The organism is Aureimonas sp. AU20, assembly GCF_001442755.1.
Taxonomy (GTDB): Bacteria; Pseudomonadota; Alphaproteobacteria; order Rhizobiales; family Rhizobiaceae; genus Aureimonas.
In genome coordinates, this window is sequence record NZ_CP006367.1 from 1,589,350 (window position 1) to 1,645,783 (window position 56,434).

49 protein-coding genes, 1 tRNA gene and 1 riboswitch (2 of these 51 running past the window's edge) are annotated in these 56,434 nt (G+C 68.0%); of the genes, 28 read left to right on the forward strand and 22 right to left on the reverse strand.

Going from position 1 to position 56,434, the window contains the following annotated elements:
- Positions 1-62: the 3' end of a pseudouridine synthase gene (locus M673_RS06970; RefSeq protein ID WP_061974783.1), read on the forward strand. It extends 679 nt beyond the left edge of the window; 62 of the gene's 741 nt are visible here — the last part of the coding sequence; the start codon falls outside the window, past its left edge; the stop codon is at positions 60-62.
- Between the two features lie 9 nt (positions 63-71).
- Here the strand turns inward: M673_RS06970 and M673_RS06975 are convergent, their stop codons facing one another.
- Genes M673_RS06975 through M673_RS07005 form a run of 7 tightly spaced genes read right to left on the reverse strand, consistent with a single transcriptional unit; the run spans position 72 to position 7,378 of the window.
- Positions 72-704, reverse strand: coding sequence for an alkylhydroperoxidase domain protein (locus M673_RS06975; RefSeq protein WP_061974785.1), 633 nt, complete (start codon positions 702-704; stop codon positions 72-74).
- Positions 701-1,300 (reverse strand): CMD domain protein, encoded by a 600-nt coding sequence (locus tag M673_RS06980; protein ID WP_061974787.1) that lies wholly within the window; start codon positions 1,298-1,300, stop codon positions 701-703. The genes M673_RS06975 and M673_RS06980 overlap by 4 nt, the downstream gene beginning before the upstream one ends.
- A gap of 25 nt (positions 1,301-1,325) precedes the next feature.
- Positions 1,326-2,348 (reverse strand): putative FMN-dependent luciferase-like monooxygenase, encoded by a 1,023-nt coding sequence (locus M673_RS06985; protein ID WP_061974789.1) that lies wholly within the window; start codon positions 2,346-2,348, stop codon positions 1,326-1,328.
- Positions 2,345-3,988, reverse strand: a complete 1,644-nt coding sequence (locus tag M673_RS06990; protein WP_061974791.1) for a dipeptide ABC transporter ATP-binding protein — start codon at positions 3,986-3,988, stop codon at positions 2,345-2,347. Before M673_RS06990 ends, M673_RS06985 begins: the two co-directional genes overlap by 4 nt.
- Positions 3,985-4,830, reverse strand: a complete 846-nt coding sequence (locus tag M673_RS06995) for an ABC transporter permease (protein ID WP_061977713.1) — start codon at positions 4,828-4,830, stop codon at positions 3,985-3,987. Before M673_RS06995 ends, M673_RS06990 begins: the two co-directional genes overlap by 4 nt.
- A gap of 11 nt (positions 4,831-4,841) precedes the next feature.
- Positions 4,842-5,789 carry an ABC transporter permease gene (locus M673_RS07000; protein ID WP_061974794.1) on the reverse strand — a complete coding sequence of 316 codons (948 nt, stop codon included), beginning with the start codon at positions 5,787-5,789 and terminating at the stop codon, positions 4,842-4,844.
- Positions 5,786-7,378, reverse strand: a complete 1,593-nt coding sequence (locus tag M673_RS07005; RefSeq protein WP_210178630.1) for a TIGR04028 family ABC transporter substrate-binding protein — start codon at positions 7,376-7,378, stop codon at positions 5,786-5,788. The genes M673_RS07000 and M673_RS07005 overlap by 4 nt, the downstream gene beginning before the upstream one ends.
- Positions 7,379-7,873: 495 nt before the next feature.
- Between M673_RS07005 and M673_RS07010 the strand changes: the two genes are divergently transcribed.
- Genes M673_RS07010 through M673_RS07020 form a run of 3 tightly spaced genes read left to right on the forward strand, consistent with a single transcriptional unit; the run spans position 7,874 to position 15,629 of the window.
- The gene (locus M673_RS07010; protein ID WP_082639217.1) at positions 7,874-9,421 is read left to right on the forward strand and encodes an efflux RND transporter periplasmic adaptor subunit; all 1,548 of its coding nucleotides are present in this window, start codon (positions 7,874-7,876) and stop codon (positions 9,419-9,421) included.
- Positions 9,418-12,516, forward strand: coding sequence for an efflux RND transporter permease subunit (locus tag M673_RS07015; RefSeq protein ID WP_061974798.1), 3,099 nt, complete (start codon positions 9,418-9,420; stop codon positions 12,514-12,516). The genes M673_RS07010 and M673_RS07015 overlap by 4 nt, the downstream gene beginning before the upstream one ends.
- Positions 12,513-15,629, forward strand: coding sequence for an efflux RND transporter permease subunit (locus M673_RS07020; RefSeq protein ID WP_061974800.1), 3,117 nt, complete (start codon positions 12,513-12,515; stop codon positions 15,627-15,629). The genes M673_RS07015 and M673_RS07020 overlap by 4 nt, the downstream gene beginning before the upstream one ends.
- A gap of 554 nt (positions 15,630-16,183) precedes the next feature.
- On the opposite strand, the gene M673_RS07025 is transcribed toward M673_RS07020, so the two are convergent.
- Complete coding sequence (locus M673_RS07025; protein ID WP_187301307.1) at positions 16,184-18,040, reverse strand: calcium-binding protein; 1,857 nt, start codon at positions 18,038-18,040, stop codon at positions 16,184-16,186.
- A gap of 372 nt (positions 18,041-18,412) precedes the next feature.
- Between M673_RS07025 and M673_RS07030 the strand changes: the two genes are divergently transcribed.
- Genes M673_RS07030 through M673_RS07040 form a run of 3 tightly spaced genes read left to right on the forward strand, consistent with a single transcriptional unit; the run spans position 18,413 to position 20,867 of the window.
- Positions 18,413-19,030, forward strand: coding sequence for a recombinase (locus M673_RS07030; protein WP_148639992.1), 618 nt, complete (start codon positions 18,413-18,415; stop codon positions 19,028-19,030).
- Positions 19,031-19,059: 29 nt separating this feature from the next.
- Positions 19,060-19,923, forward strand: a complete 864-nt coding sequence (locus M673_RS07035) for a ParB/RepB/Spo0J family partition protein (protein WP_202814301.1) — start codon at positions 19,060-19,062, stop codon at positions 19,921-19,923.
- Complete coding sequence (locus M673_RS07040) at positions 19,920-20,867, forward strand: plasmid partitioning protein RepB C-terminal domain-containing protein (RefSeq protein ID WP_061974808.1); 948 nt, start codon at positions 19,920-19,922, stop codon at positions 20,865-20,867. The genes M673_RS07035 and M673_RS07040 overlap by 4 nt, the downstream gene beginning before the upstream one ends.
- A gap of 278 nt (positions 20,868-21,145) precedes the next feature.
- Here the strand turns inward: M673_RS07040 and M673_RS07045 are convergent.
- The 4 genes from M673_RS07045 to M673_RS07060 form a co-directional block, all read right to left on the reverse strand.
- Positions 21,146-21,222: transfer RNA gene (locus tag M673_RS07045), tRNA-Arg, on the reverse strand.
- A 121-nt stretch (positions 21,223-21,343) separates the two neighbouring features.
- Positions 21,344-22,078, reverse strand: coding sequence for an ABC transporter permease (locus tag M673_RS07050; protein WP_061974810.1), 735 nt, complete (start codon positions 22,076-22,078; stop codon positions 21,344-21,346).
- Positions 22,075-23,016 carry an ABC transporter ATP-binding protein gene (locus tag M673_RS07055; RefSeq protein ID WP_061974812.1) on the reverse strand — a complete coding sequence of 314 codons (942 nt, stop codon included), beginning with the start codon at positions 23,014-23,016 and terminating at the stop codon, positions 22,075-22,077. Before M673_RS07055 ends, M673_RS07050 begins: the two co-directional genes overlap by 4 nt.
- Positions 23,013-24,221: an ABC transporter permease gene (locus tag M673_RS07060; RefSeq protein WP_061974814.1), complete on the reverse strand. Its 1,209-nt coding sequence runs from the start codon at positions 24,219-24,221 to the stop codon at positions 23,013-23,015. Before M673_RS07060 ends, M673_RS07055 begins: the two co-directional genes overlap by 4 nt.
- Positions 24,222-24,515: 294 nt before the next feature.
- On the opposite strand from M673_RS07060, the gene M673_RS07065 reads away from it, so the two are divergent.
- Both M673_RS07065 and M673_RS07070 read left to right on the forward strand, forming a co-directional pair.
- Positions 24,516-25,652 carry an efflux RND transporter periplasmic adaptor subunit gene (locus tag M673_RS07065; RefSeq protein ID WP_061974816.1) on the forward strand — a complete coding sequence of 379 codons (1,137 nt, stop codon included), beginning with the start codon at positions 24,516-24,518 and terminating at the stop codon, positions 25,650-25,652.
- Between the two features lie 3 nt (positions 25,653-25,655).
- Positions 25,656-28,805: an efflux RND transporter permease subunit gene (locus tag M673_RS07070; RefSeq protein WP_061974818.1), complete on the forward strand. Its 3,150-nt coding sequence runs from the start codon at positions 25,656-25,658 to the stop codon at positions 28,803-28,805.
- Here the strand turns inward: M673_RS07070 and M673_RS07075 are convergent.
- Positions 28,800-29,165 (reverse strand): TfoX/Sxy family protein, encoded by a 366-nt coding sequence (locus M673_RS07075; protein ID WP_061974820.1) that lies wholly within the window; start codon positions 29,163-29,165, stop codon positions 28,800-28,802. The genes M673_RS07070 and M673_RS07075 overlap by 6 nt on opposite strands.
- 263 nt (positions 29,166-29,428) lie before the next feature.
- Between M673_RS07075 and choX the strand changes: the two genes are divergently transcribed.
- The 9 genes from choX (at position 29,429) to M673_RS07120 (ending at position 39,132) form a co-directional block, all read left to right on the forward strand.
- Entirely contained in the window at positions 29,429-30,370 is a 942-nt protein-coding gene (gene choX, locus M673_RS07080; RefSeq protein WP_061974822.1) for a choline ABC transporter substrate-binding protein, read from the forward strand.
- A 78-nt stretch (positions 30,371-30,448) separates the two neighbouring features.
- On the forward strand, positions 30,449-31,972 hold the full coding sequence (gene betC / locus M673_RS07085; RefSeq protein ID WP_061974824.1) for a choline-sulfatase: 1,524 nt from the start codon (positions 30,449-30,451) through the stop codon (positions 31,970-31,972).
- A 102-nt stretch (positions 31,973-32,074) separates the two neighbouring features.
- A riboswitch (glycine riboswitch) is annotated at positions 32,075-32,164 on the forward strand.
- A gap of 147 nt (positions 32,165-32,311) precedes the next feature.
- Positions 32,312-33,619, forward strand: a complete 1,308-nt coding sequence (locus tag M673_RS07090) for a D-amino acid dehydrogenase (protein ID WP_061974826.1) — start codon at positions 32,312-32,314, stop codon at positions 33,617-33,619.
- A 127-nt stretch (positions 33,620-33,746) separates the two neighbouring features.
- A complete protein-coding gene (locus tag M673_RS07095) occupies positions 33,747-34,355 on the forward strand; it encodes an N-acetylmuramidase domain-containing protein (protein WP_061974828.1) in 609 nt (202 codons plus the stop codon).
- 89 nt (positions 34,356-34,444) lie between these two features.
- Complete coding sequence (otsB, locus tag M673_RS07100; RefSeq protein WP_061974830.1) at positions 34,445-35,200, forward strand: trehalose-phosphatase; 756 nt, start codon at positions 34,445-34,447, stop codon at positions 35,198-35,200.
- Positions 35,201-35,205: 5 nt separating this feature from the next.
- Positions 35,206-36,657 carry an alpha,alpha-trehalose-phosphate synthase (UDP-forming) gene (locus tag M673_RS07105; protein WP_061974832.1) on the forward strand — a complete coding sequence of 484 codons (1,452 nt, stop codon included), beginning with the start codon at positions 35,206-35,208 and terminating at the stop codon, positions 36,655-36,657.
- An 83-nt stretch (positions 36,658-36,740) separates the two neighbouring features.
- A complete protein-coding gene (locus M673_RS07110) occupies positions 36,741-37,382 on the forward strand; it encodes a 2-dehydro-3-deoxy-phosphogluconate aldolase (protein WP_061974834.1) in 642 nt (213 codons plus the stop codon).
- A gap of 209 nt (positions 37,383-37,591) precedes the next feature.
- Complete coding sequence (locus M673_RS07115; RefSeq protein ID WP_061974836.1) at positions 37,592-38,461, forward strand: alpha/beta hydrolase; 870 nt, start codon at positions 37,592-37,594, stop codon at positions 38,459-38,461.
- Positions 38,458-39,132: a GNAT family N-acetyltransferase gene (locus tag M673_RS07120; RefSeq protein ID WP_061974838.1), complete on the forward strand. Its 675-nt coding sequence runs from the start codon at positions 38,458-38,460 to the stop codon at positions 39,130-39,132. The genes M673_RS07115 and M673_RS07120 overlap by 4 nt, the downstream gene beginning before the upstream one ends.
- A 51-nt stretch (positions 39,133-39,183) precedes the next feature.
- On the opposite strand, the gene M673_RS07125 is transcribed toward M673_RS07120, so the two are convergent.
- The 6 genes from M673_RS07125 to M673_RS07150 form a co-directional block, all read right to left on the reverse strand.
- Positions 39,184-39,627, reverse strand: a complete 444-nt coding sequence (locus M673_RS07125; protein ID WP_061974840.1) for a hypothetical protein — start codon at positions 39,625-39,627, stop codon at positions 39,184-39,186.
- Positions 39,628-39,849: 222 nt separating this feature from the next.
- A complete protein-coding gene (locus M673_RS07130; RefSeq protein ID WP_061974842.1) occupies positions 39,850-40,395 on the reverse strand; it encodes a DUF2867 domain-containing protein in 546 nt (181 codons plus the stop codon).
- 12 nt (positions 40,396-40,407) lie between these two features.
- Positions 40,408-41,532, reverse strand: coding sequence for an autotransporter outer membrane beta-barrel domain-containing protein (locus M673_RS07135; protein ID WP_061974844.1), 1,125 nt, complete (start codon positions 41,530-41,532; stop codon positions 40,408-40,410).
- A 160-nt stretch (positions 41,533-41,692) separates the two neighbouring features.
- Positions 41,693-42,673, reverse strand: a complete 981-nt coding sequence (locus M673_RS07140; RefSeq protein ID WP_061974846.1) for a 2-hydroxyacid dehydrogenase — start codon at positions 42,671-42,673, stop codon at positions 41,693-41,695.
- Between the two features lie 13 nt (positions 42,674-42,686).
- A complete protein-coding gene (locus M673_RS07145; RefSeq protein ID WP_061974848.1) occupies positions 42,687-43,721 on the reverse strand; it encodes a LacI family DNA-binding transcriptional regulator in 1,035 nt (344 codons plus the stop codon).
- A gap of 121 nt (positions 43,722-43,842) precedes the next feature.
- Complete coding sequence (locus tag M673_RS07150; RefSeq protein WP_148639993.1) at positions 43,843-44,307, reverse strand: MarR family winged helix-turn-helix transcriptional regulator; 465 nt, start codon at positions 44,305-44,307, stop codon at positions 43,843-43,845.
- 145 nt (positions 44,308-44,452) lie between these two features.
- On the opposite strand from M673_RS07150, the gene M673_RS07155 reads away from it, so the two are divergent.
- Genes M673_RS07155 through M673_RS07165 form a run of 3 tightly spaced genes read left to right on the forward strand, consistent with a single transcriptional unit; the run spans position 44,453 to position 47,447 of the window.
- Positions 44,453-45,301: a creatininase family protein gene (locus M673_RS07155; protein ID WP_061974852.1), complete on the forward strand. Its 849-nt coding sequence runs from the start codon at positions 44,453-44,455 to the stop codon at positions 45,299-45,301.
- A gap of 5 nt (positions 45,302-45,306) precedes the next feature.
- Positions 45,307-46,470 (forward strand): CobW family GTP-binding protein, encoded by a 1,164-nt coding sequence (locus tag M673_RS07160; protein ID WP_061974854.1) that lies wholly within the window; start codon positions 45,307-45,309, stop codon positions 46,468-46,470.
- Positions 46,470-47,447, forward strand: a complete 978-nt coding sequence (locus tag M673_RS07165; RefSeq protein ID WP_061974856.1) for a WD40 repeat domain-containing protein — start codon at positions 46,470-46,472, stop codon at positions 47,445-47,447. The genes M673_RS07160 and M673_RS07165 overlap by 1 nt, the downstream gene beginning before the upstream one ends.
- A gap of 66 nt (positions 47,448-47,513) precedes the next feature.
- Here the strand turns inward: M673_RS07165 and M673_RS07170 are convergent, their stop codons facing one another.
- Together M673_RS07170 and odc2 are read right to left on the reverse strand one after the other, a co-directional pair.
- Positions 47,514-48,104, reverse strand: a complete 591-nt coding sequence (locus M673_RS07170) for a GNAT family N-acetyltransferase (RefSeq protein WP_061974858.1) — start codon at positions 48,102-48,104, stop codon at positions 47,514-47,516.
- A gap of 253 nt (positions 48,105-48,357) precedes the next feature.
- Complete coding sequence (gene odc2 / locus M673_RS07175; RefSeq protein ID WP_061974860.1) at positions 48,358-49,491, reverse strand: ornithine/lysine decarboxylase; 1,134 nt, start codon at positions 49,489-49,491, stop codon at positions 48,358-48,360.
- Between the two features lie 530 nt (positions 49,492-50,021).
- Between odc2 and M673_RS07180 the strand changes: the two genes are divergently transcribed.
- The 4 genes from M673_RS07180 to M673_RS07195 all read left to right on the forward strand — a co-directional run bounded on the left by M673_RS07180 (position 50,022) and on the right by M673_RS07195 (position 53,418).
- On the forward strand, positions 50,022-50,939 hold the full coding sequence (locus tag M673_RS07180) for a LysR family transcriptional regulator (protein WP_061974861.1): 918 nt from the start codon (positions 50,022-50,024) through the stop codon (positions 50,937-50,939).
- Positions 50,940-50,982: 43 nt separating this feature from the next.
- Entirely contained in the window at positions 50,983-51,510 is a 528-nt protein-coding gene (locus M673_RS07185; RefSeq protein ID WP_061974863.1) for a L,D-transpeptidase, read from the forward strand.
- A 102-nt stretch (positions 51,511-51,612) separates the two neighbouring features.
- The gene (locus M673_RS07190) at positions 51,613-52,284 is read left to right on the forward strand and encodes a DUF1007 family protein (protein WP_061974865.1); all 672 of its coding nucleotides are present in this window, start codon (positions 51,613-51,615) and stop codon (positions 52,282-52,284) included.
- A gap of 57 nt (positions 52,285-52,341) precedes the next feature.
- Entirely contained in the window at positions 52,342-53,418 is a 1,077-nt protein-coding gene (locus M673_RS07195; RefSeq protein ID WP_061974867.1) for a nickel/cobalt transporter, read from the forward strand.
- A 1-nt stretch (position 53,419) separates the two neighbouring features.
- Here the strand turns inward: M673_RS07195 and M673_RS07200 are convergent, their stop codons facing one another.
- The gene (locus M673_RS07200) at positions 53,420-54,181 is read right to left on the reverse strand and encodes a gamma-glutamyl-gamma-aminobutyrate hydrolase family protein (protein ID WP_061974869.1); all 762 of its coding nucleotides are present in this window, start codon (positions 54,179-54,181) and stop codon (positions 53,420-53,422) included.
- Between the two features lie 281 nt (positions 54,182-54,462).
- On the opposite strand from M673_RS07200, the gene M673_RS07205 reads away from it, so the two are divergent.
- The 3 genes from M673_RS07205 to M673_RS07215 all read left to right on the forward strand — a co-directional run.
- A complete protein-coding gene (locus tag M673_RS07205; protein WP_061974871.1) occupies positions 54,463-55,170 on the forward strand; it encodes a hypothetical protein in 708 nt (235 codons plus the stop codon).
- Positions 55,171-55,277: 107 nt separating this feature from the next.
- Positions 55,278-55,823: a regulatory protein RecX gene (locus tag M673_RS07210; protein WP_061974873.1), complete on the forward strand. Its 546-nt coding sequence runs from the start codon at positions 55,278-55,280 to the stop codon at positions 55,821-55,823.
- Between the two features lie 174 nt (positions 55,824-55,997).
- Positions 55,998-56,434: the 5' portion of a type 1 glutamine amidotransferase domain-containing protein gene (locus M673_RS07215; protein ID WP_061977714.1), read on the forward strand. Its footprint extends 127 nt past the window's final position; the window shows 437 of its 564 coding nt (coding positions 1-437); the start codon lies at positions 55,998-56,000; its stop codon lies off the right edge, out of view.

Consider the following 56,434-nt stretch of genomic DNA (forward strand, 5'->3'; position numbering starts at 1 on the left):
AGGCCGGGGGCGTCCGCCGCCTTGGCGAGGCGGAGATCGCCGCCATCTTCGCCGGCTCCTGACAGGGAGCGTCAGACTCGGCTGGGCGCCTCGGGCTCGCCCAGCGACAGCATGAGCCGGTTGGCCCAGTTGAAGAAGGCGCAGGCGAAAACGAGGTCGACGATCTCGTCGTCCGCCAGGCCCGCCGCGCGCAGCTTGGCGATCTCGGCCTCGCCGAAGCGCGTCGGCGTTTCGGTCAGCCGGGCGGCCGCTTCCACCACTGCGTCCCATCGCGGGTCCAGCCGAGCACCCGTGCCGTCCTTCAGGAGGCGATCCACATCCGCCTGGCGCTTGGAATGGCGCGTGGCGAAGCGGGCGTGAACCGAGGCGCAGTAGATGCAGCCGTTGACGCGGGAAACGGCCGTTGCCGCCAGCTCGCGCTCGGCGCGGGGCAGTCCGCCTTCACTGTTGTAGAAGATGTCCTTGTCGGTGCGGGTGCGCGCGCCCAGCACCTCCGGGTCTCGCGCCAGGAGGCGGAAATAGGCCGACTGCGCGCGGCTGCGTTCCGTCAGGCCCTCGTAATGGCGCTCGGTCAGCTCCTCCACGGCGAGCGGCGCCAGCGCCGGCAGCCAGCCCAACTCCTCCTGCGTGAAGGCGTTGGGCTCCCGGTTCTCGGGATGATGCAGGAGATCGGCGGCGGGCGAGGGGCGAAGCGGGGCGTTCATGCGGCGTCTCCGGCGCGGGCCAGCGTGCGCAGGCCGATCGCCGCGCGGATCTGGAAGGCGAGAAAGGATACGAGCTGCGAAAGGGTGACGATCGCGTCCGGCGTCCAGCCGGCCGAGAGCAGGCGGCCCAAGTCTTCCGCCTTGGCGTCGCGCGGGTGGAAGACGAGGAGATGGGCGTGTTCCAGCCCGGCGGCCAGCCGCTCGCCCAGACCAGCGATGGCTGCCGCGTCCGCGCGATAATGAAGCCCGGCGCGGTCCTCGGCGCTGAGAGGGCCGGGCGGATAGGCGCCATAGGGGCCGCTCGTGCCGGCGCGCTCGGCCTCGCGCTCGATCGCATCCGCCCGGCCGCCGTCGCCCAGGAGCGCGCGGTAATGGGCGGTGACGGCGTCGTCGCCGTGCAGCGCGGCGACGAAGGCCGCGACGGCGCGCCGGTCGCCCGCCTCGAAATCGCCGGGCTCCTTCGGGTCGAGAAGCAGCGCGTAGCTCGCCTGGGCATTCTCTCGCGCCACCGCGCGGCGGCTGCGGATGGCGTCGAGCGCCGAGCCGGGCGCGATGCCGGCCAGTTCGTCGATCAGGTCCCGCCTTTGGTCGGTCATGGGGTCGCTCTCCTCCGGGGTAGGGTCAGATGGCGCGCGCCAGGGCGAGGCGCGCGGATTCGCGCCAGCCGAGTGCCGGCGCGACGCGCGTGGCGAACAGCTCGATCGAGCGCAGGATGAAGGAATGGGGCGGGTCGATCGAATGAACCTGCACCGAGACCTCGCTCGCGTGCTGGAGCGTCTCGTCTCTCGCCAGACTCTCGGCCACCTCCTCGGGCGTGCCGACATGGCTGTCGAAGGTGCGCAGGAGATCGTCCAGCGTGTCGCCCAGGATGATGTGGCCGCTCGCGGCGAAATGCGCGGCGACACGGCGAAGGCCCGTTTCCGCCAGCCGGCGCGCTTCGTCGCGATCGTCGGCCACGAAGACGCTGCGCGAGGCGAGAATGCGGGGTGCTATGCCGGTGGGCAGCGCGCCGAGATAGGCCTCCACGATCGGCAGCTGCAACGCGGCCAGCGAGGCATCTGGCGCGTCCTTGGGGCGTGGCTGGGTGCGCGAAAGAAGCAGACCGTCGCCCGCCGCGCCCGCGCGCTCGCCCCCCGCCGCCGAGAAGGTCGCCTGCCAGACGCGCGCGTCGAGATTGCCGGCCGGCGGATAAAGGCGGTTGCCGGCGCCGAGATCCTCCCCGCGCAGGGCGCGGCGGAGCGTTTCGACCTTCGCGCCGTAGATCGGGCCGCGCTGCTCGCTGTCGAGACCGAACGGCGCGAAGGAGGAGGGCGTGCCGCCCGCGCCGAGCCCAAGCTCCAGCCGCCCGCCCGACAGATGGTCGAGAACCGCCGCGTCCTCCGCGACGCGGATCGGCTCGTCCATGGGCAGGGTGACGATGCCCGTTCCCAGCCGGATGCGCGAGGTCGCGGCGGCCGCCGACGCCAGGAACACGAAGGGCGAGGGCAGACCGCCCTCGTCGCCATTGAAATGGTGCTGCGCCACCCAGGCCGCGTCGAAGCCGACCCGTTCGGCCTCCACCACCTGCGCCAGCGCCAGCCGGTAGCGCTCGGCGGGTGGCGCATCGTCCAGAAGCCGCGTGAAGAACCCGATGCGTTTGGTCATGCGAATGCGCCTTCTGCGGACGGAACTTGGTGTCGCCGGCCCGGAATGGCCTCGACGAGCTGGCGCGTGTAGCGCTCGGAAGGATGGCGGAACACCGCCTCCACCGGCCCCGCTTCCACGATGCGCCCGGCCTTCATGACGCTGACGCTGTCGGCGATGGCCCGCACCACGGCGAGATCATGCGAGATGAAGAGATAGGTCAGGCCGAGATCGCGCTGGAGTTCGCCGAGCAGCGACAGGATCTGCGCCTGCACGGTGACGTCGAGCGCCGAGACGGCCTCGTCCAGCACCAGGATCGAGGGCGAGAGGATCAGCGCGCGGGCGATGGCGACGCGCTGCCGCTGGCCGCCGGAGAGGGCGGCTGGCCGCCGCGCGGCGAGCTCGAATGGGAGATGCACCCGCTCCAGCGTGGCGGCGACGCGCCGTCGGCGCTCTGCTTTCTCGATCGGCTCGAAATTCAGGAGCGGTTCCTCGACGATGCCCTCCACGCTTTGGCGCGGATCGAGCGAGGCGAAGGGGTTCTGGTAGACGAGCTGGATGCGGCGGCGGAACTGGCGCAGGCGCTGGCCGGACAGGCGCGTTACATCCTCGCCCTCCACCGTGACCCGCCCGGCGGTCGGCTTCAGAAAGCCGGCGACGGCTCGTCCCGTCGTGGTCTTGCCCGAGCCGGATTCGCCGACCAGCGCATGGGTCGTGCCGCGCGCGACGGAAAAGCTCACCCCGTCCACGGCCGGCAAGCCGGTCTTCGCCCCGCCGAACGCATGCACCAGCCCGTCCACCACGATGGCGGGATCGGCGTGCCGAGCGGGCGCGGGAAGAGGCCGCCGGGACGGCGAGAAGACTGGCGCGTCGTTGAGGAGGCGCTTGGTGTAGGCCTGTCGCGGCTCAGCCAGCAGGGTCCGTGCCGGCCCTTCTTCCTCGATCCGCCCGCCGCGCATGACCACGATCCGATCCGCCCGGTCGGCGGCGACGGCGAGATCGTGGGTGACGAGAAGGACGGCCGTGCCGTTTTCGCGGCTGAGATCGCCGATCAGATCGAGGATGCGCTTCTGCACGGTGACGTCGAGCGCGCTGGTCGGCTCGTCCGCGATCACCAGCGCCGGCTTCAGTGCCAGGGCGATGGCGATCAGGACGCGCTGCTTCATGCCGCCGGAAAGCTCGTGCGGATATTGCCGGAAGCGCAGCTCCGGCTCGGACAGGCCGACGCGGGCGAGCAGCGCCAGCGCCTCCTCGCGGTTGGCTGCCTTGTCGCGTCTGCCATGCAAGCGGAAGATCTCGGTCAGCTGCGCGCCGATCGTCTGCATGGGGTCGAGCGACGATCCGGGGTCCTGCGGCACCAAGCTCACGACCCGGCCCCGGATCGCCGCGAGGCGCCGGTCGGGCCAGCGGGCGATGTCCTCGCCGTTCAGGAGGATGCGCCCCGCCTCGATCCGGCCGTTGGCGGGCAGAAGGCCCATCACGGCCTGCGCGGTCGTGGTCTTGCCCGAGCCGGACTCGCCGACCAGCGCGACGACCTCGCCGGGCGCGATGCTGAGGCCGACATCGCGGACCGTGGGGCGCCCGTCATAGGAAACGGTGAGGTTTTCGATCCGCAACAGCGGCGGTGCGGCGTCTCTAGCAGCGTTCAGGGGGGCGTTCATCGGCTTCCTCCCGATAGGGCGCGGCCGAGCCGGTTGGCGGCGAGCACGACCGCGATCGTGGCAAGGCCAGGAAAAACGGTGAGCCACCAGGCGCGCGCCATATAGTTGCGCCCTTCGGCGATCATCAGACCCCATTCCGGCGTCGGCGGCGGCGCGCCGTAGCCGAGAAAGCCGAGCGTGGAAATCTGCAGGATGGACCAGCCGAGCTGCAGCGCGGCATAGGCGAGGACGGTCGTCAGCGAGTTGGGCAGCACGTGGCGCCAGAGCACCTTGGCGAAGCTGCCGCCCGAGCCGAAGGCAGCCTCGACATAGTCCGAGCGCCGGACGCCGAGCACTTCCGAGCGCACCAGGCGCGCGAAGCTCGCGATCGAAGTGATGCCGACGGCGACCGCGACCTGGGCATGGCCGAAGCCGAGGATGACGATGAAGGAAAGGGCGAGAAGCAGGCTCGGGATCGCCAGCATGACATCCACGATCCGCATCAGGGCGGCGTCCGCCCGCCCGCCCAGCGAGCCGGCGATGAGGCCGATCAGTGTGCCGAAGCCGAGGCCGACGGCGACCGCGATCACTGCGCCGGAGAGCGAGTAGCGGGTGCCGTAGACGAGGCGGGTCAGAACGTCCCGGCCGAGTTCGTCCGTGCCGAGCCAGTGCAGGGCGCCGGGCGCTTTCAGTTGGTTGCCGGGAATGCCCGCGATCGGGCTCGCATCGGTGAACAGCGAAGGCACGAGGGCGAAAGCCGCCGCCAGAGCGAGCACAGCCAAGGCCAGCGCCAGGCCGAGGGGGAGGCGGCGGCGCTTCGCTATCGGCTTCGCCGGACGATCCACGGTGAGCGGCGCTTCCATCAGGGTCGAGCTCATGCCGGCACCTCGGCGCCGCGCCGCAGGCGCGGGTCCACGATCGGATAGGTGAGATCCACCAGGAGGTTGATCGTGACGAAGGCGAGCGCCGAGATCACGACGATGGCCTGCAACACGGCCGTGTCCTGGTTGCGCACCGAGCGCACGGCGAGGCTCCCGAGCCCGTTCAGACCGAACACGGCCTCCGTCACCACGGCGCTGGTCAGGAGTTCGCCGACCAGAAGGCCGCCGATGGTGAGAACGGGCAGGAGCGCGTTGCGGACCGTGTGGTAGAAGAGGACATGCGCGGGCGAGGCGCCCTTGGCGCGGACCACAGCGACGAAGGGCTGGGCGGAGGCCGCTTCCAGACTGCGGATCAGAACCTGTGCGATGTGGGCGGCGATCGGCACGGCGATGGCGGCGACCGGCAGCGCCAGTCGTTCCCAAGGTCCGGGCGCGATCACCGACACGAGGCCGAGCCGGAACGAGAAGACCTGGATCAGCACGATGCCGATCCAGAACACGGGAATCGACACCATCAGCCCCGGCAGCGAGGCGAAGGTCTCGCGCAGGAAGGCGAAGGGCGGCAGGCTGGCGAGAAGGGCGATCGCCACCGCCAGCGCGAGGGCCGCCGCGAAGGCCAGTCCCGAGAGCCAGAGCGTCGCGGGCAGATTGGCGGCGATCTCCTGCGCGACCGAGACGCCGGAGACGATGGAGAAGCCGAACTCGCCCCGGAGGAAGCTTAGAAGCGTTTGCCCATATTGCTGCCAGACCGGGGCGTCGGCGCCGTAGAAAGCGCGGATGCCGGCCACCGCCTCGGGGCTGAGACCCATGTCGCCACCGACGAAGCGGATCAGGATCGCATCGCCCGGCATGAGCTGCAGGAGCACGAAGGAGAGGGTGAAGGTTGCCCAAAGCACGAAGAGCGCCTGGGCGAGGCGCTGACCGAGGAAGCGCGCGCTCATTTGTCGAGCCACGCGCCGTAGAAGCTCGGCCGGCCCACCGCCTCGAAACCCAGGTCCTTGACGTAGGGCGCGGCGCCGTAGACCTGCGGCTCCTCGAAGATCGGGATCGCATAAGCCTCGTCCACGACGTAGGTCTGCACGTCGGCGACGAGGGCGAGGCGCTTGGCGCGGTCGGTCTCGGCGGCGATGGCCTCGAGCAGCCCGTTCAGCTTGTCGTCGTGGAAGCTCTTCACCTTGTCGCTGACGCCGCCGGTTTGCAGCAGGACGTTGCGGTTCTTCGGGTAGTATTGGCTCTTGATGACGTCGGGATCGGCGCGGCCGACCATGGCCGGGGAGACGGCGGTCTTGGCGGGGTCGAGATTGTCGGCGGCCGCGCTGCCCGCATCGCCGCCCAGCACGGTCAGCTTGACGCCGAGCGTCGCCCATTGCTGCGCGACGAGTTGCAGCATGGCCCGGTTCTGCGGCTGGGGCAGGGATTCGTAGGCGGTGAAGGCCAAGGGCTGGCCGTCCTTCTCGCGCAGGCCCGACGCGCCGAGCGTCCAGCCCGCCTCGTCCAGGAGGGCGGCGGCCTTGGCAGGGTCGAAGCCGAGCTTGGCGGAAAGGTCGACATAGCCCGTCGCCGTCGAGGCGATGATCGAGGTGGCCTTGGGATAGTTCCTGGAATAGAGCGTCTTGACGATCGCGTCCGTATCCGTGCCGTGCAGCAGAGCCTGGCGCACGCGCAGGTCCGAGACCAGCGGATTATCGGGCCGGAAGACGATGCTGTTGTTGACGCCGCGCGTCGAGGGCGCGTGGATGGCGAAACCCTGCGAGGTCACCTGCTCCTCGTCATAGGCCTGAATCTGACGCACAACGTCGCCTTGGCCGGAGACCAGCGCGCCGATGCGGACCCCGTCCTCCGGCACGATCACGTAGCGGATGCCGTCCAGAAGTGCGCGGCCTTGGTGCGGATGCCGGACCGGACCCCAGCTATAGTCCGGCCGCGCCTTGAGATCGAGTTCCGTGCCGATCGTCTCGCTTGCCACCACGAAGGGGCCGGACCCGATGATCCTCGTGGCGTCGCCCAACTCGGCGAAGCCGCGCTGGAGCGTCGCCGGCGCCACGAGGCCCGAGCCGATCACCGACGTGCCCTGGAGAAAGCCGGGGCTCGGCGCCTTGAAGTGGAACCGCACCGTCTGCGGGTCGATCACCTCGGACCGGGTGTAATTGTTGGAGACCTCGGAAACGGGAAAGTTGCGCTCCTTCACGCCGAGGCCGAACGTGTCGTAGTTCAGAGCCACGGCGGCGGCGTCGAGCGGCGTGCCGTCCGAGAAGGTGACGCCGGGCCGCAGGTGGAACGTGTACTGCGTGGAGTCCGAATTGACCTCCCAGGAGGTGGCGATCCAGGGCTCGATCTCCAGCGTCTGCGGGTTCTGATAGGTCAGTTTGTCGGTGATCTGGTTGAGAATGCCGCCATTGGGATAGAAGCCGCCGGCCGGCGGGTAGAGGTTCGTGTGCGGCTGCTGCTCGAGATAGATCAGCGTGCCGCCGGCCTTCGGCGCCCCTTGCGCGAAGGCGGCCGAGGACGCCATCGCGAGACCCAGGGCCATGAGGCCGAAACCGCGCCGGGTGACGGTCAGGAAGGGGGTTCGGCTCATGGCATTCCTCGTCGGGCAAGAAGCGGCGCCCCGTCGCGCCGGCACGCGGCCGGGCGACGGAACGAGGGAGCCCAGGCCCTGCAAGGCCGCTGCTGGACCTCCCTCACTGAGCCTTATTGTCTACTCTATTGGTGGATTTTGAAGGCCGGTGGTTTCGTTGCAGCGAGGCGCGCCGAAACATCCTTCCGCCTTGGCCGTGTTCGAGAGAATGGGCTTGCCGGGGAGGTGGTGGCCCGATGGCGCGCTCCTCGCGTGTCGATCGCCTGGATCGGCGGCGGGCTGAACAGGCCGTTCCTATCGAAGAATTAATGAAGATTCCCATGCGCCGAGGGGCGTGCCGTCATAGTCCTCAGCTTCAATCGGCCTGTTGGCGGACTGGCGACTCGCGGCGACCCGCTAGCGCCGGAGCCGACGGGCATCGCGCACAAGAGCCGGACCGAAATCGACATGAGCGCAGGCAGGACGATCGTCATTCTCGGGCTGGGTCTGGCGGCCGCCGTCGTTGGCTATGCCGGCCGCGAGGGCTGGCTGGCGCCGGCCTTGGCGCGCCTGCCAGGACTGGGAGCGCAGACGACGGCCGAGCCGGCGCGCGATCGCGCCGTGCCGGTGGTGGCGGTGCCGGCGGTCACGGCCGACAGGCCGGTCTATGTCGGCGGCGTCGGCACCGCCAAGCCGGTCAATTCCGTGCTGGTTCGCGCGCAGGTCTCCGGTAAGATCGCCGAGATCGATTTTCGCGAAGGGCAGGACCTCCAGAAGGGCGATCCGATCGCCCGGCTGGACGACGCACTCTACAAGGCGCAGCGCGATCAGGCCCTCGCCAAGAAGGCGCAGGACGAGGCGGTTCTCCTCAATGCCGAACGCGAGCTCCAGCGCGACGAGCGGCTTGTCCAGTCCGGCAACATGACGGAGCAGCTGGTCGGCAACCAGCGGGCGCTTGTGGCGCAGAACCGGGCTCAGGTCGCGGCCGACCAGGCCGCCGTCGAGGCCGCCGAGGCGCAGCTTTCCTACACCACGATCACCGCGCCGATCAGCGGGCGCACCGGCCTTCGCACGGTGGATGTCGGCAATCTGGTGAGCAGTGGCGACGCGACGGGCATCGTCACCCTGTCGCAGATCCGGCCGATCGCCGTGATCTTCTCCGTGCCGCAGCAGCAGCTCGCGCGCGTCAACGCCGCCAGCCGCGAAGGCCCGCTCCACGTGGACGCGCTGTCGAGCGACGGGAGCGAGGTGCTGGCCGAGGGGCAGCTGACGGTGGTGGACAATCAGGTGGACCCGACCACCGGCACGGTGCGCCTCAAGGCCGAGTTTCCTAACGAGACGCTGGCGCTCTGGCCGGGCGCGTTCGTCAACACGCGGCTGCTGGTGGAAACCCGGCGCGACGTCCTGACCGTGCCGAGCGCCGCCGTGCAGCACGGCCCGGCCGGGGCCTATGTCTATGTCGTCTCGGCCGACAATCACGTGCAGCTGCGCCCCGTCACCGTGACGCTGCAGGACGAGCGCACCAGCGTCGTCGGCGCGGGCCTCTCGGCTGGCGAGCTCGTCGTCACCACCGGCTTCGCGCGGCTGCAGGACGGAGCGAGCGTGCGCGTGTCCTCGCCCGAGGAGGCCGACCCCGCCAAGCTCGCCGTGCCGATCGCCGAGGCGGGCGGCGGCAAGCACCACAAGGGCAAGCATGGGCCCAAGCCCCCGACCGCTGCCGCGCCGGCGGCCGGCACGGCGCCCCCCGAACCGGGCCATGCCAAGCCGACCGCGTCCGAAGCGAAGACCAAGGCGGACGCACCGCCGGCCCGCGCCTCCGATCTCGGCACGCCTATCGAGGCTTCGGGACCGGGGCAGGGCGACCCGGCGGTTCAGGCGGCGGAAGCGGGAGAGCGCGCGGCGCCGGGAAGCGAGGCGGCGCCTCGCGCGCCCGAGGCGATTCTTCAGCGTGCGCCGGCTTCCGCCCCCGGACAGGCCCCCGCATCCGAACCGGGCACGGGCGCGCCGGCCCGATGAGCCTGTCCACCCCGTTCATCCAACGGCCGGTCGCGACGACGCTTCTCGCCATCGCGGTGCTGATCGCGGGGTGTCTCGGCTTCGCCTCGCTGCCCGTGGCGCCGCTGCCGCAGGTCGAGTTTCCGACGATCCGCGTCACCACGCAGCTGCCGGGCGCCGACCCCGACACGATGGCCGCCCTCGTCACCGCGCCGCTGGAGCGCCCGCTCGGGCAGATCCCGGCGCTGGCCGGCATGACCTCCGCCAGCGCCTTCGGCATCAGCCAGATCACGCTGCAATTCCAGCTCGGGCGCGACATCGACGGCGCGGCGCAGGATGTGCAGGCCGCGATCAACGCGGCGGCCGGCGGCCTGCCCCGCGCGCTGCCCTATCCTCCGACCTATGCGAAGGTGAACCCCGCCGCGACGCCCATCGTCACGCTCGCGCTCCATTCCGACACCTACCCCTTGCGCGATCTCAGCGACTTCACCGACACGGTCCTCGCCCAGCGGCTGGCGGAGGTGTCCGGCGTCGGCGACGTGCGCATCCAGGGCGGGGTGAAGCCGGCGATCCGCATCGAGGTGGACCTGACGCGCCTTGCCGCCTATGGCCTCGGCCTCGAAGACCTGCGCAACGCCGTTTCCAACGCCAATGTCTCGGGCGCCAAGGGCGTGGTGGACGGGTCGAGCCAGTCCTTCACGCTCGCCGCCAACGACCAGATCCACGATCCCGCGACCTATCGCGCGCTGATCGTCGCCTATCGCAACGGCGCGCCGGTGCGTCTCAGCGACGTCGCCGACGTGGTGGAAGGGCTGGAGAACAGCCGCGTCGGCGCCTTCTACCAGGGGCGCCCGGCGGTGGTGGTCGAGATCATGCGCCAGCCCGGCGCCAACGTGATCGAGACCGTGGCGGACATCAACCGCGAGCTGCCGCGCCTGCGCGAGGCGCTGCCGGCCGGCGCTTCGCTGGATGTGGTGAGCGACCGGACCGAGACGATCCGCGCCTCGATTCACGATGTGCAATGGACGCTCGCCGTCAGCGTCGCGCTGGTGATCCTCGTCGTGTTCCTGTTTCTGCGCACGCTCTCGGCGACACTGATTGCCGGCATCGCCCTGCCGCTGTCGCTTGTGGCGAGCTTTGCCGTCATGTGGTTCTGTGGCTTCAGCCTCGACAATCTCTCGCTGATGGCGCTCACCATCGGCACCGGCTTCGTGGTGGACGATGCGATCGTGATGATCGAGAACATCGCCCGCCATTTGGAAGCGGGCGAGACGCCGATGGCGGCGGCGCTGAAGGGCGCGGGCGAGATCGGCTTCACCATCGTCTCGCTCACGGCTTCGCTGATTGCCGTGTTCATTCCGCTCCTGTTCATGAGCGGGCTGGTCGGGCGCATGTTTCGGGAGTTCGCGCTGACGCTGACCATCGCCGTGGTTGTCTCCGCGCTCGTCTCGCTGACGCTGACGCCCATGATGTGCGCGCGGCTCCTGCGTGCGCCCCGGCACGATGGACGCGGCCTTACCGGCCCGCTCGACCGCGCCATGGACGCGATGAACGAAGCCTATCGCCGCTCGCTCGATCTCGCCGTGCGCCACGGGCGGCTGATGCTGCTTCTGACCGGCGCGACGCTCGCCCTCACGCTTTGGCTCGCCGTCACGATCCCCAAGGGTTTCCTGCCCGAACAGGACACCGGGCTCGTCACCGCCACCGTGGAGGCCGAGCCGAGCGTGTCCTTCGACGCCATGCGGGCGATCGAGGCCAAGGTCGGCGATCGGCTGCGAGCCGATCCGGCGGTCAAAAGCGTCACGGCGGCGATCGGCACCAGCGCCTCCAACCTGACGCTGAACACCGCCGTCTACAGCCTCGTGCTGAAGCCCCGCGACGAGCGGGGCATAGGCGCGGACGAGGTGATCGCGCGGCTGCGCGCTGGCCTTGCCGACATGCCAGGCCTTCAGGCGACGTTCCAGAGCCAGCGCGACATCGCCATCTCGACACGGGCGAGCCGGGGCGCCTACCAGTATACGCTGACGGGCGCCGAGGCGGGCGAGGTGGCCGGCTGGGCCGAGCGCCTTGCGCGGCAGCTTTCCTCGGAGCCGGCGCTGAGCGATGTCGCCTCCGACGCCGAGCAGGGCGGCGGCCGTCTCGCGGTGGCGATCGACCGCGCGGCGGCGTCGCGGCTCGGCATCTCCATGCAGCAGGTCAGCGACACGCTCTACGATGCGTTCGGCCAGCGCCAGATCAGCACGATCTATGGCGAGGCCAACCAGTATCGCGTCATTCTGGAAGCCGCGCCGCGTTTTCAGTCCGACCCCGCCTCGCTGGAAGGGATCCATCTGCCAGGCAGCGGCGGGGCCATGGTGCCGCTCGGCGCCTTCGCCTCGCTGTCCTACGGCACCGGCCCGCTGGTGGTCAGCCGCGACGAGCAGTTTCCCTCCGCCACGATCAGCTTCAACCTCGCGCCCGGCGCCTCGCTCGGCACCGCGCTCGCCGCCGTGAAGGAGGCCGAGCGGACCATCGGCCTGCCCGATTCCATCCAGCGGCGTACCAGCGGCGACACGGAGGAGTTCGCCCGCTCGGCGGCCAACGAGCCATGGCTGATCCTCGCGGCGGTGGTGACGATCTATATCGTGCTCGGCCTTCTCTATGAGAGCGCCGTCCATCCGCTGACCATCCTCTCCACCCTGCCGTCGGCCGGCGTCGGCGCGCTTCTGGCCCTGATGCTGACGGGGCAGGACCTGTCGCTGATCGCGCTGATCGGCATCGTGCTTCTAATGGGCATCGTGAAGAAGAACGCGATCATGATGATCGACTTCGCGCTGGAAGCGGAGCGCGGCGAGGGGCTGGCGCCGCGCGAGGCGATTCTGAAGGCGGCCACGCTCCGCTTTCGCCCGATCATGATGACGACGCTGGCCGCCCTCTTCGGCGCGCTGCCGCTCGCCTTCGCCAGCGGGGCGGGGGCGGAGCTGCGCGTGCCGCTCGGCATCTCCATCATCGGCGGGCTGCTGCTCAGCCAGCTTCTGACGCTCTACACGACGCCGGTGATCTACCTCGCTCTCGACGGCTTGAAGCGCCGGTTCGCGCCGCCTGCGCTGGAGAAGCCGGGGAGCCAGGCCGCGTGAGGCTGTCCGATCCGTTCATCGACAGGCCGATCGGCACCACGCTCCTGGCGATCGGCCTTCTGCTGCTCGGCCTCGTCGCCTACCATCTCCTGCCGGTGGCGAGCCTGCCGGCGGTGGACCTGCCGACGATCCGGGTCAATGCGAGCCGGCCGGGCGCCGATCCCGAGAGCATGGCCGAAAGCGTCGCTGCTCCGCTGGAGCGCCATCTCGGCGCCATCGCGGGTCTTACCGAGATGACCTCCACCAGCGCGCTCGGCGCCACCGGCATCTCGCTCCAGTTCGACCTTTCGCGCAGCGTCGACAGCGCGGCGCGCGACGTGCAGGCGGCGATCAACGCCGCCGTCGCGGATCTGCCGAGCGACATGCCCGGACTGCCCTCGCTCCGAAAGGCCAACCCCGCCGCCGCTCCCATCCTCACCCTGGCGCTCACCTCCGACACGATGACCGCGAGCGCGGTGTTCGACATCGCCGACAGCGTACTCGTCCAGCGCATCGCGCAGGTGGAGGGCGTCGGCGACGTGTCGGTCAGCGGCGCGGATCAGCCGGCCGTGCGCGTTCGCGTCGATCCGCAGCGCCTTGCCGCGACCGGGCTCTCGGCGGCGGACGTGCGCAACGCTATCGTCAACGCCAATACGCTAAGCCCGGTCGGCTCGATCGACGCGCCGGGCGCGGGCTACGCGATCACGCTCGACGCGCAGCTGACGACGCCGGAGGACTATGCCGCCATCGTCCTTCGCGCCGCCGACGGCACGGCGCTGCGCCTCGGCGACATCGCAACCGTCGAGCCGGGCGTGCGCAACCGCCGCTCCGAGGCCTGGTTCAACGGTCAGCCGGCGGTGATCCTCGCCATTACCAAGGCGGCGGACGCCAACGTGGTGCGGACGGTGGACGCGGTGAAGGCGCTGGTTCCCGAACTTGGCGCGCTCCTGCCCGCCGGTATCCGCATCGACATCCTGCAGGACAGAACGCGTACGATCCACGCCAGCGTGGAGGACATGCAGCGTACGCTGCTCGTCACGATCGCGCTGGTCATGGCCGTGGTCTTCGCCTTTCTGCGCGGCGGGGCGCCGACGCTGGCGGCGGGCGTCACCGTGCCGCTCGCCTTTGCCGGCGCCTTCGCGGCCATGTGGCTTTCGGGGCTGGCTCTCGACAATCTCTCGCTCATGGCGCTCGCGGTCGCCAGCGGCTTCGTGGTGGACGATGCGATCGTCATGATCGAGACCATCCAGGCCCAGCTCGAAAAGGGCCTCTCGCCCATGGAGGCGGCGCGCCGGGGCGCCCGGCAGATCGGCTTCACGGTGATCGCCATCAGCGTCTCGCTCATGGCGGCCTTCATCCCGCTCTTCTTCATGGGCGGCGTCACCGGGCGCTTTCTCGTCACCTTCTCGCTGACGCTGGCCTTCACCATCGCCGTCTCGACCCTCGTGTCGCTGACGTTGACGCCGATGATCTGCGCCCATCACATGCGCGCGCGCCATGTAAGCCATCGGCCCAGCCGGCTGTCGCGGGGGACGGACCGCGCATGGAACGGCCTTGCCGGTTTCTATGCCCGCTCGCTCAAGGGCGTGCTGCATCATCGCGCGCTGGCCGTCGGCAGCGTCGCCATCTGCGTCGGGCTTACCGTCTGGCTCTATGCGCAGGTGCCAAAGGGTCTGCTCCCGCGCGAGGATACGGGCTTTCTGGTGGTCAGCACGCAAGGGGCCAGCGACATCGCCTATCCCGCCATGATCGCGCTGGAGCGCCGGGCGCTGGCCGTGGTGAGGGCCGATCCGGCGGTGGAGAATGTCGGCGCCTCGGTCGGCGGCGGGACCTTCGGCACCGCCAATCACGGCTCCATGCAGGTGTCGCTCAAGCCCGCCACCGAGCGGCCGCCGAGCGAGATCGTGGTGAACCGGCTGCGCCGGGCCTTGGCCGACATTCCGGGCCTGGAAAGCTCGGTCTACGCGCCGAGCGACATTCGCATCGGCGCGCGCAGCGCGGATTCCGAATATCAGTTCACGCTCTGGGACGCCGATTTCGGCGAGCTCACCGCCTGGGCGCCGCGCATCGAGGAGCGGCTGCGGGGGGAGGGCGTGCTGGCCGACGTCAGCAGCGACCGGGAGCCGAACGGGCTGCAGGCCAGCGTCGAGGTGGACCGATCGGCCGCCAGCCGGCTCGGCATCGCGATGACGGCCGTGGACGCGGCGCTGAACAACGCCTTCGCGCAGCGGCAAGTGACGACGATCTATGGCGAGCGGAACCAGTACCGCGTCATCCTGGAAGCGGGGCCGGATTTCGCCAGCGATCCGCAGGATGTCCTCAAGATCGAGGTGCCCGGCGCGGGGGGCAAGCTCGTGCCGCTGTCGGCCATTGCCGTCATCAAGCGGGCGGAGGCGCCGGTCGATGTCAACCATCAGGGCCAATTCCCGGCGGTGACGATCTCCTACGATCTCGCGGAAGGCGCGACGCTGGATCAGGCCAACGCGGCGGTGCGGGCGGCGGTGGCGGGAATGCACCTGCCGGACACGCTCCATGCCGAGTTCGCGGGCGATGCGGCGGCCACTTCCTCGGGCGTCAGCCAGCCGTTCCTGATCCTCGCCGCGCTCGTCGCCGTCTATGTCGTGCTCGGCATTCTCTACGAAAGTCTCGTCCACCCGCTGACGATCCTCTCCACCCTGCCGTCCGCTGGGCTCGGCGCGCTTCTGGCTCTGTGGGTCAGCGGCACGGAGCTGACCCTCGTCGCCTTTATCGGCATCATCCTTCTGATCGGCATCGTGAAGAAGAACGGCATCATGCTCGTGGACTTCGCCCTGGAGGCGGAGCGCGGGCGCGGCCTGCCTCCGGAGGAGGCGATCTTCGAAGCCTGCCTCCAGCGCTTCCGGCCGATCACCATGACGACGCTCGCCGCCTTCGCCGGAGCGCTGCCGCTGATCGTCTCCACCGGACCGGGCGCCGATCTCCATCGCCCGCTCGGCATCGCCATCGCCGGCGGGCTGCTCGTCAGCCAGGCGCTGACGCTCTACACCACGCCGATCATCTACCTCCTCTTCGCTCGCCTCGCGGGGAAGAACCGCGCCGCGATCGAGTTTTCGCCGGCGGGACATGCGGGCGGCACCGGGTTGAGCGGATCGTAGTGTAGCGCGCCAACGAAGGAGGCCGCTGCTGCGCTGCGCAGGATCGCTCTCGAGTCGTGCGACCGCCAGCTCAGACCCATCACGACATGCGCCTCGTCCTAGGCGATGTCCGCTTCACTCGTGACAGCGGGCGCGCCGATCGGGGAGGGGGCGAGAGCAGGGCATCGCTCGGTCTTGGGCGTCCGAAGACCTCTTCATGTCCGCCTCGCTGGATGGATCGGATAGGACTTGTCGATTACCCACGTCGCCCGATCACCGGCCCCAGAAGGCCGGATCACAACCAAGCGAAATCGCTGATCCCCGTCCGCATCGCGGCCCCATCGAGCGAAAGCGACCAACGGTCCACCAAGTTTCTCCGTTGGTGAACACACGGCTTCTTCGCTGGCCGAGTTGCCCGAAGGGCGGTGCCGCCTCGACCGCCTTGGCGCGACGTCGTCGTCATAATCGTCTTCCCCTGCCAACGGCCGACTGCGCTTTCCGCCGACCGGTGAAGCCCAATCCGAAAAGAGGCGCGTCCTTATCGTCCGCGCCCCCTTCGCTTGGCTTCCCCGGCCTTAGCCGACGATCAGCATGTCGGAGGACAGATTGCTCAGCAGCATGTGCTCCACCAGAAGGTTCACGCTGCCGAGATGGATCATCACGCCGTCCTCGGTCTGCTCGGCATGATCGAGCACTTCGGCGGCTGTATGGTACGCGCTCCCGACGATCCGGATCATGTCGTGCTCGACGTCGCTCAGGCGGAAGTCCTCGACCGTGACGCGGCCGGGCTGCGCCGCGTTGACCACGAAGAGATCGTCGCCCAGGCCGCCGTTGAGGAGGTCGACGCCGCCACCGCCCGTCAGCGTGTCATTGCCCTCGCCGCCATAGATCGCGTCGTTGCCGCCCCGCCCGTCCAGCCAGTCGCGCCCGGCGCCTCCGTAGAGCAGGTCCGCCTGCGCGGTCCCGGTGATCGTGTCGTTGCCGGCGAGGCCGAAGACCCGCGATCCCGTCAGCGTGTCGTTGCCCGCCGTTCCTTGAAGCGCCGAGGTGAAGCCGATATCTTGGTTCCGCCAGTCGAGCAGGCCGCTCCAGGTCTGATCCTCGAGATGATCGGCCCCGATCGCGTAATGCTGCCCGTTCAGGAACGCGACTTTCTCGACACCCGAGACGATGTTCAGGCCTTGGGAAGGAGAGGAAAACGCAAGCGTGCCGTCGCTCAATTTGGAGACGGTCCAGTCGCCGGGCCGGCCGTTCAGTTCCAGCGTGTCGGTGCCCGTCCCGCCCTCGACGCGGTTCTGCCCGGGCCCCGGGCGGATCGTGTCGTCGCCGCCCATCGCGTCGATATAGTCGTTGCCGACATTGCCGCGCAGCCGGTCGTCATATTGCGAACCGATCAGAAAGGCGGAGTCGCCGACATGGCCGTGCGTGTCCGATGGCCGGGGCAGGTCCTCCACCCAGGTCACGGGCCGCGCGGCGCCGCTGAGGTTGGAGACGATCACCAGACTGTCGCGCGCGGTGAAGTCGTAAAAGGCAGAATGCGTGATCCGGTCGATCGCGTCGGAGGTGATGCCGGCCAGATGCGCGCTCCAGCCGCCGACGATGTTGTAGAGCGCGAACGGGCCGAACGGCCAGCCGGGCGAGGCGTAATCGTCGCTGAACAGGATCAGATTGTCCGTCGCGGAGCCGAGCGCGTAATCCTGCCCCATCAAGCCCGGCGCATGCGCCACGGCCTCGCCGAACGAAGGGAAGGAACCGGCCGCGCGATGCACGACATCGTTCTCGTAACCGATGTTGAGAACACGGTCCTGCCCCTCATAGGTGTAGGGCACCTCGTGCGCGATATAGCTGCTGTCGGCGAAGAAGCCGCCCGCCAGCGTATCGGCATATTTCGCCATGACGTTGGTGTAGGCGGCGCCCAACGAGTAGCCGGTGACGATGACGTGGTCCGCCGTGAGGCCGTGGGCCAGCGTGTAATCACGAACTGCGGCGAGCAAGGGCTCCATGTTCGGCGCGATCTCGCCGCTGTTGAGCTGCGTATAATCCGGCAGATCGACCGGCGAGTTGGTGCCGGAGAACGCGATGGACACCCGCGTGACATGCCCGGCGGCGTCGCGCTCTTCGAGGATCTGCGCCTGCGGGCCGGAATAGGTGGTCCCGGTCAACGGGCTCTTGATGATGTAGTAGCCGTCGGCATCCACGGCCTCGGGCCCCAGCCCGAGCGCGGCCGGGCCGACCTTGGACCAGCCCTCGGGCAGGGCGATGTGGGCGCGGTTGGCGGCCAGGCCGTCCGGCAGGCTTCCGCCGAACGCATTGGTGATCTTACCGATATCCATCCCGAAAATGCGATCGAGCTGGCCGAAGGTCGCGATCTTCAGCGACGTTTCAGCGAGCTCGGCAGATTGCGTGGTGGAAAAGCGGCGATAGTCGAACATCCCCATAACATCATCCTCCCAACGCCCCGGTCCGCGAAATCGCGGCCTCTGGGCGTGCAGCATTGATGGAGTTTGGCGAGTCGATTTCGATCGTTCTGCTTACGAACGTCATGAAATCGCTGCGCTTCTTATTTTCCTCTTACGTATACGTAATTATTTGTTCGAGATCAATGTTCTTCGCGACGCCGATCTGCTTGGAGGAGTGCGGTGCTTTGCGCACGGCGACATAAGCTGAGGTTGCGCGGTTCCATAGTTTGAAAGCAACGCATCCGAACAGGCAAGTTCAGCGGCGGTCAGACCTTCGGCGTCGTGCTCTGATCGCTCGAGCGCGAGCCGGACTCGCGATGCGCCGAGTTCCGGTCCACGCAAAGCATGGCGAAAGCGGACAAGCGGCCATTTGAGATGGGGCAGGTGGGGAACGCGGCCTGTCCTGTCCTCACGATGAAAGGCGGCATCGGGGTCGTCATGCTCGACGTGCTGGATTGCGGTCACCCAGGCTTTGTAGCTCGTCGCCAGCGTGCTCATGCCGCCTACAAGCTCGTCGGCTACACGCCGCGCCGCGACTACGCCTATGTCGAGATCAACCGCGCGCTACGCGCCTTGCACCCGGATGTCGTCGGCGAAGTGGTGGCAGGGCTGCAAGCAACCGGCTGTCGTATAACCAAGGATTCGAACACCGAGCTCATAAAGGTCAACGGAGAGTTCACCCTCTCGGTCACGATCGCGCGCTGCCAAAGGACGGAAGCTGGCTCGCTGCGCTGGCAGCTTCGCTTCGACACAGGATTGCTTCCAGACATCACGATCGCCGTTCGAATGGATGCGGCCAACCGCGTGCCGCTCGACTACTACCTTCTGCCCGCGATCGATCTCGCATCGCCCAAACTGCGTCTCGCCGAGGAGAACGGCTTCGCACTCGATGCCTACCGCTTCGAGACACTCGATCTTCTCTACGACATCGCCGAACCTGTCCGAATCGCGGAGGCTGCTTGATGACAAAGAGGCAAGGCCATCGGATCGAGATGATCCCGATCGCGCGTATCACCGTCCTGAACACCCGATCGCGCAACAAGCGCCAGCACAAGGAGATCGTCGACAACATCGAGGCGATCGGTCTGAAGCGCCCGATCAAGGTTAGACGCTATGTCGAGGACGGGGTCGAGCGTTATGGCCTGATCTGTGGTGAGGGCCGCCTGGAAGCCCTTCGCATGCTGGGCGAGAGGGAGGCTCCAGCATTCGTTGCCGACTCAACCGAGACCGAATGCCTTGTCATGAGCCTTGTCGAGAATATCGCACGGCGGCAGCATCGACCGGTCGACCTCATGGGCGAGATCGGTAGCTTACAAAAGCGCGGTTACAACGATGTCGAGATTGGCCGCAAGATCGGGGTCTCGGCGGGTTGGGTCAACATGATCACCACGCTGCTCGATCGCGGCGAAGAAAAGCTGGTCGCGGCGGTCGAGACCGGCCTGATCCCGGTGAGCTTCGCGATCGACATCGCAAGAGCGGGTTCGTCGGAGGCGCAGGATATCCTCACGGAAGCCTGCGCTGCCGGAAAGATCAAAGGCAAGAAGGTCGGCATTCTTCGTCGGCTGCTCGATCGTCGGATGCGAACGGCAGCGGTGCGGGACAACCCTCTCGGAGGAAAGCTGGGCAAGTCCCGCCGTCTGACCGTTGCCGATCTCATGCAGATCTATCAGCGCGAAGCCGAGAAGCAGCGTCTGATCGCCAAAAAGTCCGACTTCACGCACGCCAAGCTCCTGTTCCTGGTGGAAGCGCTCAAGGACCTCCTGTCTGACGACGGGTTCGTGACACTGCTACGAGCGGAGCACTTGGAGACGATGCCGCGTGCTTTGGCGAAACGCATCGCGGGAGAAGCAGCATGAGCGGGGAGAAAGACGGAGACGATCCAAGCGTCAACGACGATGGCGGTGTTCGGCTCGGTTTCGAACGTGAGACGATCATCGTTCCTCTAGACAGGTTGGTACCGTTGCGCACCTTCCGTCCAGGTATGAAGGAAAGTCGCAAATACGCTCAGATCCTCGCGTCCGTGAAGATGATCGGTCTCGTCGAGCCGCCGGCGATTGCGCCCGATCCAGGTCATCCCGGTACCTACTTCCTGCTCGATGGCCATATTCGCGTGGAAGCGCTGAAGGATCTTGGCCAGACGGAGGTCGAATGTCTCGTATCCACCGACGACGAAGGCTACACCTATAACAAGCGGATCAATCGCTTGGCCGCCGTTCAAGAGCACAAGATGATCGCGCTTGCCGTCAAGCGAGGCGTGCCTGAAGAGTTGATTGCGGAGGCGTTGAGTATCGAGGTCGTATCCGTTCGTCGCAAGTTCCGCATGCTGAACGGTATCTGTGCGGCAGCGGTTGAGTTGTTGAAGGATACGATCTGTCCTGGTGCGGTCTTCGATCAACTGCGGCGCATGATGCCGGCGCGTCAGATCGAGGCGGCCGAGCTGATGATCGGACAGAACAACTTCAGCGTCGCGTTCGCCAAAGCCCTTCTGGTCGCGACGCCTGAAAAGCAGCTCGTCCAACTCCGAAAGCCGAAACTTGGCGGCGCGTCGGCAGCCGCTGCTGGGCAAATCGCACGGATGGAACGAGAACTGGCCAGCCTGCAAACGCAGGTAAAGTCGGTTGAAGAAACCTATAGCATCGACAACCTGCACCTCACCGTCGCCAAGGGCTACGTCGCAAAGCTGCTCGGCAACGCGCGGATCGTGCGTTGGCTAAGCCTTCACCGACAGGAGTACCTGGGTGAGCTTCAGTCCATCGCTGAGATCAGTTCGCTCGCGATCCCACCGATCGCGGCAGAGTAAGCCATACGGGGACCTAGACCCGGTAAGCGCGGGAACTGCGGGAAACGCCACACCCTGCGTGGATCGAGCGCGGCGATGGAAATCGCGGCGCGCTCGCTCGGAGGAGCCCATCAGGCCTGACGAGATTTTACTGGCCGAACGAGCTGGTAGAGGCACCGCCTGTGACACTTTAAAAGCGTATCAGCTAAGCGCTGAAAGCGACCCCGGACCGCCCAACAATCCCATATGGGTTGATGATGTACTGGTTCGCGGCTCTATACAAAACCGATCGATTTTGTTGGCGCACCCGACAGGATTCGAACCTGTGACCTTCGCCTTCGGAGGGCGACACTCTATCCAGCTGAGCTACGGGTGCCTGACCTGACGGCCGCGTTCCGAGGCTGGCTCGGGACGTGCCAAACTCCTTACAGGAGGACGGCGGGGCAGGCAAGGTGCGATCTTGGGCTTCGCGGCTCGCTTGGCCTCGCGAGTGGGGTTCAGATGGCGCGGGCGAGGCGGCGTTCGAGCCAGGCGAGCGTGTCGTTGAGGAGAACGGCGAGGGCGCCGACGATCGCGCCCCCCTGCACGACAAAGGCGAGATTGTCCGACAGGAGGCCGGCGATCACCACTTCGCCCAACGTGCGGGCGCCCACCGTCGAGCCGATGGTCGCCGTGCCGAGGCCGATCACCGCCGAAAGGCGCAGGCCGGCGACGACGAGCGGCAGGGCGAGGGGGAGTTCGACGCGCACGAGGCGCTGCCAGGGCGTCATGCCGACGCCGCGCGCCGCTTCCAGCACCGGCCGGGGCACGCCGGTGAGACCGGCGATCGTGGTCTCGAAGATCGGCAGGAGACCGTAGAGGAAAAGGGCGACGAGGGTCGGCGCCTCGCCGAAGCCGATACCCGGCACGGCCAGCGCCAGCACGGCGACGGGCGGAAAGGTCTGGCCGATATTGACCACCGAGCGCGACAGGGGAAGGAACTCCGCCCCCGCGCGCCGCGTGACGAAGATCGCCATCGAGACGGCGAGACAGGCGGCGGCGAGCGTCGCGAGGCCCGTGATCTTCAGATGCGACAGGGTGAGGGCGAGAAGGTCTCCCTTGTCGTAGATCGCCGGCGCGCCGTTCTTTGTCAGGGGTCGCAGCAACGGCTCGTAGAGACCGGGCCGCACGAGAAAGGCCAGAAGCAAGGCCAGGAGGGCGAGGCGCCAGAGCCGCGCCAGAAGACGTGTCACGAAGCGGGCCTCGCGGCGGAGCGAAGCAGCGCCGAGGTGCGCACGATGCCGAGCAGGCGGCCCGAGGCATCGGTCACCGGCGCCGCGCCCCGGTTGGACCAGAGAAGGTCGGCCAGCGCATCACGCCGGTTGGTGTCTGTGCTGAGCGGCGCGCCGGAGGCGGCGCCCGGCTCCACGAGATCGGCGAGCGTGCCGAGCGACAGAAGCTTGAAGGCACGATCGTTGGCGCCCAGCATCTCCTCGACATAGCTGTCGGCCGGGCGGGCCAGGATCTCGGCAGGAGAGGCGCATTGGCGCAACCGCCCGCCTTCCATCACGGCGATGCGATGGCCGAGATGGACGGCCTCTTCCATGTCGTGGGTGACGAGGACGACGGTCGTGCCGGTCGCCTTCTGCACGGCGAGGAGATCGGCCTGCGCGCGGGCACGGATGATCGGGTCGAGCGCGCCGAAGGGCTCGTCCATCAGAAGGATGGCGGGCTTGGCGGCGAGCGCGCGGGCGACACCGACGCGCTGCTGCTGGCCGCCGGAGAGCTGGTGCGGATAGCGCGCGGCATAGTCCTTGGGCGCCAGCCCGAAGAGATGAAGAAGCTCCTCCACGCGTGCCTCGACGCGCGGCCGCTCCCATTTTAGGAGGTTGGGCACGGTCGCGATGTTCTCGGCCACGGTGCGATGCGGAAACAGCCCGTGGTTCTGGATGACGTAGCCGATGCGCCGGCGCAGCTCCGGCCCGTCGATCGAGCGATTGTCCTCGCCGTCGATCAGCACCTGGCCGGAGCTCGGCTCGGTCATGCGGTTGACCATGCGCATGAGCGTGGTCTTGCCCGAGCCGGAGGCGCCGACGATCGTGCAGATCGTGCGCGGCTCGACCACGAGGCTGACGTGATCCACCACCGCCTTGCCGTCATAGACTTTCGAGACGTCGCGAAATTCGATCATGCGGACGATCCTTGGGTCTGGGGGATTTGGACGAGCTCGACGGCGGCATCGAGCAAGACGGCGGCCGAGAAGGCGAGGGCGACGGTGGGCAGCGCGCCGAGAAGGACGAGGTCCATCGCCGTCTGGCCGAGGCCCTGGAACACGAACACGCCGAGACCGCCGCCGCCGATCAGCGCCGCGACGGTGGCAAGACCGATGTTCTGGACCAGCGTGATCCGCACGCCCGTCAGGATCACCGGCAGAGCCAGCGGCAGCTCGACGCGAAACAGGCGCTGGCCGGCCGTCATGCCGAGGCCCCGCGCCGCGTCGTGCGCGGCGAAGGGCACGGCGGCGAGGCCCGCGACGGTGTTCGCCACCATCGGCAGGAGGGAATAGAGAAACAGCGCCACGAGGGCGGGCGCCGCGCCGATGCCGGCAATGCCGAGCGTCCGCGCGCCCGGCACGTTCAACGCCACCCAGCCGAGCGGCACGATCAGGAGGCCGAACAAGGCGATGGAGGGAATGGTCTGAACGATGTTGAGAAGACCGAGCACGGGCTCGCGCAGCACGGCGGCGCGGTGGCAGAGAATGCCGAGCGGCAGGCCGACCGCGACCGCCGCCAGAAGCGAGCCGAGCGCCAGAACCGCATGGGTGCCGAGTTCGCGCGCGAAGGCGTCGGCGCGCGGGCGATACTCCTTCATCACCGACAGATCGTCCCACAGGCCGAGCCGGAACAGAACGAAAAGCGCGAGCGCGGCGGCGGCGAGCAGAGCGACGCGCAGAAGCGGTGGCGGGCGCAGCCGCGCCAAGGCGTCGGTCGCCAGCAGAGCCAGGGCGAAGACGAGCAGCCAGAAGCCCGAACCGGGCGCGACGCGGGCATAGGTGTTGCCGGCGGGTGTCAGATGCGCCGGCGCGAGGCCCAGCCCGACCAGCACCAGACCGAGACCCGCCAGCGCCGCCACGAGGCGAAGAACCGGCGGGCTGCGCCAGAGCGCCACAAGGGCGACGAGGCCGAGCGCCAGAGCGAGGGGCCAGGCGAAGGAGGGCGCGATCGCTTCGAACAAGCCACGCCCCTGGCCGGGCACGATGCGATTGGCGCGAAAGGTGGCGAAGGGCAGAACCGCGAGCGCCACGGCGCCGAGGCCGACCAGGAGAAGGCCGAGCCTGTCGGGGCCGCGCGCGGGGGCACGGGCGGTCTCGCGTATCTCCGCCTCCAGGGATGCCATCCGCCGCTCGTTCTCCGCTAGTCTCGAATGGTCGGGAACGGCCGAGGCCAGCCCCGTGTCGCGCCATGACGCTTGGCGTTTCCGAAAGGCTCCGCTTCTGGAGATTATGGCGCGCGGAACGCCCGCGTCATCGGTAGCCCCTTAGAATCCGAAGCAAGGCGGGCCGCCATGATGCCGCAAGTGGATTTGCCCGGCTGGGCGTTGACGCAATGTTTCGTAACCGCCACGTCATGCCACGGCCGTTCTTTCCGGCTAGACGATAAGTTGCACATTTGAATTTTGGGTTGAATTGGCATGGCCGGCAGGCTCCGCACAGGTCTGATCGTTCTTCTTCTCGCCGGCGGCGTCGCTGGGGCGATCGGCTGGAGCCGCGCGCGCGAGGTGTCGCCGGCCGCGCCCCAGGCGGCGGCCGCGACGGTGGCGCCGCCGCAGAGCGTTGAATTGGCCGGTGCGGAGGTCGCCAAGGTCGCGCCGCAGACGCTGACCCGCACGGTGCGCGTGTCCGGCTCGGCGGAGCCCCGGCGCGTCGGCGCCGTCAACGCGCAGGTCTCCGGGCAGTTGGCCGAAGTCGGCGCCGAGGTGGGGCAGGAGGTCGAGGCCGGCGAGGTGATCGCACGCTTCGACACGGTGGTGCTGCGGTCCGCGCTCGCCGCGCAGGAGGCGACGCTGGAAGCCAAGCAGGCGCAGAGGCGGCTTGCGGCCTCGACGCTGGAGCGCAGCCGGCGGCTCGGCTCGGCGGGCATCTCCTCCGAGGCGACGCTGCTGCAGGCCGAGGCCGAGCTTCTGGGGCTGGAGGCCGAGGTGCGCGGGCTGGAAGCGGGCGTCGCCGACGCCCGCAAGTCGCTGAGCGATGCCGAGGTCAAGGCGCCCTTTGCCGGCATCGTGTCGGAGCGCTCGGTGGAGCCGGGGCAGAGCGTGCCGGTCAACACCCAGCTCTTCAAGGTCGTGGACCTCAGCGAGATGGAGATCGAGGCGCTGGTGCCGACCAGCCGGATCGCCGACGTGCGCCTCGGCCAGACCGCCCATATGCGGGTCGAGGGCTCTTCCGGCCGGATGGTGGAGGCGCGCGTTACGCGCATCGCGCCGGTCGCCGTCGCCGGCTCGCGCGCCGTGCGCGTTTATCTCAGCGTGCCCAACGGCGAAGGTCTCCTGCGCGGCGGCCTCTTCGCCACGGGCGAGGTCGAGGTCGAGTCCTTTCCCGACGTGATCGCGCTTCCCGCCGGGGCCATCCGGCGCGACGAGGAGGGCGCCTTCGTTCTCGCCGCGCGGAGCGGCCGACTCCATCGTCAGCCCGTGCAACTCGGCGCGGACTTCGCCGACCGGGGTCTGGTGGAGGTGGCGCGCGGCGTGGCGGAGGGCGACGTCGTCGTCACCGCGCCGCTGCCTGATCTCAAGCCCGACGTGGAAGTCTCCATCGCGGATTTGGGTTAACCCATGTTCCTCACCCGCATCAGCGTCGGCCATCCCGTTTTCGCGACGATGATGATGGCGGCGATCGTCGTGATCGGCCTGTTCGGCTATTCCCGGCTGGGCGTCGAGCAGTTCCCGCAAGTGGACCTGCCAGTGGTGGTGGTCTCCACGACCTATACCGGCGCCTCGCCCGAGACGGTGGAATCGGAGGTGACGCGGCCGATCGAGCAGGCGGTGAACACGATCGGCGGCGTCGATACGGTCTCCTCGCAGACCTACGAGGGCCGCTCGCTCGTGATCGTCGAGTTCACGCTAGAGACCAATTCCGGCGTCGCGGCGCAGGAGGTGCGCGACCGCGTTTCGCGCCTGGAGGCGGGCTTCGCCGACGCGGTGGACACGCCGCAGGTCACCCGCTTCAACCCGGACGACCAGCCGATCCTCTCGCTCGCCATGTCCTCGGCCACGCATTCGCTGACCGAAATCACCACGATCGCCGACCAGATCGTCACCAAGCGGCTGAATGTCGTCACCGGCGTCGGTCAGACCGCCATTATCGGCGGCGCCAAGCGGCAGATCCAGATCCTGCTCGATCCCGAGCGCATGGAGGCGCTGGGCGTCGGCACCTCGGCGGTGCTCACCGCCATCCGGCGCGAGAACCAGGACATCGCCGCTGGCTCGCTCATTTCCGGCATCGACCAGCGCACCGTGACGGTGGAAGGGCGGATCGCCGATGTCGCCGGCTTCGAGCGCATCATCGTGGCGAGCGAGGGCGGCGCGCCGATCTATCTCGCCGACCTCGCCACCCTGCGCGAGGGCGGGGCGGAGCTGACCAGCCGCGCGGCGCGCAACGGCGTGCAGGCGCTGGGCGTCGATGTGGTGAAGGTGCAGGGCGCCAACACGGTGGAGGTCGCGAACGCGCTGCGCGCCGAAATCGGTAAGCTCCAGGCGGAGCTCGGGCCGCAGGGCTTCGAGCTCGCGATCTCGCGCGACAATTCCCGCGCCATCTCGGCCCAGGTTTCAGAAGTGCAGCGCACGCTGATCGAGGGCGCCTGCCTGACGGTCGCCATCGTCTTCCTGTTCCTCAATTCCTGGCGCTCCACGGTCATCACCGGGCTCACCCTGCCGATCTCGGTGATCGGCACGTTCGCGGTCGTTCATGCCTTCGGCTTCACGCTGAACACGATGACGCTGCTGGCGCTCTCGCTCGCCATCGGCATCCTGATCGACGACGCGATTGTGGTGCGCGAGAACATCACGCGCCATCTCGCCATGGGCAAGAGCCACCGTCAGGCGGCGCTCGACGGCACCAACGAGATCGGCCTTGCAGTTCTGGCGACGACGCTTTCGATCGTCGCCGTGTTCCTGCCCGTCGCCTTCATGGGCGGCATCATCGGGCGCTTCTTCCTCCAGTTCGGCGTCACCGTCTCGGTGGCCGTTCTCATCTCGCTCTTCGTGTCCTTCACGCTCGACCCGATGCTTTCCAGCGTCTGGTACGATCCGCACGCCCATGCGGGCGCCAAGCGCGGGCCGGTCGGCCGTCTGGTGGCGCGCTTCGACCGAGGCTTCGAGCGCCTGTCGGGCGCCTATGCCGGCATCATCCGCTGGAGCTTCCGCCATCGCATCGTGACCGTGGCAGTGACACTCGCGATCTTCGTGGGAAGCCTCATGCTGGTGCCGCGCATCGGCGCGGAGTTCCTGCCCGAGGGCGACAATGGCGAGTTCAGCGTGTCGCTGGAGGCGCCGGAAGGTTCCTCGCTCGACTACACCGCGATGAAGGTGGGCCAGGTCGAGGCCGTGCTGCGCACGCTTCCCGAGGTCGCCACCACCTATTCCACGATCAATTCCGGCGGCTCGCGCGGCTACAACGCGGCAAGCATCGCCGTGACGCTGAAGCCGATCGCGGAGCGCACGCGCTCGACCGCCGAACTGATCGAGCCGCTGCGCCCTCGCCTGTCGCGCATCGCCGGGCTTACCGTCTCGCTCAATCAGAGCTCCATGGGCGGGGGAGGCGGTGGCGGGGCTTCGTCCAAGCCGCTGCAATTCTCGGTGCTTGGCGAAAGCCCGGCCGAGCTGAAGCGGCTGTCGGACCAACTCACCACGGCGCTGCGCGCCATTCCCGGCGCGATCGAGGTGGAGTCCTCGATCGAGGACGAGCAGCCGACGCTGGCCGTGCGTGTGCGGCGCGAGGCGGCGAGCGATCTCGGCATTACGCTGACCGAGATCGGCGACACGCTGCGCCCGCTGGTGGCGGGGGATGCCGTCTCGGTCTGGAATGCGCCGGACGGCGAGACCTACGATGTCATGGTGCGCCTGCCCGAAGAAGGGCGCGCCCGCGCTGAGCAGCTTCGCGCGCTGACCATCGCCACGGGTCGGCGCGACGCCGAGAACCGCCCGGTCACCGTGGCGCTCGATCAGGTGGCCGACGTGGTGGACAGCGTGGCCGCCAGTTCCATCAACCGGCGCGACCTGCAGCGCGAGGTGCGCATTTCGGCCAACGTCTCGGGCCGGGCGTTGGGCGAGGTCACGGCCGATCTGCAAAAGGAGATTGCCAAGCTGCAGCTGCCGGCGGGCTATCGCGTCTCCTTCGGCGGCGACGCGGAGAACATGGTCGAAAGCACGGGCTACGCCGTCCAGGCGCTGGGGCTGGCGGTGATCTTCATCTATCTCATTCTCGCCTCGCAGTTCGGCTCCTTCCTCCAGCCGGTGGCGATCATGATGTCGCTGCCGCTCTCGCTGATCGGCGTGCTGCTGGCCCTCTTCGCCACGGGCTCGACGCTCAACATCTTCTCCATCATCGGCTTCATCATGCTGATGGGCCTCGTGACAAAGAACGCCATCCTCCTGGTGGACTATTCCAACCAGGCGCGGGGCAGGGGCCTGTCGCTGCGCGACAGTCTGGCGGAGGCGGGCGCGGTGCGCCTGCGGCCCATCGTGATGACGACGCTCGCCATGATCTTCGGCATGCTGCCTTTGGCGCTGGGCCTTGGCGAAGGCGGGGCGCAGCGCGCGCCCATGGCCCATGCCGTCATCGGCGGCCTCGTCTCGTCCACCGTGCTGACGCTGATCTTCGTGCCGGTGGTGCTGACCTATCTCGACGGGTTCAAGCGGCGCACCCGCCGCTTCCTGCCGCGCTCGCCGGACGACCCCTCGCTGGATCAAGCGTCAAGGCTATAGCCCTGAGTCGGGCTTTCGACGACGCGGCGTCTTGGGCTTGGCGGCCTCTGCGCGCAATGCTGCCTCGAAGGCGAGGCGAACCCATGTCGTCAGGCTTTCCGGGTCGTCCAGCGCCTCGTCCGGGATGGACCAGTAGGGCATCAGCACCGGCTTTCCCGCCTTGCCCTCGTAGCTCCACTGCCGCGCCCCGGCAGCGGCAAAAAGCGGCGCACTGACGGCATCGGCCTTCAGCAGGATCTCGTCCGCCAGATCAATCGCCACGATCAACCCGTCGCGGTAGATGCCCTTGCCGCCGAACATGCGGCGAATGCCGACCGGGCCGAGTCCTTCGAACATCTCCTCGATGCTTGCGTCGTCCACTATCCCGCTCCCGTCCGCGCCCGGCCGCGACCCTAGCTTCGCGCGGAGCGGGGAGAAAGGCGGCGGGCTCCGCCACATGAGCGGCTTTCGATTCGATCCTGTTCCGGATGCGACGAAGCGCTTGCGCAAGAGCGGCAAATCCCCGCCGGCCAGTCATAAGCGATCGAAATGACCTTGAAAGGCGTCACGCACTCGGTCCTGATGCGGGGTGAGCGTCGCCGCGTGGCGACATGGCCCATGAATGGCCCATAAGGAGACCGCCCATGATTCGCCCCGCCCGCGCGCTTCTCGCCGCCCTCTGCGCTTCCGCCTCGCTGGCCGGCGCGGCCCTTGCCGCCGATGCGCCCGCTTGCAAGACCGTGCGCCTGTCAGACCCCGGCTGGAGCGACATCACCTCCACCAACGCCCTGGCCAGCGTCGTGCTCGATGGGCTCGGCTACAAGGCCGATGTCGAGACGCTCGGCGTGCCGGTGGGCTATCAGGCGCTCGCCAACAAGCAGACCGACATCTTCCTCGGCAACTGGATGCCGGCGCAGAAGAAGTTCCGCGATGAGCTGGAGGCCAAGAAGGCGGCCGACGTGCTGACCCGCAATCTCGAAGGCGCCAAGTTCACGCTCGCCGTGCCGAACTACGTGGCCGAGGGCGGGGTCAAGGACGTGAAGGATCTTGCCGCCAATGCAGCCAAGTTCAAGTCCGAGATCTACGGCATAGAGCCCGGCGCGCCGGCCAACACCAACATCCAGTCGATGATCGACGCGCCGGCCTACGCGCTGAAGGGCTGGAAGCTGGTGGATTCCTCCGAGCAGGGCATGCTGGCGCAGGTTCAGCGCGCCGCCCGCTCCAAGGACTGGATCGTGTTCCTGGGCTGGGCGCCCCATCCGATGAACAATATCGGCATCACCTATCTCTCCGGCGCCGACGAGTTCTTCGGCCCGAACTACGGCGGCGCGGAGGTCTTCACCCTCGCGCGCACGGGCTACGCCACGGATTGCCCCAACGCCGCCAAGCTCTTCTCGCAACTGCGCTTCGAGATCGGCATGGAGAACGAGATGATGGCGGCGCTGGCCGAGGGCACCGACCCGCAGAAGGCCGCGAAAAGCTGGCTCGCCAAGAACCCGGCGGTTCTGGAGCCCTGGCTTGCCGGCGTCACGACGCTGGACGGCCAGCCGGGCCTTGCCGCCGTCAAGGCCAAGATCGGCGCCTGAGCGCCATTGCCATTCCTACCGGCGGCGCCCACACCGGGCGCCGCCGATTTCATGTCCTGAAAGCCCGAAAGACCCGCCATGACCGCCGCGCGCCGCCCCAACATCCTCGTCATCATGGTGGACCAGCTGAACGGCACGCTGTTTCCCGACGGGCCGGCGCCCTTTCTCCACGCGCCGAACCTCAAGGCGCTGGCGGCTCGCTCGGCCCGCTTCGTCAACACCTATACGGCAAGTCCGCTCTGCGCCCCGGCGCGTGCCTCGTTCATGAGCGCGCAGCTGCCGTCCAAGACGCGCGTTTACGACAACGCCGCCGAGTTCGCCTCCGACATCCCGACCTTCGCGCATTATCTGCGCCGCGCGGGCTATCGCACCATTCTTTCGGGGAAGATGCACTTCGTCGGGCCGGACCAGCTGCACGGGTTCGAGGAGCGCCTGACCACCGACGTCTACCCCGCCGATTTCGGCTGGACGCCGGACTACGCCAAGCCCGGCGAGCGCATCGACTGGTGGTATCACAATCTCGGCTCGGTGACGGGCGCGGGCGTGGCGGAGATCACCAACCAGCTCGAATATGACGACGAGGTCGCCTATCACGCCAAGGCGCGGCTCTATGATCTCAGCCGCGCGCAGGACGAACGGCCCTTCTGTCTCACCGTTTCCTTCACTCACCCTCACGACCCCTATGTCGCGCGCCGCCGCTTCTTCGATCTCTACGAGGACGCGCCGCATCTCCTGCCCGAGGTCGGGCGCATTCCCTTCGATCAGCAGGACCCGCATTCGCAGCGCCTGATGACGGCCTGCAACGATGCCGACTATGCCATCACCGACGAGATGATCGCCCGCTCGCGCCGGGCCTATTACGCCAACATCTCCTATATCGACGAGAAGGTGGGCGAGCTGATCGAGGTGCTGGACGCCACGCGGATGCTGGACAGCACCGCGATCCTCTTCGTCTCCGACCATGGCGACATGCTGGGCGAGCGCGGCCTCTGGTTCAAGATGAACTTCTTCGAGGGCTCGGCGCGCGTGCCTCTCATGGTGGCCGCGCCCGGCCTTGCGCCGGGCGCTTTCCCGACCCCGGTCTCCACCCTCGACGTGTTGCCGACGCTGGCCGATCTCGCCGGCATCGACCTCGGCTCGGGCGCCGAGTGGATCGACGGCGTCTCGCTGCTGGACACGGTAGCGCGCGGTGAGCGGCGCGAGGCGGTGCCGATGGAATATGCGGCGGAGGGATCGGTCGCGCCCATGGTGGCGATCCGAGAGGGGCGCTGGAAATACACGCGCTGCGCCGCCGACCCGGACCAGCTCTTCGATCTCGACGCCGACCCGAAGGAGCTGCGCGATCTCGCGGGCGATCCCGCCCAGAGGGACGTTCTGGAGGCGTTTCGCGCTCGCGCCGGGTCGCTCTGGGATCTCGACCGCTTCGACCGGGACGTGCGCCAGAGCCAGGCGCGCCGCCACGTCACCTACGAGGCGCTGCGCAACGGCGCCTATTACCCCTGGGACTTCCAGCCGCTGCAGAAAGCCTCCGAGCGCTACATGCGCAACCACATGGACCTGAACATTCTGGAGGAGTCGCAGCGCTTCCCGCGCGGGGAATAGCGCGCCTGCCGCTTTTGCAGGCAGAGTGCCTGAACCCAGGCAGGAAATGCCGGCGCTTCGTGCTTGCTGCGGCATGGGATGTCGCGTATCTTAAAGTCCATATCGCCGCATGCGGGAGAGACCGGCCGAAAGGTCGGCGCCGAAGGAGCAACCGCCCCGGAAACTCTCAGGCAAAAGGACCGCTCGGCGCGAAAACACATCCGGAGAGTGACGGCGCCTTTGCGCGGCCGTCCGCCGAAGGAGAAAGCGGAATGGGGGATGATCCCGGTTCCGTGAAACTCTCAGGCCAATGACGGAGGGGCACGACCAGACCCGAAATGTTCGGGCGAAGGAAGAATCGTGACCTCTATTGCCGTTATCGGCGCCGGCATCACCGGCGTGACCACTGCCTATAAGCTCCTTTCCCAGGGCCTCGACGTGACGGTCTTCGACCGCAACGCCTATTCAGCCATGGAAACCTCCTTCGCCAATGGCGGCCAGCTTTCGGCCTCCAATGCCGAGGTCTGGAACTCGCCCGCGACGTTCCTCAAGGGTATCAAGTGGATGCTGAAGAAGGACGCGCCGCTGCTCGTCCATCCCAGCCCCTCCTGGCACAAGCTCTCCTGGATGGCCGAGTTCGTGCTCGCCGCGCGCTCCTACGAGGAGAACACGATCGCGACCGTGAAGATGGCGATCGCCGCCCGCCGCCATCTCATCGAGATGGCCGAGCGCGAGGGCTTCGAGTTCGACCTCGTGAAACGCGGCATCCTGCATGTCTACGAGACCGAATCCGAGTTCAAGAACGCGCTACGCGTAAACGAGCTCTACAAGAAGGGCGGGCTCGAGCGCCGCGTCCTCGACGATGCCGGCATTCACGAGATCGAGCCGGCCCTCGCCGGCACGTTCCATGGCGGCTTCTTCACCGAGAGCGACTTCACCGGCGACATCCACAAATACACACGCCGCCTGTCGGACGCCTGCGCGCGCAAGGGCGTCACCTTCCGCTACGAGGCCGACATCACCCAGCTTTCCACGCGCGAAGGCGGCGGCGTCGCCGTGTTCTCGCGCAAGGCGGGCACGGAAGCCGAGCCCGCTCGGCAGGATTTCGACGGCGCCGTGATCTGCGCTGGCGTCGCCTCGCGCCGCTTTGCCGCCATGCTGGGCGACCGGGTCAACGTCTATCCCGTGAAGGGCTATTCCATCACCGTGAACCTCGAGGACGAAGCCAGCCAGGAGGGCGCGCCCTTCGTTTCGCTGCTCGACGACAAGGCCAAGATCGTCACCAGCCGCCTCGGCCGCGACCGGCTGCGCATCGCCGGCACGGCGGAGTTCGCCGGCGAGAACCGCGACATTCGCATGGCACGCATCAAGCCGCTGGTGGACTGGTGCCGCTACCGCTTCCCCGGCGTGTCCACCGCCTCGGTCGTGCCCTGGGCGGGCCTCAGGCCCATGATGCCCGACATGCTGCCCCGCGTCGGCCGCGGCAAGGCCAAGGGCGTCTACTACAACACCGGCCACGGCCATCTCGGCTGGACGCTCTCGGCCATCACGGCCGACACGATCGCGGCGGAAGTCGCGGGCGACTACAAGGCCTCCGGCACGCCCGTTCGCGGCGAGTTGAAGCCGGTGGACGCCGTGCGCAAGGAAGCCGAGCGGGAAGCCGCCTGATCCGACCCCTGCCGCAGGCGCCTTTGATCTTGGCGCCTGCGGCAGGCTTTGCATGATCTATCCCCGATTTGTCCCCCTCCCTTGGCGCGGCCCCATCCTGGCCGCCGTTCAACGGATGGGGATTTTCATGTCGATCTCAAGCGAAGTTCTGGATGCCGCGCGGGCCGTGGAGGCGCGAAGCGGCGTCAGCGCCGCTGTGCTCGTCGCCGTTTCTCTGGTGGAGACCAACGCCCGGGCCTTCGCGCCCGTCGGCGAGCGGCGCGAGCCTCTGATCCGCTTCGAGGGGCACTATTTCGACCGGCTGCTGGACGGCGACAAGCGCCGTATCGCGCGGCTGGCGGGCCTGTCCTCGCTGCGCGCGGGCGCGATCCGCAACCCGGCCGGCCAGGAGGCACGCTGGCGTCTCCTGTCGCAGGCGGCCGCGATCGACGCCGAGGCGGCCTTCGAGGCGACGTCCTGGGGTCTGGGGCAGGTAATGGGCTCGCATTGGCGCAAGCTCGGCTTTGCCGGCGCGGGCGAGATGGCGGAGCGGGCGCGACAGTCGGCCGAGGGCCAGTTCGATATCGTCGCGCGCTTCTTGAAGACCGGCCCCTTCGTGGAGCGGTTTGAGAGCGCGGACTGGGCTGGCTTCGCGCGTCTCTACAACGGCCCGGGCTTCGCCGCCAACGGCTATGACGGCAAGATCGCCAGCGCCTGGCGGCAGGCCTCGCGCGCGCTGGCTTCGCCTGTGGCTTGAGCGACCGGCAGCCGAAGGGCGGCGAGACGGCGTCCTTTCTCTGGCGGAACCATGTTCCCGAATCGGCAAAAGGGCCTATCTCGGGTGGCATGAACCTTCCGCCTCCGATCGACCCCGCCCGCCATGCGCTGTTCATCGACTTCGACGGAACGCTCGTGGACCTTGTGGACGACCCCTCGAAGGTCGTTCTTTCCCCCGAGGCCGTTCGGCGTCTGGGCGAAATCCAAGACGCCTGCCAGGGCGCCTTCGCCGTGGTCAGCGGCCGACGCATCGTTGATCTCGACCATTTCCTGCGGCCGCTGCGCTTTGCCGCCGCTGGTGTGCATGGGCTGGAACGGCGCGACGGGCCGGGCGAGCCGGTCGTGCCGCTTGCCGGCCCGGAGGGGCTCGATCCCTTGCGCGTGGCGCTTTCGGCCGGCGTCGTTGAAGAGCCGCGCCTGCGGCTGGAAGACAAGAAGACCGCTCTCGTCGTCCATTATCGCGGCCATCCCGAGCTTCAGGAAGCGGCGATCCGCCTCGTCTCGGCCGCCGTGGACGAGCAGCTGGGCTTTGCCGTGATGAAGGGCGACAACATCGTCGAGGTGCATCTGGCCGGCATGGACAAGGGCAAGGCGATCGAGGCCCTGATGGCCCATGCGCCCTTCCAGGGCCGTGTGCCGATCTATCTCGGTGACGACACGACCGACGAATTCGGCTTCTATGCCGTGCGAAAGCTCGGAGGAATTTCGGTGAAGGTCGGCGAGGGGGCGACCGAAGCGGAGTATCGCCTGGCCTCGGTGGACTCGGTCCATCGCTGGCTGGGCGTCGGGAGGCCCGAGGCCTCCGAGGAATTCGAAGGGGAATGACATCCATGGGCGACACCAACCAGCGGCTCGTCGTCGTATCGAACCGGGTCGGTCCGCTGAGCGACGAGGGCAAGGCCGGAGGGCTCGCGGTGGGATTGGCCGACGCCCTGCGCCGGCGCGGCGGATTGTGGTTCGGCTGGAGCGGGGAAACCTCGGAGGAGGGGACGAGCAGCGACTATCGCATCGAGACCCACGGCCACACCTCGCTGACCACGATCGACATGAGCGTGGAAGAGCTGGACGGGTTCTACTACGGCTATGCCAACCGCTCGCTCTGGCCGCTCCTGCATTACCGGCTCGACATCGCCTCCTTCGACAGGGCCACGGCGCGCGTTTATCGCGACGTGAACCGGCGCTTCGCCGAACGGCTCTGCCCGCTGCTGACACCGGACGATCTCGTCTGGATTCACGACTATCATTTCTTCTTCATGGGCACGGAGCTTCGGCGCTGCCGCTACGACGGGCGGCTCGGCTTCTTTCTTCACATTCCTTTCTGCCCGCCCGACCTCCTTTCCGCCCTGCCGGGCAGCCAGGATCTCGTGCGCGCCATGCTCGACTATGATGTCGTCGGCTTCCAGACCGAGGGCGACCGGCGCAATTTCGTGGCCTTCTGTGTGCAGGAACTGGGCGCCGAGGATATCGACGGCGACCGCGTGCGCACGCAGGACGGCCGCATCGTGCGCGCCTCCGCCTTTCCCATCGGCATCGATGCGCATGGCTTTGCCGAGTTCGCCAAGTCCGACGAGGCGCGCGAGCACGAGGCCATGGTGCGCGAGATCTCGCGCGGCCGGCACCAGATCGTCGGCGTCGACCGGATGGACTATTCCAAGGGCTTGCCGGAGCGCTTTCGCGGCTTCGAGCAGCTGTTGGAGGACGAGCCGGAGCAGCGTGGCAACGTGCAGTTCCTTCAGGTCGCGCCGCTGTCGCGCTCCGAACTGGAAGCCTATGCCGAGCTGCGCGTCGAGCTGGAGGGGCTGGCCGGCAACATCAACGGCCGCTTCGCGACGCTCGACTGGAACCCGATCCAGATCATGGTCAACGGGTTCACGCGCCGGGCTCTGGCCGGCATCTACCGCGCCGCGCAGATCTGCATGGTAACGCCGCTGCGAGACGGCATGAATCTCGTCGCCAAGGAGTTCATCGCCGCGCAGGACCCCGAGGACCCCGGCGTCCTGATCCTGTCGCGCTTCGCCGGCGCCTGGGCCGAGATGCCGGAAGCCCTGATCGTCAATCCCTATTCCACCGACGATATTTCTAGGGCCCTGTCGCGCGCCGTCGCCATGCCGCTGGACGAGCGGCGCAGGCGCCACGAGGCGATGCGCGAGCGCGTCTTCACCAACACCGCGCAGCACTGGTGCGAGAGCTTCCTGGCGGTGCTGGACGACGGGCACGAGCGCGATCTCCAGCCGCGCTCCTGGTGGCATCGTTTCGGCTTCGGGGGCTCGCCAGCGCGCTGACGAAACTGCCCTGTTTCGGCACGGGCGGGGATGGTCTAAGGAAGCGGGAACCCACCGCACAGCCGCCCGAAGGGACCGGAGCCATGACCCAGAAGACCCATGCGTTGCTTGAAATCCTGGAAGCCCAGCCGGTCATGCCCGTGGTCGCGGTGGAAAGCGCGGCCGACGGCGTGAAGCTCGCCGAAGCCTTGGTGAAGGGCGGCCTGCCGGCGATCGAGGTGACGCTGCGCACGCCCGCCGCGCTGGACGCGATCCGCGCCATCTCGGCCGACGTGCCGGGCGCCATCTGCGGCGCGGGCACGATCCTGACGCCGCGCCAGTTCGACGAGGCGGTCGAGGCCGGCTCGCGCTTCATCGTCTCGCCCGGCACGACGCACGAGGTGCTGGACGCCGCGAAGACCTCCGAAGTGCCGCTTCTGCCGGGCGCGGCGACGCCGAGCGAGCTCATGGCGATGATCGAGGAGGGCTACGAGATCCTGAAGTTCTTCCCGGCCGAGCAGCTGGGCGGCATTCCCTACCTCAAGTCGCTCGCCCCCGTCTTCAAGGCGATCCGCTTCTGCCCGACCGGCGGCGTGTCCCCCAGCAATGTGTCGGACTATCTGGCGCTGCCGAACGTCGTCTGCGTCGGCGGCTCCTGGATCGCGCCCAAGGACATGATCGCCGAGGGCCGTTTCGACACGATCACCCAGCTCGCCCGCGAGGCGTCGGCGCTGCGCACGCGCTGACGCTTCAAGAGGCGGTGCCGGCGGGGAGGGGGCGTCTCTCTCCGCTTCCGGCCGGTCATTGCCGGCCCTGCCTCGACCCAGACGGACGAGACGCGAAGGCCGGCACCCTGGCTAGCTCGCCTGCGACCCTTTCGTTCGCGCGGCATTGCCGCTGGCTTTCGGCCGTCGCCGCGCCATGTTCGGCCCGGTCGTCTCCAGCCGGATCGGTCATGTCGCGCTTTCTCCCCCGTCTCCTCGGTCTCGTCTCCCTTTGCGTCCTCGCCGGCTGCTCCGCCCCGGCCTTTCTCAACGCCGTCACCTCCCGGGCCGGGTTCGAGACGGTGCGCGATCTCCGCTACGCGCCGGGGGATCGCGGCACCTATGATCTCTACGTGCCGAACGGCACGACGGCGACGACGCCGGTGGTCGTCTTCATCCATGGCGGAAGCTGGGACGGTGGCTCCAAGGCGCTTTATCCCTTCGTCGGACAGTCGCTGGCCTCGGCCGGCTTCGTCGTGGCCATTCCCAACTATCGGCTTTATCCGCAAGTCACCTTCCCCGGCTTCGTGGAGGATGGTGCGAAGGCCACGGCCGTCGTCGCCAAGCTCGCGCGCGATGGCGGCCAGGGCATCCCTGCCGGGCGGCACCCGCTCTTTCTGATGGGCCATTCCGCCGGCGCGCAGATTGCCGGCCTGCTCGCCTTCGACGAGCGCTATCTCGCCCGCGTCGGGTTGAAGGCGCACGATCTCGCCGGCTTCGTCGGCCTTGCCGGCCCCTACGATTTCCTGCCGATCCAGGAAGAGCGCTACAAGGCGATCTTCCCGCCCGCGACGCGGGCCGACAGTCAGCCGGTTCGCTTTCCCGACGGACGCGAGGCCCCCGCGCTGCTGATCGCGGGGCTGGCCGACACCACCGTAAACCCCGAGGAGACGCGCTCCATGGCACGGGCGATCGAGGCCAAGGGCGGCCGGGTCGAAACGCAGTATTACCCCGGTCTCGACCATATCGGCGCGGTCAGCTCCCTTGCCACGGCGCTGCCGCTCGGCAACCCTGCGCTTCGCGACCGCGTGATTCTCTTCCTGAAGGCCCATTCCCGATGACCGACGCCCCCCTCGCGACCTGGACGCCCAGACGCCTGCCGGGAGATGCGCCGTTGATCGGGCGCCATGTGCGGGTCGAGCCCTTGGTGGACACCAGGCATTTCGCCGATCTGGAGGCGGGGTTTCGCGGTCAAGACCAGCTTTGGGACTATCTCGCCTATGGCCCGTTCGACGGAGCCGAGAGCTTCCATCGCTTTGCCGAGGCGACCTATCTCGGCGCCGACCCGAAATTTCACGCGATTATCCCCGCCGACACGGGCAAGGCGGCCGGCGTCGCAGCGCTGATGCGCCTCGACCCTGCGAACGGCGTGGCGGAGATCGGCCATATCTGCCTCAGCCCCGGCCTGCAGAAGACCCGCGCTTCGACGGAGGCCTTCGCGCTCCTCTATGGCCGCGTCTTCGACGAGCTGGGCTATCGCCGCCTGGAATGGAAATGCAACAGCGGCAATGCCCCGTCGCGCCGCGCGGCCGAGCGCTACGGCTTCAGCTACGAGGGCCTGTTCCGCCAGCACATGGTGGTGAAGGGCCGCAACCGTGACACGGCCTGGTTCTCGATCACCGACACGGAATGGCCCGGCGTGAAGGCCGGGTTCGAGCGCTGGCTGGCGGACGAGAATTTCAACGGCGAGGGGCACCAGATCCGCTCCCTCGAAGCGTGCCGCGAGGGCTGAAACGAACGCGGCGCCCGAAGGCGCCGTCCGTCTCCTGCACTTGGGCGAAGCTTAGCTGCGCGCGGGGACGATCGTGATCAGCGCGTTGCTGGGATAGACGGATTCGTAGAGAACGCCATCGCCCGGCATGAATTCCAGGACGGTCTCGCCCTGGTGGTCGGTCATGACCAGCGAGCCGTCATTCTTGGTTTCCCAATAGGCGACGCGGGCGAGATCGGGCGACTTGGCGCAGGCCGGGCCGATGGGCAGGCGGTGCGGACCGTCCGAATCCACCGGACCGTTGACCTTGCAGCTTGCGCCGTTGCGCAGGTCGATGAGGCGGAGCGCCTCGGCGTCGGCGCCCTGGGCGTCCGCGGCGATCGACGCCGTGATCTCGGGCGAGGGGGACATGGCGGCCACGAGACTGTCGGTCGAGGCAACGGCCGGCCCCTGGAGGTAGGAAGCCAGAATCGTACCCGCGAATCCGACGACGAGAGCGACGGGGGCGAATCTCATATTCGATCTCCTGCGGCACAGGCACCGAGCGGCGAGCCATCGGCTCGCCAAAGCGGGTGTCCTGAAAATCGAGGCGGGCGGCTGATCGCTGTCCTGACCATGCCCGCTGGAGAGCCAGTATCACTCCATTAATCTTACCTGAAGGTTAACGAAACGCATTTGCAACACATTTTTCGCAAGTGCGAAGGTGCGATCCCGCTCTCGGCCATCGGAGATCGGCCTTTACGCCTGACGGAGACGTTCGGCTTTGGCCTTCACGAGGCGAAGGGTCCGCTTGCGGATCAGCCCGCTCACAGGGCGGATCGCCAGCCAATAGGGCATCATCTTCAGCCGCGTCGCAAGGTCGGGGCAGAACACGCGGGTGCGCGTGGTCAGCTGCATGATCTGTGGCAAGGCAGGTTCCACCGTATAGGACAGAACCAGTTTGGCAACGCCCGGCTCCGCGAAGGCGCGGAAGGCCTCGGCGCTGTCGAGCCGAACCAGGCCAAAATCCGGCCGCCAGAAGCGACCCGCCAGCCCGAACGCCAGTTCGCTTATCGTGCGCTCCAGCCGAACGAAATTGTGCAGGCCGAATGGATCGGACGGGTCGAGAAGGCCGAGGAGCCGCGCCGGCACCTCGCGAAGGCCCATGAGGCGCGCCACGAGGGGATCGTCGCTCGGCGCCAGTCGCTCCACCGCGTCCAGAATGCCGCTGGGCTCGGCCTGGATCGCGATCGAATGCGTCTCGGTGAATTGCGCGTCGGGGAGATAATGGAGCGACAGGGACATGGAGGGGGTGGCTCAGAACTTGCCGCTGATCTTCATTTCCATGGACGAACGTGGTGAAGCGTTCTCCCAGATCGTCTTGTGCTCGATCCGGGCGCTCCAGTCCGGCGTGATGTCGGCGCGGATGCCGGGCGTGAAGGTGAGGCTGGCGAAGCCCGAGCGGCCGAAGACATCGTCCTGCCCGCGCATCTGCGCCTGCGACAGATCGCGGTTCAGCTCGACGCGAAAGCCCGGACGCAAGGAGAGGCCATAGGCCTTCATCGTGTAGTCCGTGCGAAGGCCCGCGATCGCGGTCGCCTTGCTGGCGCCGACCGTCGCGCCGTTCAGCGCGGGCAGGAGATCGGCGCCGAGGCGCGAGACCTGCGCGCGGCCATAAGGCGAGATCATCCAGGCGCCGCGACGGTGCTCGTAGCCGAAGGTGAGGGCGCCGAAGCCCTGGGCCAGCCCGCCGACAAAGGCGGGCGCGTCCAGGCTGCGGGCTTCCGCGAGGCGCGAGGCGCCCGCCACCACGTCCACGAAGGTGCGGGCGGTGGGGTGAAAACTGCCATAGGTGGCAAGGCTTAATGCGCTGACGGTGGAATCGCCGATACGCTGGTCGAGCCCCAGCGCCATGCCGAGCGAGGTGCGGTTGGACAGCGACAGGTCGAATCCGCCCGACAGGCCGGCGAGGCTCCGCCCGCCGTCGAGCATGCCCGATCCGTCGCGCCCCATCTCGACTTCGCCGGTTGTCCAGAGATTGAGCGCGGTCCGGCTCTCGGCGCTGCGGCGGATTTCCAGCGCGCGGCTTGGCGTCTCGCGCGCATTGAACTCCTCGCCGAGATAAAGGCTCGGCAAGACCGGCATGGGTACGGCGTCCAGAAAGGGCGCCAGCGTGCGGTCGGCGTCCGGCGCCGCGATGCGCAGCGTCAGGTCGAGATCGGTGTTGCGGGTCTGCTCGGGGTCGCGCACCTCCTCCATCCGCTCGCCCAGGCGCGCGATGGTGGCGGAGGCGAGATCGGCGGCAAGGCTTGTCGAGCCCTCCACCGTCTGCGCCGCGAAGCTCGGAGAGGCCGTAAGCAAAGCGCCTGCGAGGGCGAGGGCCGCGCTGTACGCCAGCCGGCGGGGCGATACGAAGACGGTCGAGCGTAAGGTGTCGGTCATCAACCGCTCCCTTGCGTTTCGATAGAGGGTATTTATCGCAGCGCAATATGGCGCAAGGCTGGCAGACGCGGAACCCTCAAGCGTGGGACTCAGCCATGCGGCACGGGCGGGCCGGTTTTAAGTCTTTGTTAACCCATCGAAACCCGGCCGCGCCCCTCGCTTAAGGACGGCGGGTCAAGCCCGCCTTGGCGCTTTCCGGTACGGGCGTTTCCAGCGCTTCGCCCGCGAACCATCGGCTCAGATTGTCCGCCACCAGATTGCCCATGAGAATGCGGGTGTCGCGTGAGGCCGAGGCGACATGGGGCAGGAGCACGGTGTTGGAGAGACGGCGCAAGCGCTCGGGAATCCGGGGCTCGTCTGCGAAGACGTCGAGCCCAGCAGCGGCGATCGTGCCCTGTTCCAGTGCCTCGATCAGCGCCGCCTCGTCCACGGTCGAGCCGCGCCCGATATTGACCAGAATGCCGTCCGGCCCCAGCGCGCGCAGGATTTCGGCGTCGATCGCCTTGTCCGTCGAGGCCCCGCCCGGCGCAACGTTGAGGAGAATGTCGGAGGCCTGCGCCAGCGCCGTGAGGTTCGCGTCGTAGGGATAGCCAACATCGCCCCGCTGCGAGCGGTTGTGGTAGCGAATGTCGACGCCGAAGCCTTCCAGGCGCTTGGCGATGGCAAGGCCGATCCGGCCGAGACCCATGATGCCGACCGTCTTGCCACGCAGGGAGAAGCGGGTGAGGGGATAGGGTCCCTTGTGCTCCCATTCGCCGGAGCGGGCATGGGCCTCCGCCTGGGGCAGCTCACGCACCACCATGAGAAGGAGCGCGACGGCCGTGTCGGCGACTTCGTCGGTCAGAACATCCGGCGTATTGGTGACGGCGATGCCGCGCCTGGCCGCATGGGCGGCGTCCACCCCGTCATAGCCGACGCCGAAATGACCGACGATCTCCAGCGCCGGCAGGGCGTCCATCGCCTCGTTCGGCAGATGGCCGGCGACGGCCACGGCCTTCACCGCGCCGCGCTCGCCCTCGCTCAACTCCGACAGATCGCGCGATTTGAGATGGCGGACCGTGAAGCGGCGTTCGAGTTCGGCCAGACCATCCGCATTGTAGGGGCCGAAGACGAGAACGGGAGGCTTCGTGTCGGAGAGCAAGGCTTGGGTCCTTTCAGGACTTGGTGAGATCGGTACCGAGCGACAGCCGGCTGGAGCGACGGATACGGAGCTCGGGCTTGATGAGTTCCACTCGCTCCACGGCCGGCTCGCCGTTCAGCCGGGCGAGGAGGGCGCCCGCGGCCCGCTCGCCGACCTCGCTCTGGCCGTTGGAAACGGTGGTGAGCGGAGGCATGGCGATGGCCGCCTCGTCGATATCGTCATAGCCGCAGACGGCGATGTCGACCCCCGGCCGCAAGCCGGCGCGCGACAGGCCGTACATGAGGCCGAGCGCCACGAGATCGGAAAAGCAGACCACGGCGTCCGGCCGGTCCGGCAGCGCCAGAAAGTCCCGCGCCGCGTCGAAGCCGGAATGACGCGAGCGCGGCCCCCTGATCCACCATTCCGGCCGCACTTCCAGGCCGGCCTCTTCCAGCGCGTTCTGGTAGCCGCGTTGGCGGTCGCGCCCGGTCGAGGTCTGGTCGGTGCCGCCGATCAGCGCGATCTTGCGATGCCCTTCCTCGATGAGATGGCGCACCACGAGAGACATGCCGTAGGTGTCGTCGCCTCGGAAGGAGGTGACGCCCGAACCCTCGACGGTGCGGGCGATCAGCGTCACCGGCAGGTCGTTGGTCTCGGCCAGATGAATGTCGGAGGGCGGCGTGCCGATGGCGGGCGAGAGGATCAGCCCGTCGGCGCCGAGCTGCAGCAGCGTGTCGAGAAAGGCGCGCTGCTTGGCGAGGTCGTCGTAATGGTTGCAGAGAATGAAGGTCTGGCGATGGCGGCCGAGCTCGTCCTCCACCGACTTCAGGATCTCGCCGTAGAACGGGTTCATGATGTCGTGGACGCAGACGCCGACGATGCCCGACTTGGAGGTGCGAAGGCTGGCCGCGCGTCGGTTGTAGATATAGCCGGACTGCCGCGCCTCTTCCTTGATGCGCTCGCGCGTCGCTTCCGCCACGAGCGGGCTGTCGCGCAGGGCCAGCGAGACCGTGGCCGTTGAAAGGCCGAGCGCTTCGGCGATCGTCGATAATTTGACCTTTTGAGCCACCTATACGCCGTTCCGCATCCGTCCGGTTGTCCTTGGCCTAAGGGTTTAAGGACTGGCCGAGCCCGGCGCAACAGGAGCCGGCGGGAAGCTGCGCAGCGGCGGGGCGGATGCGCCGGGCGCGCTAATCCTCGGTTTCCGCCAGATCGACGCCGTCCGGCGTGCCGAGATTGCGCTCGATGCGGCGCAGGAGCTTGCGCAGGGTCTTGCGCTGCTTGGCCGAAAGGCCGGCGAAGGCCTGGCGCTCGGTCTCGACCTGCGCGCGGCGCACGCCCTCCACCAGCGATTCGCCCCGTTCGGTCAGATGCACCGTGCTGCCGCGCCGCTCGGCCGTGCCCGCGCGCTTTTCCACGAGATCCTGCGCGGCGAGGCGGCCGATGGTCTTGGTGACGGTGGGCGGGCGCACCGACAGTTTCTCGGCGAGATCGCGCAAGGTCAGGCCGCGATCCTCCGCAATGGCGAGAAGCGCGGCGTCCTGGCCGGGATGAAGGCCTTCTCCGGCCAGCCGAACGGAAAGCGTGGTGCGGGCGGCGCGCGAGGCGAGCGTCAACTGGCTGAGAAGTTTCCGCTTGTTCTTCTTTCCCCTCATGCCGCTCCCTTGCTTGGCAGGTGTAACGGGCAGCATGGACCGGAGCCCCTGTCATAGTCCATCGCAAACCCGAGCCGGCGCCAGTTTGCAGGCCAAACCCAAGGGGCTTAAGACCCGAGGCGAGGTTCAATCAGGGAAGGCCGCCATGCCGACGCTCGCCCAGCGCTACGAGGAGAACACCACGGCCGATCTGGCGGCGCTGGGCCCCGCGCTGGCGCGCGCCGTCGCCGTGGTGCCGCTGGCTGCAATCGAGCAGCACGGGGCGCATCTGCCGCTCGGCACGGACGCGATCATCGCCGATGCCATGGTGGAGCGGGTTCTGGCGCGCCTGCCCGAAACGCTCGCCGCCACAGTCCTGCCGGTGCAGCGGATCGGCACTTCGCACGAGCATGGAAGCTTTCCCGGTACGCTGTCCTTGGACTGGCGCACGGGCGCGGAAACGCTGCTGCGCATCGGCGAGGGGCTGGCGCGCGCAGGCTTTCAGCGCATGTGCTTCGTGTCCTCGCATGGCGGCAACACGCAGGTGATGGAACTGGCCGCACTGGATCTTCGCCGGCGCTTCGGCCTCCTCTGCGCCACCGCAGGCTGGCAGCGATTCGGTCTGCCGGACGGGCTCGTCCCGGAGGCGGAGCGGGCGGTCGGCATTCACGGCGGCGCGGTGGAAACGGCGCTCATGCTGGCCTTCCGGCCGGACCTCGTGCGGGCGCAAAGCGTTGCCGACCAGCCGTCGCGCCAGAGCGATATGGCTCTGGAGCTGCGGCATCTCAGAGCCCACGGCAGACTCGGCTTCGGCTGGCTGGCGGAGGATCTCAATCCCGTCGGCACCGTGGGCGACGCCCGGCTGGCCTCGGCGGCGATGGGCGAGGCGATTGCCGACCATCAGGCGCGGGGCTTCGTGGAATTCCTTGGCGACATCGCCCGCTTCGATCTTGGCGCGGGGCTCGTGCAATCGCCACGAGGCGGGACTATATCGGGCGGACCTGTCATGGAGTGACCCCGATGTCCGACTCTGCTCGCGGCTCCGAAAACCAGATTCCCGTCACCGTTCTCACCGGCTATCTCGGCTCCGGCAAGACGACGCTGCTCAACCGGATTCTCTCCGAGAACCACGGCCAGCGCTACGCCGTGATCGTGAATGAGTTCGGCGAGATCGGCATCGACAACGACCTCATCGTCGAGACCGACGAAGAGATCTACGAGATGAACAACGGCTGCATCTGTTGCACCGTGCGCGGCGATCTCGTGCGGGTGGTGGAGAATCTGACCAAGCGCCCCGGCCGGTTCGACGCGATCATCGTGGAGACGACGGGCCTCGCCGACCCCGTGCCCGTGGCTCAGACCTTCTTCATGGACGAGGACGTGCGCGCCAAGACGCGGCTCGACGCCGTGGTGGCGCTGGTGGACGCCAAGCACCTGCCGCTGCGCCTAAAGGATTCGCGCGAGGCCGAGGATCAGATCGCCTTCGCCGACGTCGTGCTTCTCAACAAGACCGACCTCGTCACGCCGGAAGAGCTGGCACGCGTCGAGGCGACGGTTCGCGCCATCAACCCGCATGCCGTGATCCATCGCAGCGAGCGCTCCGCGATCGACCCGCGCCGCGTGCTGGGGCAGGGCGCCTTCGACCTGAAGCGCGTGCTCGATCAGGATCCGGAATTCCTTGAGGAAGCCGCCCACGCGCATGACGACCATGTCTGCGGCCCCGACTGCGACCACGACCACCATCATCACGACCATAGCCATGGTCACGACCACCATGCCCACGGCCATGACGACCATGCGCATCACGACCATGGTCACGATCACCACGACCATCATCATCATGGCGAGGCTTCGCCGATCCACGACGTGACGGTGATTTCGGTTTCGCTGCGCGGCGGCGAGGTGGACCAGCGCAAGTTCTTCCCCTGGATCCAGAACCTGACGCAGACCGAAGGGCCGAACATCCTGCGCCTCAAGGGCATCATGGCCTTTGCCGGCGATCCCGATCGCTATGTCGTGCAGGGCGTCCACATGATCATCGAGGGCGACCACCAGCGCGCCTGGCGCGAGGGCGAGGCGCGCGAAAGCCGGCTCGTCTTCATCGGGCGCGAGCTCGACGCCAAGCGTCTGGAGCGCGAGTTCCAGGCGTGCCTCGCCAAGTCCAGCGAGGCAGTCGGCGCCTGATGCCGCAGGTCGTTCCCTATAGCTTCGACAATCATGTCGAGACGGCGCTTTTCCTGGGGGAAGCGCCGGTCTTCGCCCTGTCCGATGGCACGGTGCGCTTTCCCGCCGGCGGTGAGCGGGTGGTGGAGGCGCACAAGGGCGGCCTCGTCACCGCCCGGTTCGACCCGTTCTCCAACCGCCTGCTGACGGGCGGGGAGGACGGGCGCGTCGTGTCCATCCTGCCCGATGCCGGCCAAGCCGAACTCGGCTCGGCCGGGCGCAAGTGGGTTACGGCCGTTGCCGGCGGGCCGGGCGGCGCGCTCGGCTTTGCCGCCGGCCGCTCGGCCTTCGTGCGCGAGGCCAAGGGGCCGGTGCGCGAATTCGCCCACCCGCGCACGGTGGAGGATGTCGCCTTCGCGCCCAAGGGCCTCCGGCTCGCGACCGCGCGCTATGACGGCGCCAATCTCTACTTCGCCGGCACCGATGCCAAGCCGCAGGAACTGGAATGGAAGGGGCCGCATTCCGACGTCTTCTTCTCGCCGGACGGCCGCTTCCTCGTCACCGTGATGCAAGAGAACGCCCTGCATGGCTGGCGGCTGGAAGACGGCAAGCACATGCGCATGACCGGCTATCCAGCCAAGGTGAAGAGCTGGTCCTGGTCCGCCAAGGGGAAGTTCCTGGCCACCTCCGGCGCCCCGGCGGCGATTCTCTGGCCTTTCTCGGCCAAGGACGGGCCGATGAACAAGGCGCCGCTGGAACTCGGCACGCGCGGCGACACGATGGTGACCGCCGTCGCCTGCCACCCGACCGACGACATCGTGGCGATCGGTTATGCCGACGGCATGATCCTCGCCGTGCGCATCGCCGACTCGAAGGAAGCGCTCTTGCGGCGCGGCGGTTCGGGCGTGGTGCGAACGCTCGGCTGGGACGCGAAGGGCCGCTTTCTCGCTTTCGGTTCGGACAGCGGCGACGCGGGCGTCATCGACATCGCAGGCTAATGCCAAACCCGCCGAGGCTGACCTCGGCGGGTTTGCTTTAATCCGGCAGCGTCTGGGCCTCTGGTCTCAGGCCGCGGCGGCAAGGTCGCCGGCCGCGCTCTCCCGCCCCGTCGGCACGATCAGCCCGGCCGCTTGGCGCAGGGCGCCCCGTTCGAGTTCCAACCCCAGCAGCCGATGCCGCTCGAACGGGCCGGGCATGACGAGGCCGGCGGCGTGCTCGGCGCAGAAGCCGAAGCGCTCGTAGTAGGGCGCATCGCCCACCAGAACGATCGCCTTGTGACCGCGAAAGGCGGCCTCCGCCACGGCGCGGCGCATCAGGCTAGCGCCGATGCCCAATCCTTCGAAACCAGGCAGGACCGCCAGCGGGCCGAGCAGAAGCGCGGCGACGGGCGCGCCGTCCCGCACACCGGCGGCGACGTTCCACAGGCGAACCGTGCCGACCAGCGCGCCGTCCTCGCTCTCCGCCACTAGCGACAGGCCGCTTGCGGGCAGCCGGCCGCGCCGGATCGCTTCGGACGATTTGCGCGTGCGCCCGGTGCCCATGGCCGCGTCCAGCAGGGCTTCGCGCGCCGTCAGGTCCGCCGCCGTTTCAGCGCGCAGATGCACCTCCGCTCGGGCGCGGAGAAGTTCGAACAGGGAAACGGGACGCGCGGCCATGGGGCGATCCTCGAAACGGGGGACGAACGAACTCGCGCCTCAGTCGAAGACCGACGCGCGCGGGAGCGAAAGCGACCGGCCGGGGCTTGAGAGCACCGGCCAGACCAGAAACGTGCAAAAGAAAAGGCGAGGCCAGGGGCGGCCTCGTCGCCATCGGTTCGGCCCCAACACCTGCGCCCTGGAAAGGGCGACCGGCGCGGGGCTCGGTTTCTTGGAGTCGGTGTCGGCGCCTTTTACGGCGCCGCCATCACGATCAGATGACGTAGGAGCGCAGCGGCTCGAAGCCGTTGAAGGCGACCGCCGAATAGGTGGTCGTATAGGCGCCCGTGCCCTCGATCAGAACCTCGTCGCCCACTGTCAGCGAGATCGGCAGGGGATAGGGGGTCTTCTCGTAAAGCACGTCGGCCGAATCGCAGGTCGGTCCGGCGAGCACGCAGGGCTCCTTGCGGTCCTCGTCGCGCGCCGTCACGATGGGATAGCGGATCGCCTCGTCCATTGTCTCGGCGAGGCCGCCGAACTTGCCGATGTCGAGGAAGACCCAGCGATTGGCGTCTTCCACCGACTTCTTCGACACGAGCACGACCTCGGCCTTGATGACGCCGGCATCGCCCACCATACCCCGGCCCGGCTCGATGATCGTCTCGGGCAGGCGGTTGCCGAAATGGCGGCAGAGGCTGGCGAAGATGGCGCGGCCATAGGCCTGCGCGCTCGGCACGTCCTTGAGGTAGCGGGTCGGGAAGCCGCCGCCCATGTTGACGAGCGTCAGCGTGATGCCGCGCTCGGCCAGCGTGTTGAACACGAAGGCCGCGTCCGCCAGCGCGCCGTCCCAGGCCTGTGTGTCGCACTGCTGCGAGCCGACATGGAAGGAGACGCCGGTGGCGACCAGGCCGAGCGCCTGGGCATGGGTGAGCACATCCACCGCCATGGCCGGCACGCAGCCGAACTTGCGCGACAGCGGCCATTCGGCGCCCGCGCCATCGGTCAGCACGCGGCAGAAGACGCGCGCGCCAGGGGCGGCGCGGGCGACCTTCTCGACCTCTTCCACGCAGTCCACCGCGAAGAGCGAGACGCCGAGCGCATGGGCGGCCGCGACATCGCGCTCCTTCTTGATCGTGTTGCCGTAGGAGATGCGGTTCGCGCTCGCGCCGGCGTTCAGCGCCATCTCGATCTCCGCCACGGAGGCGCAGTCGAAATTGGAGCCGAGCGAGGCGAGGAGGCGCAGGATCTCGGGCGCCGGGTTGGCCTTCACCGCGTAGTAGATTGCCGAATCGGGCAGCGCGCGACGGAAGGCCTGGTAATTGTCTTCCACCACGTCGAGATCGACCACGAGGCAAGGGCCGGTGGGACGTCGGGTGGCGAGGAAATCGATGATGCGCTGCGTGGCCATGGGATAGCTCCGGTAAACCGCGGGGGTTGACGAGGAGCGCACGCGATCAACCCCACGAGCGGCCGGTGGAGACCCCGCTCATGGACTGAACGCGAAACGCGACAGACGACCGGTCCGAACGGCCGGGAGGCCGCGCAGGAACGGAGGATTGTGCCATGGCTTGGAGGGCTTGAACCCGCCGCACTTCAGGCAAGGATGGTGTGCCTCTGCAGTATTCCCGGAGATGGAGACCGGGAGAGACCAGAAAGGCCCGCACCGTCGTTGCTTCAAGGCGTCCACGATTTCGCCAGCAGCGAAACCGACCTGGAGACTAAACTCCAGTGACCGACCCGGTGATCTTCGCATTCGAAGGACCGGGGGACGCCCACAGGCACGTGCGACATTGGGCAGAGGCGGATATAAGTCCACCGGTCGGCTCAGACAAGCAAAAAATTCACCCTCTTCGGTGGATGTGAACCTGCTAAGGAAGCCAGTCTTCCGGTGTCGTCGGACGGCAACACAGGTCGGTTTTAGGCAAGGAACATGTGCCGATGGATACGTTGACCCGGATGCGCGCTTTTTTGTCCGTGGTGGAGAGCGAGGGCTTCTCCGCCGCCGCGCGCAAGACCGGCCGCTCCAAGGCGCTTCTGTCAAAATACGTGCGCGAGCTGGAGGACGAACTCGGCGTTCTCCTCATCAACCGCACCACGCGGCAGGTGGCCCTGACGGCGGCGGGCGAGATCTACGTGGCGCGCGCCTCCACCATCCTGGCCGATCTGGCGGCCTTGAACGAAGAAGCGCGCGAGGCGACCGGCGAGGCGAAGGGCGCGCTCCGCGTGACCGCCGCGCGCACGTTCGGCGACGCCGAGCTCGGGCTCAGCCTCGTGGAGTTCTCGGCCGCCCATCCCGACATCTCGCTCGACCTTCATCTCAACGACAGTTTCGTCAATCTGGTGGAGGAGGGCTTCGACGTCGCCATCCGCATGACGCGGCTCACCGATTCATCGATGATCGCGCGCCGGCTCGGCCAGCTCGACTTCGCCATCTGCGCGACGCCGGAATTCCTGCGCGAGCACGGCGTGCCCACCCATCCCACCGAAATTTCGCGCATGCCGGCGGTGATCGATTCCAACGCCAAGGCGCTCTACAACTGGACCTTCCGCGACCCCAAGACGGGCGACCCGATTCCCATCAACGTCTCCGGCCGCTTCTCCGCGAACTCGCCCTACACGGTTCGCGCCGCGACCTTGGCCGGCCTCGGCGTCGCGCTGATCCCCGAATTCGTGGTGCGGCAGGACATCGCCGACGGGCGTCTGGTGTCGATTCTCGATGAATTCGTGCCGCACGATGCCGGCATCTACGCGGTTTTTCCCCATCGCCGACATTTGCCGGCGCGAACGCGCGTGTTTGTTGACTTCTTGGCAACCTGGTTTCGAAAGAATTGCCCGGGTCGCGAGCCCGCCGCTTGACCGCCTCGGTCGTGGCGGGGCCGCTTTGATCCGAGGTCAGTCCATGGTCCGCTTCCGCGCACTTGCCGCTTGCGCCGCTTTCACCCTTTCCCTCGCCTTCGGCCCTGCGCCGGCTCTTGCCGCCGTGCCGACCGCCGACCGGCAGGAGACGCTGTTCCTGGGCGACTACGAGCCGGGGACGATCGTCGTCTTCACCGGCGCCCGCCAGCTCTTCCTCGTCACCGGCCACGAGCGGGCGCTGAAATACGACATCGCGGTGGGCAAGCCGAGCGAGCAGTGGTTCGGCACGAGCTGGGTGTCGAAGAAGCGCCTCAACCCGATCTGGGTGCCGACGCCCTCCATGCGCGAAGCCAAGCCCACCCTGCCGGTCTCGGTCGGCCCGGGACCCAGCAATCCGCTCGGCAAGCGGGCGATGAATTTGGGCTGGGGCACCTATCGCATCCACGGCACCAACTCGCCGAACTCCATCGGCTCGGCCGCCTCCGCCGGCTGCTTCCGCATGCGCAACGCCGATGTGGAAGACCTGTTCGAGCGCGTCCATGTCGGCGCGCAGGTCGTGGTGCTGCAGTAGCGCTGGTGCGAGGCGGGGCGAGCGGGGCGCTCCCGCTTGCCTTGTCCCCAATTTGGCCGTTCTTTGCCCGTCCAACGAAGCGAATCGAACGGGGACTGCGGCATGAATCGCAAACGGATGGTGCGGGCGGGCGCTGGCGCGCTGGCTCTATGTCTTTCCGCCACCGGTCTGGCGAGCGCCCACCCCCATGTCTTCGCCGATTCGAAGATGGAGATCGTCGGGAACAAGGAGGGCAAGCTCGTCTCGCTGCGCAACATCTGGCGCTTCGACGAGCTTTTCTCCTCCTCGGTCGTGGTGGACTTCGACAAGAACGGCAACGGCAAGCTCGACCCGCCCGAACTCGAGGAGGTCGGCAAGACCGTTCTTGGCTCCATCGCCGAATGGGAGTTCTACACGTTCGTGTCGATCGGCGGGCGCGACATCAAGCTGAAGCCGCCGCATCAGATCCGCGGCCTGTTCGACCATGGACAGCTGACGCTGTTCTTCGAGATGGTGCCGGCCGAGCCGGTGGACCTCACCAAGCAGAAGGTCACCTTCTCGGTCTATGACGAAAGCTATTTCGTCGCCTTCGATTTCGCCGACGAGAACAGCTACCAGCTGCTCGACCTGCCCAAGTCCTGCAAGAAGAGCTTCACGCGGCCGGACCCGGACGCCGACGCGTCGGAATGGATGAACTCGGTCTCCATGCTGAAGCCCGACCAGAAGCTGCCCGACGACGGGGTGAACTTCTCGCAGCTTCTGGCGACGCGCATCGACGTGACCTGCGCGCCTTGAGAGCGCGCTGAACCCCAAGCTTGGCTTCTGCTTCGAGCGATCCCGAAAGGCCCCTCCATGCGTTCGTCCCTGCGCCTTGCCGGTCCCACGCTGGTTCTTCTCTGCCTGTTCAGCGGGGTGGCCCTCGCGCAGTCCTCGCTCGGCATCGGCAATGCGGAGGTGACCACGGTGCCGAGCGGACCGCTGGCCGGGGTCTTCATGGAAATCCTCAGCATCCAGCGCGCCTTCTTCGTGGATCTGCGCCATGCGCTGGTCGGCATCAGGGACGGGCAGGGCGGGCTGTCCTGGCTGGTCGGCCTGTCCTTCGTCTACGGCGTGTTCCACGCCGCCGGGCCGGGCCACGGCAAGGCTGTGATCTCCTCCTACATGCTCGCCAACGAGGTGGAGTTGAAGCGCGGCATCGCACTGTCCTTCGCCTCGGCGCTGGCCCAAGGCCTGTCGGCGGGCCTCATCGTTGCCTTCGGCTGGGTGGTGCTGCGCGGCACGTCGATGTCGATGACGAAGGTCGCCTTCGGTCTGGAACTCGCCTCCTATCTTTCGGTCGGCCTGATCGGCCTTTGGCTGGTCCTTCGAAAGGGGCGGGCGCTTCTGCGCCGCCTGCCGTCGCTCGCGCTTCTGCTGCGTCCGACGGGACGGGGGCCGGAGGGGCTGGCCTTCGCCGGGCAAGGCACCTTCTCCGATGCAAGCCAGCGCCGGCCCCGGCACCTGCAGCGAGCCTCGGGCGCCTATGGCGCGGATGTCTGCGACGATGCGGCGGGAGACGCCTGCGACTGCGGCCGGCCGCATATCCTGGCCCCGGCCGAGCTCAGCGCAGCCGGCTTTTCCTGGCGCTCGGGTCTGGCCGCCGTGGTGGCGATCGGCCTGCGCCCCTGCTCGGGCGCGATCGTGGTGCTGACCTTCGCGTTGCTCAACGGCCTCTACGGCAGCGGCGCGCTCTCGGTCGCCGCCATGGCGCTGGGCACGGCGATCACCGTGTCGGCGCTTGCCACGCTCGCGGTCCTGGCGAAGGACGTGGTTTTGCGCCTCGGCCAGGGCGCGGCGCGCCTGCGCCCCTTGCGCGCCGCGCTGGAACTGGCCGGCGCGCTGCTTCTGGTCTTTCTCGGCTTCGGACTGCTCCTGGCCTCGCTGCCCTGATTCAGCGCCGCCGGGCGTCGCGGCGCTCGGCGCAGGCCTTGGCGAAGGCTTCGAAAATGGCGCGCGAGGGCGCGTCGCTCATTGCCCAATATTCCGGGTGCCACTGAACGCCGAGCGCGAAGCTTGCGGCGGCGGGCACCGACACGGCCTCGATCGTTCCGTCCTCGGCCCGCGCCTCGACCGCAAGCCCGTCGGCCAACCGGTCGATCGCCTGCCGATGTAGCGAATTGACGGCGAAGGGCGCCGTGCCCACGAGCCCCGCCAGCCGGCCGCCCGGTTCAGGGCTCACGGGATGGCGAAGCGCGAAGCGCTCGCTCTGCTCGGGATGGGACGGCGCGCGATGGTCCATCCGCCCGGCCGCATCCTGGATCTCGGTGGCGAGCGATCCGCCCAGCGCCACGTTCAGCTCCTGATGCCCTCGGCAGATCGCCAGAAGCGGCACGCCGCCTTCGATCGCCTTGCGGATCATGGCGAGCGACAGCCGGTCGCGCGCGGGGTCGAAGGGCTCGTGGGCCGGGCTGGGCTCGACGCCGTAAAGCGCGGGATGGACGTTGGACACCGACCCGGTGACGAGCACGCCGTCGATCCGCTCGAACAGGAGGTCGAGATCGCTCTCCTCTGCCAGCGCCGGCACGATCACCGGCAGCGCGCCGGCCACGTCCCGGATCGCCGCGAGATAGGTGCTGGGGCTGGCGTGCCAGGAATAGTTCTCGAACTCCCTGACATCGGCCGGAACCGCCACGAGAAGCCCGTTCGCGCTCATGAGACTTGTCACCTTTCCCGCCAAAATCGGCCCGCTCGGCCCTGAACCTGTCGCATGGCATACGCCCCGGCGCCCCTGCAAGCCCTGGGTCAGCCGCAGGGCGGCGGCGCCGGGCGGCGTTAACACCTCGTTAACCCTAACCGAACTTTAATCAATCCTGCGAGGAGCTTAACGGCCGGTTCCTCCCGCCGGCCATCTCCTCAAACCGATTGTTTCAACCCAGCGCGACGCCACAGCTCCCGTGCGGCAGAGCTTTTGCGCGCCTTGTGAAAAGGCATGCCATGATCCCCGTTCTGTCCATCGGATCTCTCAAGACCTCCGGTTCCTCCACCCTGGCCTTGGCGCTCGCGGGCGTTGCCTCGGCGGCGGACATTCCCGTCGTGCTCATCGACGCGGCGCGTGACAAGGACCTCGTGGAATGGGGCACCAAGCCCGGTCGCCCCGAGCGCTGCACGGTCGAGGTGGCCGACGACGAAATGGCGCTGGAGCGTCTGGTACGCGCTGCGCGCCGTCGCGGCGAAGTCGCGATCATCGATGCCGGCGACAATGCCGATCTCCTACGCGCCGGTGCCCGCCTTGCCGACCGGGCGTTGATCCCGGTGCGCTTCTCGCCGCTCTCGGCCTATGCCGCGCTCGCCACGGACCAGCTTCTGCGCATGGAAATGGGCAAGGGCCGACGCGACCGCGACTGGGCCTTCGTCGCCAGCGCCGTGACCACCATTCCGAGCCGTATCGCGCGCACCATCGAGACGATGATCGAACGCTCGCCCACCCCGCGCCTGGAAACCGGGCTGGTGCAGCGCGCCGCCTATGAGGCGTCCTTCCTCCATGGCGGTACGCTGTTCAACCTCACCGAAGAGCATGTTTCGGGCCTAGACCGCGCCCGCACCGAGGCCACGATGCTGGCCTATGAGGTCGGCCTTCTGGGCGAGCGCTTCGGCTCGCAGGGCACGGGCCACATCGAGAGCGGCTACGCCCGCGCCGCCTGATAGTCGATGTCGATCCTTTCTGGAATGGGCCGGTGCGCGAGCGCCGGCCTTTTTCGTGTCGGGCTATGCCCTTGGTGTAGGCCCGCATCGGCCCTATAGATCGGCTCATGCGCCGCCCCAGTCCCACCGACGAGCCCAAGCCCCCGAAGCCGATCACGGCCGACTGGCTTTTTCGAGCCGCCGCCCATTATCTCGAGCGCTATGCCGCCAGCACGGCGCATCTGAAGCGCGTCCTGGCGCGCAAGGTGACGCGGCGCGCTATGCTGCGCGGCGAGGACGCGTCGGCCTTTTCCGGGCTGGTGGACGAGACGGTCGCGCGTTTCGTGGAGCTGAAGCTGCTCGACGATCGCGCCTTCGCCGAGGCCAAGCTCGCCAGCCTTCGCCGGCGCGGCGCCTCGCGCCGCCACAGCGCGATGAAGCTCAGCGAGAAGGGCGTAGATCGCGAGACGGTGGCGAGCGTGATAGAAGCCGACGAGACGGACGAGGAGGGCGCGGCCAGGGCCTTGGCCAAGCGCCGCCGCCTCGGGCCGCATCGCACCAGCGGCCGGGCCGAGCGGCGCGACAAGGACATCGCCGCTCTCATGCGCGCGGGCTTTTCGTACTCCGTCGCCATGGCCGCCATCGACGCCGAGCCCGAGCCGGACACGTTCTGAACAACGGTCATTATTCGATCGTGCAAGCGAGACTGCGGCGCGATCGATTGCGCCACTTTCGGGGAACCATCCCGAATCGCCTCCGTTAGCTCCCCGAACGGCCCTGTGGTGCCGCGCCGCGAGCGGCGCTTCGCAGCATCCGAAAGGGCCGCCAATACGCAAGAGGATTTTCCCATGCCGAGCATCAAACAGGCAAAGATCGCGATTCTCGCCACGGATGGTTTCGAGCAGTCCGAGCTGACGGTTCCGCTGGAAAAGCTGAAGGCAGCCGGTGCTACCGTGCATGTCGTCTCGCTCAAGAGCGGCGAGATCAAGGGCTGGGACCAGACCGACTGGGGCAAGAGCGTGCCAATCGACAAGGTGCTGTCGGATGTGAGCGTGTCCGACTACGACGCGCTCGTTCTGCCGGGCGGCCAGATCAACCCTGACAAGCTGCGCGCCGAAGAGCAGGCGGTCTCCTTCATCCGCGATTTCTACAATTCCAAGAAGACACTGGCCGCGATCTGCCATGCGCCCTGGCTTCTGATCGAGGCTGGTGTCATCAAGGGGCGCGACGTCACGTCCTTCAAGTCGATCAAGACCGACGTCGAAAACGCGGGCGGTCGCTGGCA

Excerpts from the sequence above, each read along its gene's own strand:
- M673_RS06975 (WP_061974785.1), bottom strand. The coding sequence starts at position 704 with ATGAACGCCCCGCTTCGCCCCTCGCCCGCCGCCGATCTCCTGCATCAT.
- M673_RS06980 (WP_061974787.1), bottom strand. The coding sequence starts at position 1,300 with ATGACCGACCAAAGGCGGGACCTGATCGACGAACTGGCCGGCATCGCG.
- M673_RS06985 (WP_061974789.1), bottom strand. The coding sequence starts at position 2,348 with ATGACCAAACGCATCGGGTTCTTCACGCGGCTTCTGGACGATGCGCCA.
- M673_RS06990 (WP_061974791.1), bottom strand. The coding sequence starts at position 3,988 with ATGAACGCCCCCCTGAACGCTGCTAGAGACGCCGCACCGCCGCTGTTG.
- M673_RS06995 (WP_061977713.1), bottom strand. The coding sequence starts at position 4,830 with ATGGAAGCGCCGCTCACCGTGGATCGTCCGGCGAAGCCGATAGCGAAG.
- M673_RS07000 (WP_061974794.1), bottom strand. The coding sequence starts at position 5,789 with ATGAGCGCGCGCTTCCTCGGTCAGCGCCTCGCCCAGGCGCTCTTCGTG.
- M673_RS07005 (WP_210178630.1), bottom strand. The coding sequence starts at position 7,378 with ATGGCCCTGGGTCTCGCGATGGCGTCCTCGGCCGCCTTCGCGCAAGGG.
- M673_RS07010 (WP_082639217.1), top strand. The coding sequence starts at position 7,874 with ATGAGCGCAGGCAGGACGATCGTCATTCTCGGGCTGGGTCTGGCGGCC.
- M673_RS07015 (WP_061974798.1), top strand. The coding sequence starts at position 9,418 with ATGAGCCTGTCCACCCCGTTCATCCAACGGCCGGTCGCGACGACGCTT.
- M673_RS07025 (WP_187301307.1), bottom strand. The coding sequence starts at position 18,040 with ATGTTCGACTATCGCCGCTTTTCCACCACGCAATCTGCCGAGCTCGCT.
- M673_RS07030 (WP_148639992.1), top strand. The coding sequence starts at position 18,413 with ATGGCGAAAGCGGACAAGCGGCCATTTGAGATGGGGCAGGTGGGGAAC.
- M673_RS07035 (WP_202814301.1), top strand. The coding sequence starts at position 19,060 with ATGATCCCGATCGCGCGTATCACCGTCCTGAACACCCGATCGCGCAAC.
- M673_RS07040 (WP_061974808.1), top strand. The coding sequence starts at position 19,920 with ATGAGCGGGGAGAAAGACGGAGACGATCCAAGCGTCAACGACGATGGC.
- M673_RS07055 (WP_061974812.1), bottom strand. The coding sequence starts at position 23,016 with ATGATCGAATTTCGCGACGTCTCGAAAGTCTATGACGGCAAGGCGGTG.
- M673_RS07060 (WP_061974814.1), bottom strand. The coding sequence starts at position 24,221 with ATGGCATCCCTGGAGGCGGAGATACGCGAGACCGCCCGTGCCCCCGCG.
- M673_RS07065 (WP_061974816.1), top strand. The coding sequence starts at position 24,516 with ATGGCCGGCAGGCTCCGCACAGGTCTGATCGTTCTTCTTCTCGCCGGC.
- M673_RS07070 (WP_061974818.1), top strand. The coding sequence starts at position 25,656 with ATGTTCCTCACCCGCATCAGCGTCGGCCATCCCGTTTTCGCGACGATG.
- choX (WP_061974822.1), top strand. The coding sequence starts at position 29,429 with ATGATTCGCCCCGCCCGCGCGCTTCTCGCCGCCCTCTGCGCTTCCGCC.
- betC (WP_061974824.1), top strand. The coding sequence starts at position 30,449 with ATGACCGCCGCGCGCCGCCCCAACATCCTCGTCATCATGGTGGACCAG.
- M673_RS07095 (WP_061974828.1), top strand. The coding sequence starts at position 33,747 with ATGTCGATCTCAAGCGAAGTTCTGGATGCCGCGCGGGCCGTGGAGGCG.
- otsB (WP_061974830.1), top strand. The coding sequence starts at position 34,445 with ATGAACCTTCCGCCTCCGATCGACCCCGCCCGCCATGCGCTGTTCATC.
- M673_RS07105 (WP_061974832.1), top strand. The coding sequence starts at position 35,206 with ATGGGCGACACCAACCAGCGGCTCGTCGTCGTATCGAACCGGGTCGGT.
- M673_RS07110 (WP_061974834.1), top strand. The coding sequence starts at position 36,741 with ATGACCCAGAAGACCCATGCGTTGCTTGAAATCCTGGAAGCCCAGCCG.
- M673_RS07115 (WP_061974836.1), top strand. The coding sequence starts at position 37,592 with ATGTCGCGCTTTCTCCCCCGTCTCCTCGGTCTCGTCTCCCTTTGCGTC.
- M673_RS07120 (WP_061974838.1), top strand. The coding sequence starts at position 38,458 with ATGACCGACGCCCCCCTCGCGACCTGGACGCCCAGACGCCTGCCGGGA.
- M673_RS07125 (WP_061974840.1), bottom strand. The coding sequence starts at position 39,627 with ATGAGATTCGCCCCCGTCGCTCTCGTCGTCGGATTCGCGGGTACGATT.
- M673_RS07130 (WP_061974842.1), bottom strand. The coding sequence starts at position 40,395 with ATGTCCCTGTCGCTCCATTATCTCCCCGACGCGCAATTCACCGAGACG.
- M673_RS07135 (WP_061974844.1), bottom strand. The coding sequence starts at position 41,532 with ATGACCGACACCTTACGCTCGACCGTCTTCGTATCGCCCCGCCGGCTG.
- M673_RS07150 (WP_148639993.1), bottom strand. The coding sequence starts at position 44,307 with ATGAGGGGAAAGAAGAACAAGCGGAAACTTCTCAGCCAGTTGACGCTC.
- M673_RS07155 (WP_061974852.1), top strand. The coding sequence starts at position 44,453 with ATGCCGACGCTCGCCCAGCGCTACGAGGAGAACACCACGGCCGATCTG.
- M673_RS07160 (WP_061974854.1), top strand. The coding sequence starts at position 45,307 with ATGTCCGACTCTGCTCGCGGCTCCGAAAACCAGATTCCCGTCACCGTT.
- M673_RS07165 (WP_061974856.1), top strand. The coding sequence starts at position 46,470 with ATGCCGCAGGTCGTTCCCTATAGCTTCGACAATCATGTCGAGACGGCG.
- M673_RS07170 (WP_061974858.1), bottom strand. The coding sequence starts at position 48,104 with ATGGCCGCGCGTCCCGTTTCCCTGTTCGAACTTCTCCGCGCCCGAGCG.
- odc2 (WP_061974860.1), bottom strand. The coding sequence starts at position 49,491 with ATGGCCACGCAGCGCATCATCGATTTCCTCGCCACCCGACGTCCCACC.
- M673_RS07180 (WP_061974861.1), top strand. The coding sequence starts at position 50,022 with ATGGATACGTTGACCCGGATGCGCGCTTTTTTGTCCGTGGTGGAGAGC.
- M673_RS07185 (WP_061974863.1), top strand. The coding sequence starts at position 50,983 with ATGGTCCGCTTCCGCGCACTTGCCGCTTGCGCCGCTTTCACCCTTTCC.
- M673_RS07190 (WP_061974865.1), top strand. The coding sequence starts at position 51,613 with ATGAATCGCAAACGGATGGTGCGGGCGGGCGCTGGCGCGCTGGCTCTA.
- M673_RS07195 (WP_061974867.1), top strand. The coding sequence starts at position 52,342 with ATGCGTTCGTCCCTGCGCCTTGCCGGTCCCACGCTGGTTCTTCTCTGC.
- M673_RS07200 (WP_061974869.1), bottom strand. The coding sequence starts at position 54,181 with ATGAGCGCGAACGGGCTTCTCGTGGCGGTTCCGGCCGATGTCAGGGAG.
- M673_RS07205 (WP_061974871.1), top strand. The coding sequence starts at position 54,463 with ATGATCCCCGTTCTGTCCATCGGATCTCTCAAGACCTCCGGTTCCTCC.
- M673_RS07210 (WP_061974873.1), top strand. The coding sequence starts at position 55,278 with ATGCGCCGCCCCAGTCCCACCGACGAGCCCAAGCCCCCGAAGCCGATC.